Consider the following 55,464-nt stretch of genomic DNA (forward strand, 5'->3'; position numbering starts at 1 on the left):
ACGGCACAGCGCCACCGTGCACGGCCACCGCGTCGACCTCACGCCCACCGAGTTCCGGCTGCTGGCGGCACTGACGGCGGCGGGCGGAGACCTCGTGCGCCGCCGCGACCTGGTCCGGGCGGGCTGGCCGGAGGGCGCGCACGTCAGCGACAACACGCTGGACCAGTACCTGACCCGGCTCCGGCGCAAGCTGCGCGCGGCGGGCAGCGAGCTGACCATCGGCACCGCGCGCGGCATAGGCCACCGGCTGACATGACACGTCCCGACCGTCTGCCGGCCCGGCTCACTCCGCAGACCCTGCGCGGCCGGCTCTCGCTGGTCGCGCTGACCACGGCCGCGCTCCTGATGCTGATCCTCACCGTGATCTTCAACACGGTCGTCCGCCACCGCCTGGACCGCGAGGCGGACGACGAACTGCGCGCCCGGGCAGCGGCCGTCGCCACCACCGTCGACACCCACCGGGGCCGGGTGCGGGTGCTGGAGACCCCCAACGACCGGCTCCTGGACACCAACGCGTGGATCTACGCCGGTACCCGCCTGCTGGAACACCCGCCGTCCGCCGCCGCTTCCCTCACCCGGGCCGCGGACGCCCTCGCCGCCGACGGGCACGGCTGCCGCACGGTCGGCAGGCCCGACACCGTCCGGCTGTGCGCGGAGCCGGTGCCGGGCGGTACCTCGTGGGCCACCGTGGTCACCGCCCTGGACCTGTCGCCGTACCGGAGTTCGGCCCGGACGCTGCTGCTGGGCTCGTTCGCGCTGGACACGGTGATGCTCGCCTGCACCTACGCGCTGACCCGGCTGGCGGTGGGGCGGGCGCTGCGGCCGGTGCGCACCATGACCGGCCAGGCCACCGAGTGGAGCGCCGTGACCTCCGAGGAGCGTTTCGCCGGGCGGGGGCGGCCCGCCGAACTGGCCGCGCTCGGCGCCTCGCTGGACTCCCTGCTGGACCGTATACGCGCGGTGCTGCGGCACGAGCGGCAGCTGACCGGCGAGCTGTCGCACGAACTGCGCACCCCGCTCAGCCGGATCGTCGCGGAACTGGACTGGTGGCGCTCCCGCCCCCGCACCGAGGCCGAGACCCGCGCCTGCCACGAGGTCATCGCCGAGGCCGCGCAGTCGATGCGCACCATCTGCGACACCCTGCTGGACGAGGCCCGCGAAGGCGTGCCGAGCGCGCCCGGCACGGCCGCCGTACAGCCGGTCCTGCACCGCCTGGCCGCGGCGGCGGACGCCCCCGCCGCGGTGCGCGTCACGGTCACCGCCGGCCCGGGACCGCTCACGGCGGGCGTGCCCGCGGCACTCCTCGAACGGATCGTCAGCCCGCTGCTCGCCAACGCCGTGCGCTACGCACGTACGACGGTCATGCTGTCGGCCGGCCCGACGGCCGACGGGATCCGGGTGACGGTCGCGGACGACGGGCCCGGCGTCCCCGAAGCGTTCACGGGCCTGCTCTTCCAGCCCGGCAAGCGCGCCGATCCCGGCGACGGACACGGCGGAGCGGGCCTCGGGCTGCCGCTCGCGCGACGCCTGGCCCGCTCCGCCGGCGGCGAGGTGTCCCACGACGCCGAGCACGCCCCCGGGGCACGGTTCGTGCTCACCCTGCCCGCCGGCTAGCCGCCGCGCCCGGCGCCCTCACGCCGCCGGCCGTTTACCGCATGCCGGGCGGTCATGCCTCCTGCTGGGCCGTCCGTTCCTCGGTGACGTCCTTGCGGGTCACCATCAGGAACACGACGAGGCCGAGGATGACGGCGAGGAACAGCGCGCTGGTGACCACGGTGCCGAAGCCCAGTCCGCCGTCGCCGGTGGGCTGGGAGAGCCAGTCGCCGGCCGACGCGCCGAGCGGGCGGGTGAGGACGTAGGCGATCCAGAAGCTCCACACCGCGTTCAATCCGAGCGCGAACCGGGCGAGCGCCACCACGGCGATGGCCGCCGCGAACAGCACTGCGGAGACCCAGTAACCGAGGTCCATCTTCTCCGCGACGAGGTCACCGGCCGAGGTGCCGAGGGCGAAGGTGAACAGGACGGCCAGCCAGTAGAAGGCCTCGCGGCGGACCGTGTCGATGTGGTGGATCGACAGCGTGCGCTCGCTGCGGTACCAGGCGGCGAAGGCGATCGCGAGGGCGATCGCGAAGACGGTCGTGGTGGTCTCCAGGGCACAGGTCGGCCGCGCCCGGGCTCAGGGCGTCGCGTGCGGTCCGTCCGGGCGGCTGCCGCGGCGTTCGATCATCTCGCGGCTCAGCTCCTCCGCCTCCGGCTCGGGCAGCCGCTCGAAGCCGTCCTCGGTGATGAGCGCGACGACCGGGAAGATACGGCGGTTGAGGTCGGGGCCACCGGTGGCCGAGTCGTCGTCCGCCGCGTCGTACAGCGCCTGGAGCGCGGCGAGGGCGGCCTCCCGGCGGGTCAGGTCCGGCCGGAACAGCTTCTTCAGGGCCCCGCGGGCGTACGGCGAACCGGAGCCCTCGGCGTGGAAGTCCCGCTTCTCGTACAGGCCGCCGGCCGCGTCGAAGCTGAAGATGCGGCCCTGCCCGCCGCCGGGCGCGGTGACGTCGTAGCCGGCGAGCAGCGGGACGACCGCGAGGCCCTGCATGGCCTGGGCGAGGTTCTGCCGGATCATGGTCGCGAGGCGGGTGGCCTTGGCGTTGAGGGTCATCGGTATGCCCTCGATCTTCTCGAAGTGGGTCAGTTCGACCTGGTAGAGCCGCACCATGTCGAGAGCGAGTCCGACTGTGCCGGCGAAGGCGACGGCCGTGTGCTCGTCGGCGGGGTGCACCTTCTCCAGGTCGCGCTGGGCGATGAGGTTGCCCATCGTGGCCCGGCGGTCGCCGGCGATCAGGACGCCGTCGCGGCAGGTCAGGGCGAGCACGGTCGTACCGTGCGGGAAGCGGCCGGGGGCGGCGCGGACGCCCCCGGGGAGCGGTGGCGCGGTGGGCAGGAGCCGGGGGCGGTACGCGGCCAGGAACTCGGTGAAGGACGAGGTCCCGGGCGCGAAGAACGCCTCGTGCGGCCGGCCTGTGGTGTCGTTCCCCGACATGTCGCTCCCCCTCCTGTGTGGCACAGCCCCGTGTGGCTCAGCCCTGTGTGGCACGGCAACACCCCACCACCCACTCCTACCTGGCGGGAGCGGACGGGAAACTCCCCTGCCCTCACAGCGACTTGCGGCGCACCAGCATCGCGAGCACGAGCAGTCCGGGGATCAGCGGCAGCCACACCGTCAGCAGCCGGTAACCGAGCACGGCGGAGGCGGCGGTCGCGCCGGGGCTGCCGGACGCGGTGAGGGCGAGGGCGAGCGCGGCGTCCAGCGAGCCGAGCCCGCCCGGGGTGGGCAGCAGGGCGGCGGCGCTGCTGGCGGCGAGGTACAGCAGGGCGACCTGGAGCGGAGGCAGGGGCAGGGCGACGGCCCGGGTGACGGCGATGAGCACCGTCGCGTGCAGCGTGGCAAAGGCCAGCGCGCCGCCCCACAGGGCCGCCGCGCGGGCGGGGCAGGCGTGCGCCGCACGGACGTCGGCGAGCATGGCGGCGCCCGCCCGCCGGCAGCGCGGCCACAGCGGACCGGCCAGCAGGACCGCGACCAGGCCGACGAGACCCAGCGCCAGTGCGAGCGCGGAAGGGGACAGGTGCGGCAGGCACAGCAGTCCGGGCCAGGCCGGGGCGAGTGCGGCGATCAGGGCCAGGCGGGCGGCGGCACCGGCGGTCGCCTTGACGGCGAGCGCGCTGGCCGATCGGGCCGCGGGCAGTCCGCAGCGCATCAGGAAGCGCAGGTTCAGCGCGCCGGCGCCGAGTCCCGCGGGCAGCAGGTGGTTGGCGGCGCAGGCGGCGAACTGGGCGGCGACCAGCCGCCGTGCGGGGAGCCGCCGTACGACGGCGCCCTGCAGGGCGAGGGCCGAGGCCACCCAGGTGCCCGTGGCCGCCGCCGCGCCCACCAGCAGCCAGCCGTGGTCGGCGACGGCCAGCCGCCCGGCCCCGGTCTCGACCGTCGCCCAGTGCCGCCGCGCCAGCCAGACGGCGCCGAGCAGCACGGCGAGGCACACGCCGGTGTGCCAGTACGCCCGCCGGCGGCCGACCGAGGAGGTCACCTCCGCCGGGGCCGTCATGGGCGGCACCGGGAGGGCTCGCAGGGCGCAGCCGGCCGGCCCCCGGCACACCCCGTCCGGGCGACGGCCGCCTCCGCGCGGCAGGTGCGGCAGGTCATGAGCCCGCCCCCGGTACGGAGTGGTACAGCCGCAGCGCGCCGAGCGGGGTGGACGGCCAGTCGCGGGCGTACCGGGGCGGGCGGGAACCCGCCGCCACCATCGCGACCGTAGGGATCCGCCGGGCGGTGCGGGCGATCCCGGCCGCCGTCGCGTTGGTGTCGTGCCCGGACGTCGCCGCCGAGGAGCAGCCGGCGTAGAAGGCGACCGGGAGGGCGTCGTGCCCGGTGAGGAGGCAGGGCGGGCGGACGCCGATGCGGTGCAGGGTGGCGGCGGTGCGGGACCAGGTGCGGTGGGCGGCGGTGGTGACGTGCACGGTGTGCACCAGGACGGTCAGTTGCACCGCGAGGTGGGCTGCGAGCGCGAAGGTCACCAGGGTCACGGCGACCGGCCGCCAGGTCCGGCTCGGCACCTTGACGACGTACCAGATCGCTTCGGCGGCCGGGATCACCAGCAGGGCGTAGGCGGGCAGCAGGAAGCGGGGCGCGGCGTAGCCGATCATGAAGAGGTAGGGGAAGGCCGTCGTGGCCGCGCAGGCGAGCGGCAGCGCGGTCGGTGCCGTACGCCGGGCGCGGACGGCGACGGCCAGGCCGAGCGCGGCGAGCAGGGGCAGTACGAACCACCAGAAGGTGAGCACCGTGGCGGGCAGTGCACCGGTGCAGGGGCGGCACAGCGTCCGTCCGCCCAGGCTGCGCAGCTGGTCCACGACGGCCACGTGGAAGCCGAGGCCGCCCTGGATCGCCGAGGCATCGTGCAGCCGCTGCGCGAGGCCGCCGTAGCTGACGTAGGCCTCGACCACCCACTCGACGGCCCCGGCCGCGAGCCCGGCGAGGAGGACGAGCAGCAGCCGCCCGCTGCGGCGCACCAGGGCGAGGGCGAGGAGCGGCAGGGCCGCCCAGACCGCGTCCATGGGCCGCATCCAGGCCATCAGCGCGGCGCTCGCGGCGAGGCCCCACGGCGCGGCCCGGCCGGAAAGGCCGGACGGTTCGGCGCCGGCAGTTCGGTCGGCGCCGGCGCGCAGGAAGCACGCGACGGCGGTGAGGGCGCCGATGGCGACCCAGTAGTTGGGCATGGCCTGCGGGCCGTAGAAGAGGGTCACCCACAGGGAGGCGAACAAGGCGCCGGCGAAGGTGAGCACGCGGACGGGGAACAGCCCCCGCCAGGCGCGCAGCGCCAGGTACAGCGCGAGACCGGACAGGACGGCCAGGTAGACCCTGAGCAGAGCCGTCGAGGACGACCACGAGGCGATGGGCGCGACGAGCAGCGGGACACCCCGCGCGCGGGGTGCGCTGAAGAAGGCCGCGGGCGCGTGCCCGCTGACCTGGCTGACGTACACGGTCTCGTCCCAGCCGAGGCCCATGCCGGGCCGGACGAGGAGGAGTTGGGCCAGGGTGAAGGCCAGGGCGACGGCCGCGAGCGGGGCGCGGGCGCGCACCTCGGGGCCGTCGACAGACGGGCGGCGCGCACGCTCGCGCCGGGTCGCGACGAGTGTGGTGTGCGCGTTGCCGGCCATGATCACCCCTCTGCCCCTACAGTCTGTAGGGTCGCCCGGTTACCCTACAGCCTGTAGGACCGAGGGAGAGGGTCGGAAAAGAACCGCGAGTCGGGGAAAACACGGTCAAACTAGCGTGTTCCGCTGGTCTTTGCCGGTCAGACAGGGCCATCCGGCCGACGGCACTACGCGCTGTAAGGTTGGGGCATGGCTGGCACAGGGTCCCGCGACAGGGCGGAGCGGCGCAGCGCCGGGGCGCTGGAGAGCGAGGTACTGGCCGCCCTCTGGGCCACCGAGGGTCCGCTGACACCGGCGGAGATCCAGGCCGAGATCGGCGGCGGACTCGCGTACAACACCGTCCACACGATTCTCAAACGCCTGTACGACAAAGGGCTGGTGCTGCGGGACGCCGACGGGCGGCGCGGTGCCTACCGGCCGGCGAAGAACGCGGCCGAGCTGACCGCCGAGGCGATGCACGAGGCCCTGGACCGGGGTCCTGATCCGATCGCCGCGCTCCAGCAGTTCGTGACCGGCCTGAGTCCCGAGGAGGAGCGCGCGCTGCGCGAGCTGCTCGCCGGAGGCGGCGCATGAAGTTCGACGTGTACACCCCGCTGGTGCTCTCGCTGCTGCTGGCCGCGGTCGGTCCGCCGGTCGGCCGGCGGGTCGCCCCGGCGCTCGCCGCGCGGGTGCTGACCTCGGCGGCCGTGCTGACGGCCGCGGCCACCACCTGGTCGCTGGTGCTGCTCACGGCGGCGCTGCTCGGGGACGCGCCGCCGGTGGTGCGCGAGGCCCACGAGGACGGGCGGACGCTCGCGGATCCGGTGCCGGAGGTGATCGGGTTCGCCGCGTGTGCGGCGCTCGCGGTCGTCGCGTGGCGCGTGCAGCGGGCGGTGCGCGCCGAGCGGCGCACGCGCCGGGCGCTGCGGCGGCTGTGCGCGGGCCACCCGGCGGACACGGAGCTGATCGTCGCCGCGTCCGAGGTGCCCAGGGCGTTCGCGATCCCGGGGCGGCCGGGCCGGATCCTGGTCACCTCCGCGATGCTGAGCGCGCTGCGGCCGGGCGAGCGGCGGGTGCTGCTCGCGCACGAGCGGGCGCATCTGGCCCACCGGCACGGGCCGCTGGTGACGGCGGCCACGCTCGCGGCGGCGGCCAATCCGCTGCTCGCTCCGTTGAGTTCGGCCGTCTCCTTCCTCGTGGAGCGCTGGGCCGACGAGCAGGCCGCGGCCCAGGTCGGGGACCGGCGGGCCACCGCCCGGGCGCTGGCGCGGGCGGCGCTTTCGGCGGGCCGGACCCGTACGGCCTGCGCCCTGAACTTCACCGACCGCGCCGTCACCCGCCGCATCGCGGCCCTGCAGACGAGCCCGCCCCCGCGGCTGTGGTCCGCCGCGGCTGCCGTACTCGTGCTGGGCGCGCTGCCGGCGCTGCTCGCCGTCGACGCCACGAACGACCTGCTCGGCCTGCTCTCCTGCGTGCTGCCCTGACGGTCGTGCCCCAGCCGCATTCCGGCCGTGTGCAGGCCGTACTCCGGCCCTCCGACCGGGTGACACACTCTGCTGTGTGCCGCTGACCTTCGACGACCTCCTGGACCGTGCCCGCGCCCTCGCCCGGGGCGGCCGGCGTGCCCTCCTCGGCATCGCGGGCAGCCCCGGCGCGGGCAAGTCGACACTCGCCGAGCACCTGGTGCGCGCCCTGAACGCCGAGGGCCCGCCCTGGGCGGCGCAGGTGCCGATGGACGGCTTCCATCTGGCGGACGTGGAACTGGACCGGCTCGGCCGCCGGGACCGCAAGGGCGCGCCCGACACCTTCGACGCGGCCGGGTACGCGGCCCTGCTGCGGCGGCTGCGCGAGGACACGGACGACGTGGTGTACGCGCCTGGGTTCGAGCGGGTGCTGGAGCAGCCGCTCGCGGGGGCGATCCGGGTGCCGCCGACCGCCCGGCTGGTGGTGACCGAGGGCAACTACCTTCTGCTGCGGGAGGGTTCGTGGCACCGGGTACAGCCCTGTCTGGACGAGGTGTGGTTCTGCGAGCTCCCCGAGGAGGAGCGGATCCGCCGACTGGTCGCCCGGCATGAGGAGTTCGGCAAGGACCACGCGGCGGCGGTGGCGTGGGTGCGGGGCACCGACCAGCGCAACGCCGACCTGGTCGCGACGACCCGGGGGCGGGCGGACCTGGTGGTCCCGGCTGCCGCGCTGCCCGCGTCGGGATGAACTCCGGCCGGTCGCGGGCCGTATGCGTGGACACGGCGGAAGGTCTGCCGGTACGACTCGTGCGGCGGTGACGCCTCCGGCGGCGGGCGCGGTGCGACAGTGGGGCGGATGATGGCGCGCGCACAGCACACGGTCCAGGCGGGGCAGACAAGGCCCGCGGTCCCGGTACCCGAGGCCCCCGCTCGGCTGCGCGCCCGAGTACGCCGGCACCGCCGTTGGCTGACCCCGCTCCTGGTGGCGCTGCTGCTGGCCCAGATGGCCGCCGCCATGGTCACCACGGCCGTACAGCAGACGCCCACGATCGACGAGCCCGTGTACGTGGCGACGGCCACCGACTACCTGCGCGAGCACCGGCTGCGCTACAACCCCGAGCATCCGCCGCTGGGCAAGCTGCTGATCGCCGCCGGTGTCGCGGTGGCCGGTCCGCACTACGACCCGTCGTACGCCGGCACCCAGGGCGAGGTGGGCCGGCATCTGCTGTACGAGTCGGGCAACGACCCCTGGCGGCTGATGCTGTGGGCGCGGCTGCCGGTGATCGCGCTGACCCTGCTGTTCGGGCTGGTGGTGTTCGCCTTCGCCCGGGACGTGACCGGCACGGCGGGCGGGCTGGTGGCGCTCGCGCTGTACGCCTTCGACCCCGACGTGATCGCGCACGGCGCGCTGGCCACGCTGGACGTGCCGGCGGCCGGTTTCGTGCTGACGTCGGCCTGGCTGGTCCGGCGGGCGCGGCGCCGGCCCCTGCCGTGTCTGCCGCTCGCCGGGGCGGCCCTCGGGGCGGCGGTGGCGACCAAGATGAGCGCGCTGCCTGCCGTACCGGTGCTGATGGTCCTCGCGGCGGTGTCCGTGGCGACCGCCCGGCGCGGTGCCTGCTCGCGCAGGGTGCTCGGCGGGCTCGCGGGCGCGGCGGTCGTGGCGCTGGTGGCGGTCGCGGTGGTGTGGGCCGCGTATCTGGCCGTCGATCCCGGCCTGCACTTCGCTCCGGCCGAGCCGGTGCCGGCCGTCCACGGGCTGCGCGGGCGGCTGACCGGCCTGCTGCCGCTGCCCCGGGCCTACCGGGACGGCATGCGGATGCAGTTCGGCCTGGAGGACCAGCCCTGGCAGGGCTATCTGTTCGGGCGGCTGTACACCGGCTCGCTCTGGTACTACCTGCCGGCCGCCCTGCTGGTGAAGACGCCGCTCGGGCTGCTCGCGCTGGGCACGGCCGGGGCCGTCGCCCTGATCGCCGTACGGCGGCTGCGGCCCGCGGCGCCGTATCTGCTGCTGCCGCCCGCGGTGCTGCTGGCGGCGGCGATGACGGGCTCGCGGGACTTCGGGACCCGGTACGCGCTGTTCGTGCCGATGTTCCTGGCGGTGGCGGCGCCCTGCGCGTTGCGGCTACGAACGCGATGGCCATGGCGACGGCCGTGGGCGGCCGGGGTGACGGTGGCGCTGGTGGCGTTCGTGGCGGTGAGTTCGCTGCGGACGTTCCCGTACTACCTGCCGTACGCCAACGAGGCGTTCGGCGGCCCGGCGCGCACCCACCGGCTGCTGCACGACTCCAATGTGGACTGGGGTCAGGACCTGGGCCGCCTCGCCGACCGGCTGCGCACGCGGTACCGGGGCGAGCGGATCTGGCTGGTGTACAAGGGCAGCGGTGTGCCCTCGTCGTACGGCATCCACGCGGCCGATCCGCGTACGGTTCCGCCGGGCCAAGTGCACGGTCTGCTGGTGGTGTCGGACTCCTCGGTCGCCAAGGCGCGCGGGAAACTGACCGAATTGATCGAGAGCAGTCGGACGATCGGCCAAGTCGGCTATTCGATCACTTTGTACTGGCGATGAGCCTCCCCACGTCACCGCCCCTGGTCACCACGCCAGGTGAGCTATGTTGAGTGGTCGTGGGAGACAAAGGAGACGGACCGGTGCCCTCGCCGCAGCAGGCACGCGCCCAGGCATCAGCGATCACTTCGGGCAGGACCGCGCCGGAGGGCGAGGCCGCACCGACATCCCAGCTGCGCGAGCTGTTCGACCGCCCGCACCTCTCCCCCGGGCAGCGCCGCATCGCCCAGTACCTGATCGAGCACATCACCGAGGCGGCGTTCCTGTCGATCACCGAGCTCGCGGACCGGGTGGGAGTCAGCCAGCCGTCCGTCACCCGCTTCGCCTCGGCCGTCGGCTTCAGCGGCTACCCGGCGCTTCGGGAGCGGCTCCAGGCGATCGCGCTGCGCACGCTCGCCGGCGGGCCCGGCATGGAGAACCGCGCCAACGAACTGCAGGCGGCGGTCGACGGCGAGATCCAGAACCTGGAGAACCTGCGGCGCGACTTCGCCGACCCGGACCGGGTGATCCGCATCGGCCGCGAGCTGTCCCACTCCACCCCGCTCACCGTGCTGGGCCTGCGGATCTCGGTGTCCCTCGCCGAGTACTTCGGCTATGCCGCCCGCCGTATCCATCCCGACGTCCGGCTGGTGACCCGGGGCGGCAGCGTGGCGTACGACGCGCTGCTCCAGGCACGCGAGGCGGGCGGCACCTGGGTGCTGGCGTTCACCATGCCCCGGCACTCGCAGGAGACCCTGCACGCCGTCCGCGTGGCGCGGGGCGCCGGTCTGAAGGTCGCCCTGGTGACGGACCTGGCGCTCGGGCCGCTGGCCGACGAGGCCGACGTCACCTTCGCCACCGGCACCGGCTCGCGGCTGGTCTTCGACTCCTATGCGGCGCCCGGCGTGATGGCCGCCGCGCTGCTGCAGGCGATGACCGACGCCGACCCGGAGCGCACCCAGGCCCGCCTGGAGAAGTACGAGCAGCTGTCCGACCAGCACCAGTTCTTCCTCAGGGACTGAGCGCCCGCTCAGCCCCGCTGCCGATATCACCGGCCCCGCTATCGGATTCATTCGACAACGGGGATCATTCGGCGCACATCGCACATGAATGTTTTCATACGTCTTGCAAAGTGGTCGGCATATATAAATACTGCTCACGGATCGCGTCCGGACCACTCCGGATGCGTTCCGCCCCCGCGATCTCACCGCTCGCACACCGCCCCGAGAAAGCCGACGGACCGCCTATGCGCACGCAAGCATTCCCGCCGCGCAGGTTCCCGCTGCCCGGGGCGCCCCGCACGAACACCCCCAACCGCCGTCCCCTACCCATTCGGCGCTCGGGGTGTTCTCCGGCGCGGCGCCTGCTCGCCGCGCCCCTGGCGGCCCCGGTTCTCCCCTAGACCGGGGCCGCCCCAACCGTCGGACACCCTAACGACGCCGCACACCGGAAGCGATGATCATGCCCCTGACCAGCACGCGCATCAGCCCCGACTGGCCCTGCCAGGTCAAGACGCCCGGCAGCCACGACTGGGAGCGCTCCGCGGCCAAGTGGCTGCGCGAGCTGATCCCGGCGCGCTACGCCAGCTACCCGGCCCTGATCCGGCACCCCGTGCTGCTCGCCCGGCACGCGCACCTCCAGGTGCAGCAGGAGATCCGGGTGGCGCGCACGGCGCTGCAGACCGCGCGGGCCGAGCTGCCCATGCTGGGGGTGCCCGAGTCGGTCATCGAGCACACGATCAAGCTGTACGCGGCCGAGGTGCTCCAGCTCCAGCACATCGCGCGCAGCGTCCGCGCCGTCAGCGAGGCGCTGGCCGGGCGTGGCACCCGCTCGCTGACGCGACAGTGACCCCGGGCACGGCGGGCGGCGCCACGCGGCGGATCGCCGTCAGGCCGGGCTCGGCGCTCCGTGCACGAACCGGCTCAGCGACGCCGTCAGCGCGGTGACGAAGGCGTCCCTGGCCTCTTCCGTGAGGACGTCCAGGGACAGGTAGGGGTTGAGGTCCTCCAGTTCGACCAGCAGCAGCCCGCCGTCGGGGGCACGGCAGGCGTCGACGCGCTGGATGCCGTGGGATAGGTCGTTCCAGTCGATGAAGCGCCGGGCGAACTCCAGGTCGGCGGCGGTGGCCGCGTAGGGCTTCAGCTCCCAGCGGCGGCGCGGATCGGGGGCGTAGAGGGCGTACTGGAAGTCGTCGTCGACGAAGTAGAAGGACACCTCGTACGCGAAGTCGACGCACGGCTGGATCAGGACGTCGCCGACGGCACGTTCGGCGACCCGGCTCGCGGGGACGATCCGCAGGCCGAGGGAGTCCGCGCCCGCCTTGGGCTTGACCACGTAGCGTTCGGCCTGCGGCAGCCGGTCCAGGTCCGCGGCCCGGTCGACGGTGGGGATGACCGGGAAGCCGGCGGCGCACAGGTCGAGCAGGTACTGCTTGCCGGCCATGTCGGCCTTGCCGGTGAGCGGGTTGTACACCCGCGTCCCGCCGCTCAGGGCACGCGCGCGGAAGGCGTCGTACTCGTTCTGGTAGCCGAGGACGGGCCCGCTGTTGCGGACCACGACGGCGTCGTAGGCGTCCATCAGCGCGACCGCGTCCAGCGGGTGACACAGGGCCAGGTCGAAGTGGGCGCGGAGCCGGGCGGTGAGGAGTATGTCCTCGTCGCAGTAGCGGCGCCCGCGGGCCGGGTACGCCAGGTCGGTGACGTAGAGCAGCCGGGGGCGGGCGACGGGCATGCGGGATCTCCTCGGGCGGGGGTGGCTCTGTCTCGGCGCGGCGGCGCCGCCGGTGGCGGCGGTGCGGAAAGGTTACGCCGCAGGATGGCAGGGGGTTTTCGGCGGGCCGTCGGCGGCGATCTTGTCCCGTGACGAAACGGCCGGAAACCACCTCCACAAAGCACTCAGTTCCCTCACCACGGCACTCTCACTGCACTGAGTGCCATGAATCCGGTCCGGATGCTACGTTCCCGTTCATGAGCTCCATCAGCGCGGCGCGGACCGCGAAGCCGCCGATGCGGGAGGCCCTGGTCGCGGCGGCCTTCCAGCTTTTCGTGGAACGCGGGTACGAGCAGACCACCGTGGACGACATCGTGGCGCTGGCCGGGGTGGGCCGGCGCTCGTTCTTCCGTTACTTCCCCTCGAAGGAGGACGTGGTCTTCCCCGACCACGAGCGCTGCCTGGCCGACATGACGGCCTTCCTGGCGGCGAGCGAACAGGGGCACGAGCCGGTCCGGCGGGTGTGCGGCGCGGCCCGGATGGTGCTGAGGATGTACGCCGAGAACCCGACCTTCTCGGTCCAGCGCTACCGCCTGACCCGACAGGTGCCGGGGCTGCGCGCCTATGAACTGTCGGTGGTGTGGCGCTACGAGCGCGCGCTCGCCGAATACCTGCGCAGGCGGTTCGCCGGGCGGCCCGACGGCATCCTCCAGGCCGACGTCATCGCGGCGGCCGTGGTCGCCGCGCACAACAACGCCCTGCGCGCCTGGCTGCGTTCGGACGGCGAGGGCGACCCGGGCGCGGCAGTGGACCACGCCCTGAAGTACGTGCAGGAGGCGTTCGGCCACTCCGCACCGGCCCTGCCGAGCCCCGGCACCCCTGGCGCGCCCGGCACCCCCGGCACGGCTCCCGCAGGCCCCGGGCCCGCCTTCGCCGAAGTGCGGGACGAGCGTGACAGTGACGTCGTCGTCCTCGTCTCCCGGCGCGACGCCCCGCTGTGGCGGTTGGTGCAGGAGCTGGAGGCCGCGCTCGGCCGCGCCTGACCTGCTGCGGAGGCCCTCCGGCAGATTGGGGGTACGCAGTGCCTTTACGAGTGACACTGAGTGCCATACTCTGTCGACGTGCACGGTGGCACGTCAACCGCGCACACGCGTGTGCGGCTCGCGCCGGCACGTGGGATTCCGGCCCAGCGCAGGGAGTTGACCAGCGTGTACCACTACTCAGCAAGCCCCTCGCATGCGGCGGGCGGCTCCGCGGCGGGTGTTCTCGACCCCGCCGGCTCCGCGGAGTCCAGGGACGCCATCCTCTTCCAGCGCTGCACCTGGTGCGGCACCGCGATGTACCACCGTCTGCTGTGTCCCGTGTGCCAGGGCAGCGAACTGCGCACGGAGCGCAGCGAGGGCGCCGGGACGGTCCGCCACTCGACCGTGGTGCACCGCAACACCCCCGCGGCGCGCAACGTGTCCCTCATCGAGATGGCCGAGGGATTCGTCGTCCGGGGCCGGGTGATGGGACCGCCGGTCGGCATCCACAGCGGGGACCGCGTCCGGCTGTCCACGACGAAGGACCCCGTGCGCGGCGAGCCGGTCTTCCAGCTGCTCGACGAGCCGTTCCGCGCCTGGACCTGACCTGAGGCGTCGGCCCACGCCGTGTGATCCACCACCTGTTCTGCACAGGCAACCCACAGACTCCTCGTTCCGTCCTCCGGGGGCGAGGGGTGCCCCGGGACGGCCGGGGCGCCCGAGGTCGGGGTTCGAGGAGGAACAGTGGTCCGTGCCCGGCGCATGTGGATCACCGCCGCCGCACTGCTCGCGGTGGCGGGAGCATCCCCAGGGGCGGCAGTAGCACAGGCTCAACCACCGGCAAAGACAGGGGTGTTGGCGGCCTCGGCCGACGCCGACGCGCCAGCCGGGGGCCACACCGACGGGACGCTGCCGCAGGGCTGGCGGATCGCCGGCGGGCACTCGGCACCGCAGCTGGTGTGGCGGTCCGGCCGTCCGGTGCCGATGGGTGACGCGCGTGTCGAATTCCGCGCGCACGGGCGGCTGTTGGGAGTGCCCCGGCCGGGTGCGGACGGGCGCACGTTCCGGCTCGGGCTCGGTGCAGGGCAGGCCGGTGAGCTGAGCGGGCTGGAAGTCTGGTCCGGCGGGCGGCGGTTGGACGAGCGGCAGCAGGCCGGGCGTACGGCTCCGGTCCAACCGCCCGCGCCCCTGCCCGCGGGCGACGTGGACCCGGGCAAGCCGGGCTCCTATCACACCAGGACCGGCGAGTACCGGCTCAAGTCGGTCCGCCTGCCCGGGTTTTCCGCGCCCGTGGAGATGCGCGCGGTGGTCGTCGCCCCCGTCGGCGCCCCCGGCCGCCGGCCGCTCGCGCTGTTCCTGCACGGCCGCCACTACACGTGCTACAAGCCGCACGGTGACATCGGCGGGGACTGGCCCTGCCCGGCCGGGACGAATCCGGTGCCGAGCCACCGCGGCTATCTGCGCGACCAGCAACTCCTGGCCTCGCAGGGCTACATGACCGTGTCGATCGCGGCCAACGGCATCAACGGGCAGGACGGGGCCGCCGAGGACGGCGGCGCTCAGGCACGTTCGTCGCTGGTGCGGCTGCACCTGGCCCAGTGGGCCCGCTGGGGCGACCATCCCGAGACCGCGCCGGCGATCGTGCGCGGGGCACCGCGCGCCGATCTGTCCCGGGTGCTGCTGGTGGGGCACTCGCGCGGCGGCGAGGGCGTCAACCGGGCCGCAATGGACAGCCTCTACCCGCCGCCGGCCGGCCAGGACGGCTACCACGGCCCGGTGCGCTGGACGATCCGCGGCATGGTCCTGATCGGACCCACCGTCTTCGGGCAGAACCCGGTTCCGGACGTGCCGTCGGTCACGATCCTGCCGGGCTGCGACGGTGACGTCTCCGACCTCGAGGGCGAGGTGTACGTCGACGGCACGCGCGCGGTCAGCGCCGGCAGCGCGCTGCACAGCGCCGTGTACGTGATCGGCGCCAACCACAACTTCTTCAACTCCGAGTGGACACCCGGGCAGTCGGCGGCCCCCTCCGAGGACGACTTCTCGGACGACCCGCACGGCCATGACCCGGTGTGCGCCAAGGGCACGGCGACCCGGCTGACCGCCGACCAGCAGCACCGGGCCGGTTCGACGTACATCGCCGCCGCCGCGCGGCTGTTCCTGGCCGGGGACGACCGGGTGCGACCGCTGCTGGACGGTTCGGGCAGGCGGGCGCCGTCGGCGGATCCGGCGCGGGTCCTCAGCCATGCGGTGGGCGGGCGCCGGGGTGCCGGGTTCCTGCCGGACGGCGGAGTGTCGGTGACGGGCGGCCGGCTGTGCGACGCGGTGGGTTCCGACCCGGGCCAGACCTGCCTGGGGCGGGGCGCGCAGGGAGCCTCCCCGCACTTCGCGCAGTGGGAGACCGGCCGGGAGTCCGGCCGGCACGCGATCGCGCTGCGCTGGACGCGCCCGGGAAGCCCGGTGCGGGTGAGCGGCAAGCAGCCGGTGTCGCTGTCCGGTGCGAAGGCGCTGGCGCTGCGGCTGTTCGTGCCGCCGAACTCCCGGGGCACCGAACTGGACGTGTCCCTCACCGACACTGCCGGACGGACGGCGAAGCTGGGCCGGGTGCGTGCCGACGGACTGCCCGGCAGCGAGCGGACCGCCTCGTACTGGGCGCGTGAGATACGGGTCCCGCTCACGGCGGCCGGCCGGGCGGGGCTGAAGCTCGGGTCCGTCAAGTCCCTTGAAGTGACGCCGCGTTCGGCGTCCGGGCGGGCCTGGCTCATGGACGCGTGGGGCTGGCGGCCCGGAACGCCCGAGGTGCGGGCGGCGGCGCTGCCGCGCGTCGACCTCGGCCGGACGACCGTCGACGAGGGCGACTCGGGCGTGCGTACCTACCGGGTTCCGGTCCGGGTGTCCGGGCAGGGCAGCGGGCAGGTCCGGGTGTACGTCATGGATCCGGCCACCGGGCAGGCGAAGGACCGGCTGGTGACGGTGCGTCCGGGCGGCCACGACCTCGACGTGCCCGTCGAGGTGAAGGGCAACACGCGCTACGGCAACGACGTGTCGTACGAGGTCCTCGTCAAGGCGGTGCACGGCGCGGTGGTCGGCTCGTACCGGGGCGGGATCACCGTCCACGACGACGACCCGGCCCCGGCGATGACCGTCACGCCCGTCGCCGACCGGGTGACCGAGGGGAAGCCGCTGACGTGGCGGGTGTCTCTGTCCGAGGCCGTCGACGTGGACATGGACGCGTTCTTCGGCGTCGTCCCGGTCACCGGGCCGGCGCTGTCCACCAAGGACGTCCCGGCGCGCTGGCTGCGCGACACCTCCGGCGCGTCGCCCGATCCCGAGCGTCCGCTGTCCAAGGTGGACGGGCTCGCGCTGTGGGTGGACATCCCGGCGGGCCGGACGAGCGCCGAGATCACCGTCCCCACGGTCAGGGACCGGGTCGCCGAACCGGCGGAATCGGTGCGGTTCGAGCAGCTGGACCCGAAGACCGGTCAGCCGCTGCCGGGCGGTCTGGCCCTGTCCGGGACGGTGCTGAACGCGTCATAGGACGCGAGGTCGGCGCCTGCGCCGGGTTGTGCACCCCGGGTGGCTCTCACGGTGCGAGGGTCACCCGGATGCCGACGGTGCCGTCGAGGCCGCGGCGCAGCCGGCTGCCGAGCAGGGTGAGCCGGCCGACGATGCCGTACTTGCGGGCGATGAGGGTGCGGTAGCGGGCGGTGGTGGCCGCGTCCACGATCTCGGCGGTGCCGGGAAGCTGCTCGCCGGTGGGGTTGCCGCGCAGGTCGCAGGGGCCGGCGAGGATGTCGGCGCGGCGCCGGATCCGCTTGACCTTCCAGGTGTCGGCGGCGGTCCAGACACCGAGGGTGTCACCGTCGCGCACCACCCAGACCGGGGTGGCGACCGGGGTGCCGTCCTTCCGGTAGCTGGTGACCAGCAGGTACTTTCCGGCGCCGAGCCGGTCCAGGCGCGTGTCGTTCATGCCCGGCAGTCTAGGCGGCCGTCCGCCGCGCAGCAGGCCGGGGGAAGGCCCGGGTCCGGGGGAGAAGCCCGAGGTCGCAAGCCCGAGTCCGGGGAAAACCCGGGTCGAGCAGCGGAGATCAACTCTGGCGTCTAGATTGCGTCTTGACGCTGTACTCTCATCAGGCACCCAGGAGCTGACCCGTGACCGACAACTCGGCAGCCACCAACGACGTGGCCGCGTCACTGCGCGCCCGCATCAACACCAGTCAGCCGCACACGGCCCGGATCTGGAACTACTGGCTCGGCGGCAAGGACAACTACGAGGTCGACCGCGCGGCCGGCGACCAGATCCGCCAGCTCCACCCGGGCATCGGAGAGTACGCGCGCGCCGACCGGCTGTTCCTGGGCCGGGCCGTGCAGCACCTGGTCCAGGACGTCGGCATCCGCCAGTTCCTGGACATCGGCACCGGGCTGCCCACCGCCGACAACACGCACGAGGTCGCCCAGCGCATCGCGCCGGACGCGCGGATCGTGTACGTCGACAACGACCCGCTGGTCCTCGCGCACGCGCGAGCCCTGCTGACCAGCACGCCCGAGGGCCGTACCGACTACCTGGACGAGGATCTGCGCAACGTCGACGCGATCCTCGAACACGCCGCGAAGACGCTGGACTTCAGCGAGCCGGTGGCACTGATACTGCTCGGCGTGGTCATCTTCATCGGCGAGGACGAGGACCCGTACGGTCTGGTGCGGCAGTTGACGGACCGGCTGCCGTCCGGAAGCCACCTGGTGCTGTCGCACACCATCACCAGCCCGGCGATGCCGGACGTGGACGACGCGGTGCGGTTCTGGAACGAGCACGGCACCCCGAAGCTGACCCAGCGCACCCCCGAGGACGTCGCCCGGTTCTTCGACGGCCTGGAGCTGCTGGATCCCGGCGTGGTGTCCTGCTCGCGCTGGCGGCCGGAGGACGCCGAGGGGCCCGAGCCGGAGGAAGTCGCCATGTTCGGCGGGGTGGCGCGCAAGAACTGACTCCGGCCGGAGAAACCGGAGCGGCCGAGCGCCGTCGGTGAACGGCATGGTTCCCGGCCACGTATTCACCCCTGGGCGCCTCGACGACCGGAGGGCCCCGCGGTGCCTGTGGAGGGCACCGCGCGTTCGGGGTTCGGGAGCCATGCATGAGGCACGCACGACGACGGCTACGGGTCGTCCGGCGGGTGACACGGCTGGCGGCGGTCGGCGGACTCCTCCTGGGAGGCGCGATGGTCACACAGGCGGCCATGGCGAGCGAGCCTCCCCGGGCGCCCGCCTCCGCCAGGCCGTTCACAACTGCGGCAACCGCCGTGGACAAGAGCGCCGCGCTGGTGGCCCGGCTCGGCACCGCGCGGACGGCGGGCAGCTGGATCGGCGCCGACGGGCGGCCGGTCGTGGCCGTGACCGACGCTGGTGCCGCGCGGGAGGTGCGCGGCGCGGGCGCGGCGGCGCGGGTCGTCGGGCACAGCATGAACGAGCTCAAGTCGGCCACTGCCACGCTGCGTTCGGCGCCCCGGGTGGCGGGCACCGCGTGGGCGGTGGACTACCGCAGCAACCGGGTCGTGGTGCGGGCCGACAGCACGGTGTCGGCGGCCGACTGGTCCCGGATGAGCCAAGTCGCCGCGGGGATCGGCGGTTTCGTGCACATGGAGCGCACGAAGGGCACGTTCACGACGCGGCTGAACGGGGCGCAGCCGATCCTGTCCACGGGCGGTCGCTGCTCGGCCGGCTTCAACGTCACCGACGGGCAGCGCGACTTCATCCTCACGGCGGGGCACTGCGGGCCCGCGGGCTCGGTCTGGTTCGCCGACAGCCAGGGCGACCGGCAGCTGGGCACGACGGTGAACAGCAGCTTCCCGGGCAGCGGCGACTTCTCACTCGTCCGGTACGACTCCGGCCGGGCCGGGAACGGGGCGGACGTCGTCGCGATCGGCGGCGGCAAGGGCGTGCGGATCACCGGGGCGGCCGATGCGGCGGTCGGGGAGCGGGTGTTCCGCAGTGGCAGCACCAGCGGTCTGCACGACGGCCAGGTGACCGCGCTCGACGCGACCGTGAACTATCCCGAGGGCAGCGTCACCGGGCTCATCGAGACGAACGTGTGCGCCGAGCCGGGCGACAGCGGCGGCCCGCTGTTCTCCGCGGGCATCGCGCTGGGCGTCACCTCGGGCGGCAGCGGTGACTGCACCACGGGCGGGACGACGTTCTTCCAGCCGGTGACCAAGGCGATGGCGGCGCTGGGTGTCAAGCTGATCGCGTCGACGCCGGCCGGGCAAGGGGCGGTCGCGCCGAGTGCGGCGTCGCCGGGCTCCGCGGCGCCGGTCACGGGGTCCGCGCAGGGCAGCACGCTGCTGGCGAGGCTGACGGACACCCGGAACCTCGGTCCCGGGCTGCTGGTCATCGCGGGGAGCCTGATCGCGCTGGTCGCGACCCGGTACATCCGTACCGAGCAGGACCGCAGGGCCTACCGGCGGTACTACTCGGCGACGTGGGGCTGACGCGGGGGCGGTCCCGGCGGGGCGGTGCTACGCCGGGACCGTGCGGCGCGGTGCGCGCCGGGCGTGTTCAGGCCGCCCGGCGCGGCTCCGGGGCCGCGGAGGCCCACTCCATCACGAGGCGCTGGTACTCGGCGCGCTGCGCGCTGGTCAGTGTCCCGCCCGACCGGAGCCACAGGGCCCGTATCTCCTCGTTGACCTCCGCGGCCGATCGCTCGGAGGCGGCTTCAACAGTGGTGGACATGCTGTGAAGCATATGCCGCTGGAGGTGAAGGCGCCGTGAGTAAGTACCCGCGATGCGGACATTTCGGACCGTGTTACTCATCACGTCAACATGTCAACGGGAGGCGGGAGTTCCACTGCTGAGCAGGTCAGGTGCCCGGCTTACGGCCGTAGACGAAGACGTCGTCGCCCGTCCTCAGCAGCGACCAGTACTTCTTGGCGGCGGTCGTGGTCATGTTCACGCAGCCGTGCGAGCCCGGCGGGTTCCACATGCTCTTGTCGACCGAGTGGAAGGCCTGGCCGCCGTCGAAGAACTGGCTGTACGGCATCGGCACGTCGTACAGGGTCGAGACGTGGTCGATGTCCCGCCAGTAGATCTTGTACGAGCCGGTGCGGGTCTCGAAGCCGTCGCGTCCGGTGCGCACCGGCACGGGCCCGTACACCAGCCGTGAGCCGTCCTGGACCCAGCTGAGCTGGAGCGAGAGGTTCACGCAGGCGATACGGCCCCTGTTCACCGGGCACTTGCCGCCCTTGTTGGGGTTGCTCCCGACGGCCCGCTGCTTGAGCATGAGGTCCATCACGCCCCAGGTGATGGGCCCGGCGTAGCCGATGGCGGGCGTGATGCCGTGCTTGTTCTGGAAGGCCCGGATGGCCAGGCAGTCGCCGGTGGACTGCCTGCCGTCGACAGGCCGGCCGAGGAACTTCTCCACCTGCTTCTGGTACGGCCCGGCCTGCGTGGTGCAGCTCGAGGCCTGGGCCGGTGCCGCCGTGAAGGCCAGCGTGAGCGGCGCCACCAGTCCCGTGACACCCAGTGCGACAACGCCTCGTTTGCGCATGTCCCCCATATCGGGCTTCCCCTTCTCCCCTGGTCCGGGATCCTTGCCCGGGTACTCCCGTGCGCGATTCCCCCGGTGTGCGACTACTAGACCTGCCGGGTGGCCCCAGGGTTGTGGTTCCGGCCACGCTGTGACGAAACGGTGAACTTCCTCGCCGCGCCCTCCTTCACTCCCCCGCACTCCCGCAACACCTCCACCACCCGCGTCAGCGTCTCCGGGGTCGCCGTGAACGGCAGGCGCAGGCGGTGGGTCAGGGTGGCCCGGTCGGCGGCGAAGTGCGGGCCCGGGGTCACGGCGAGGCCGCGGGCCGCGGCGCGTTCGGCGAGGACGGTCGCGCTGGTGTCCTCGCCCAGGCGCAGCCACGCGGTCAGGCCGCCGTCCGGGACGGTGTACGTCCAACCGGTCCCGGCGAGCAGGGCGGTGAGGTGGTCGCGCTGGGCGCGCAGCCGGGCCCGGCGGTCGGCGAGGAGGCCGGCGAGCGGGTCACCGAGGAGTTCGGCGGCGATGAGCTGTTCCAGCGGCGGCGGCGAGAGCTGGGCCTGGAGCGGGCTGCGCCGCAGGTGACGTACGAGGTCCGCGCTCGCCCGGATCCAGCCGACCCGGAGCCCGCTCCACAGGGTCTTGCTCGCCGAGCCGATCTGGATCACCCGGGCCCCGGCGAGGTGGGGTTCGGTTCCGGGCGGCGTACGCAGGTCCAGGTCGCGCATCGTCTCGTCGGCGAGGACGGTCACGCCGTGCCGTTCGGTGAGGGCGGCGACCGTGCGCCGGGCCGGCGCGTCCATGTGGGCGCCGGTGGGGTTGTGGAAGTCGGGGACGAGGTAGGCGAGTTGGGGCGCGTGGCGGGCTACGGCGGTGGTGAGCCGGTCGAAGTCCCAGCCGCCCTGCCCCGAGACGGGCACGGGCAGCAGGCGGGCCCGGCGGGCGCGCAGGAGCGCGAGGGCGCCCGGGTAGGTGGGGTTCTCCACGATCACGGGTGCCCGGCGGTCGGTGTGCAGGTGGTCCAGGAGCAGGGTGAGGGCGGCCTGCGCGCCGGAGGTGACGAGGATCTGCTCGGGGCGGGTGGCGAGGCCTGCGCGGGTGTAGCGGTCGGCGAGCAGCTCGCGCAGGCGGGGCAGGCCGGCGGTGGCGACGCCGGAGTCGACGAGCAGCGGCGCACTGCGTTCGGTGGCGCGGGCGAGGGCGGCGAGATAGGCCTCGTGCGGGGCGGCGGTGACGGCGAGGGTGAGGTCGATGCCCGCGCCGGGAACGCCGCCCCGGTCCAGTGACCAGGGGGTGGTGCGTTCGGTGAGGCGGGCGGGCAGCCGTACGACGCTGCCGCTGCCGTGCCGGGTGGCGAGCCAGCCGTCGTCGCGCAGCAGGGCGAGTGCGGTGACGACCGTGCCGCGGCTGAGGTGCAGGGTGCGAGCGAGGTCGCGTTCCGAGGGGAGACGGGTGCCGGCCGGCAGCCCGCCGTCGACCACCGCCTCGCGCACCGCCGCGGCCAGGGAGCCGGCGAGGGTGCCGGGCCGGTTGCGCCAGGCGCCGAGCGCGGCGACGAATCCTGAGTCCATCGGACCAGTTTCCCCTGGTCCAGTTTCCGCGAAGTGGACCAGGCTTCCGCCCGGCCGCCGGTCTACGCTGCGGCGCATGCACCCCACACTCGCCGACGATCTCTCCCGGCTTCCCGAACTCCTGCAGTCCGCCCGCGACTTCGCCGCCCGTGAGGCGGCGGGGCTGACCGAGCGGCCGGTCGCCGCATCCGGGCGGGCGCCCGAGCGCGCCCCGCTCCCGGCCGGGGGCGCGGGCGGCGAGGGTGCCCTCGCGCGGTTCGCCGAGCGGTGGGCGCCCGGCTTCTCCGGCTCCGCCGGACCGCGCTACCTGGGTTTCGTCACCGGTGGCGCGACGCCCGCATCGGTCGCCGGGGACTGGCTGACCTCCGCGTTCGACCAGAACCTGTCCGGGGCGGGCGGTTCGTGGGCGCAGGAGCTGGAGCGGGAGACGGTGGCCTGGCTGCGGGAGCTGTTCGGGCTGGGCGAGGCGCACAGCGGGGCGTTCGTGACGGGGGCGACCGTGTCGAACACGGTCGGGCTGGCCATCGCCCGCGAGTGGCTCGGCGAGCGGCTCGGGGTGGACGTCTCCCGCGAGGGCGCGGCGGCGCTCGGCCCGGTCGACGTGCTCTCGGGCAGCCCGCACTCCAGCGTCACCAAGGCGATGTCCGTGCTGGGCCTCGGCCGGGACCGGCTGCGGCAGGTGCCGCTGCTGCCCGGCAACCGGGAGGCCGTCGACGTGGCCGCGCTGGAGGCGGCGCTGGCCTCGCTGGACGGCCGTCCGGCCGTCGTCGTCGCGAACGCGGGCACCGTCAACACCGTGGACTTCGACGACCTGCGGGCGATCGCCGCACTGAAGGAGCGGTACGACTTCTGGCTGCACGTGGACGCGGCGTTCGGCGGTTTCGCCGCGCTCTCCCCCGAGTACGCCCACCTGGTCGGGGGTCTGGACGCGGCCGACTCGGTCTGCGTGGACCTGCACAAGTGGCTCAACGTGCCGTACGACGCGGCCGTCCAGTTCACCCGCCGCCGCGACCTCCAGGTGGCGGTGTTCCACAACGCCTCGCCGTACCTCGGACTGCCCGTCGGAGAGCCGGACTTCCTGCACCTCACGCCGGAGAACTCACGCCGCCTGCGCGCCCTGCCGGCCTGGTTCTCACTCGTGGCTTACGGCCGGGCCGGCCACCGGGAGATCGTGGAGCGCAACGTCGCCCTCGCCCGCCTCCTCGGCGAGGGCATCGACGCCCTCCCGAGCCTGCACCTGCTGGCACCGGTACGCCTCAACGTCGTCTGCTTCACCCTCACCGAGAACCCCTCCCAGGAGCGCATCGAGGCCCTGGCACGCGCGGTCGCCGAGTCCGGGGAGGCGTACCTGACACCGACGGTGTACGACGGAGTGCCCGGACTGCGGGCGGCGTTCAGCAACTGGCGTACGACGGAGGCCGATACGCGCCGGGTGCTGGACGTGCTTGCCGCAACCTCGGTCTGAGTCCTCGGAGTTGGTACAGGGGGTGGCCGGGTCACCGGTACCCGGTCACGTCCGCCGGTTTCCCCGCGTCCTGCACCTCCACCAGGTACCGCCAGGCGTCGGGGCGGCTGCCGTCGAGGTCGGTGAAGCCGTACTCCCGGGCCAGCCCGCCGCTGGAGAGGGACTGTCCGTTGAAGCGGGCCACGTCGGGGTCGGCGGCCAGGGCTGCGACGGCGCGGCCGGTGAAGCGCGGGGTCTCGGAGATGGCGAAGTGCGGGACGCGGTCGAGGGCGTCGCGCCAGTTGTCCTCGCGTACGCCGAAGGTGTCGAGCATGATCTCCGAGCGCATCCAGCCCGGGGTGAGGGCGACGGCGGTGGCACCGCGCGGGCCCAGTTCGTGGCCGAGGGCGAAGGCCATGCGCAGCACGGACGCTTTGGCGAGGTCGTAGAAGAGGTTCACCCGGTAGGTGTCGCGGTTGTAGTCGGCGGTGCCGTCGGTGACCTCGACGACCAGGCCGCCGGGCCGGCGCAGCAGCAGGGGCAGGGCGGCGTGGCTGGTGACGAGGTGTGTCTCGACGGCGAGGCGGAGCAGCCTGAGCCCGTTGTCGAGGTCGTGCTCCCAGAGGGGGGTGTCCCAGGCGAAGAGCTTCTCGCCGCCCCAGATGTCGTTGACGAGGACGTCCAGGCGGCCCTGTTCGTCAGCGATGCGGTCCACCAGGTCCCGTACGGCGGACGGGTCCAGGTGGTCGGTGGGGACGGCGATACCGCGTCCTCCCGCCGCCGTGACGAGGTCGGCGGTGTCCTCGATCGTCTCGGGGCGGTCGTACTCCGAGCGGCGGGCGCGGGTGCTGCGGCCGGTCACGTAGACGGTGGCGCCGGCCGCGCCGAGTTCCACGGCGATGCCCCGTCCGGCGCCCCGGGTCGCCCCTGCGACCAGTGCGACCTTGCCTTCTAGCGACTCCGACATGTCCGGCCTCCGGTTGCGGTACGACTGCTGTCGCCGTCCACTGTCCCGGGAAAGCCGGACATCTTCTGTCGGGATTACCGGGCGAGTCGCAGCCGGTAGTTGGTCGAGGGCCGGGCCCTCGGGGGCACAGGCGAGGACGCGGACGCCGTGGCGGGTGTCGATCGTCTGTGTGGCCGGCGACTGTCAGTGCCCCCGGGCGATCCATTCCTCCAGGTGGGGCGCCTCGGCGCCGATGGTCGTGGAGTCCCCGTGGCCGGTGAGGACCTTGGTCTCCGGAGGGAGGGTCAGAATCCGGTCGCGGATGGAGTCGATGATCGTCGGAAAGTGGGAGTACGAGCGTCCGGTGGCGCCCGGTCCGCCCTTGAAGAGGGTGTCGCCGGTGAAGACGACGCCGAGTGCGGGGTCGTGCAGGCAGACGGCGCCGAGGGCGTGGCCGGGGGTGTGCAGGACGGTGAGGTCGGCGCCGGCCGCCTCGATGACCTGACCGTCGACGAGATGGGCGTCGGGCTCGCGGTCGGGGTGGGTCTGCTTCCACAGCGGCAGGTCGGCGGGGTGCAGCCAGATGGTGGCGCCGGTGCGGTCGGCGAGGGCGGGGGCCGCGTCGATGTGGTCGTTGTGGGCGTGGGTGCACACGATCGCGGTGAGCCGGCGGTCGCCGACGGCGCGGGCGATGGCCTCGGCGTCATGGGCGGCGTCGATGACGATCGCCTCGTGGTCGTCGCCGACGATCCAGACGTTGTTCTCCACCTCCCAGGTTCCGCCGTCGAGGGTGAACTGGCCGGAGGTGACGAGGCGTTCGATACGGGCGGCCATCACAGCACCACCACCGAGCGCAGCACGTCGCCGTGGTGCATCCGCTCGAACGCCTTCTCCACCTCGTCCAGTTGGATGGTCTCGGTGACGAACTTGTCCAGCGGCAGGCGGCCTTGGAGGTGCAGGTCGATCAGCATGGGGAAGTCACGGGTGGGCAGGCAGTCGCCGTACCAGGAGGACTTCAGGGCACCACCGCGGCCGAACACGTCGAGCAGGGGCAGTTCGAGCTTCATGTCGGGGGTGGGGACGCCGACGAGGACGACGGTGCCGGCGAGGTCGCGGGCGTAGAAGGCCTGGCGGTACGTCTCCGGGCGGCCGACCGCCTCGATGACGACGTCGGCGCCGAAGCCGCCGGTCAGTTCGCGGACGGCCTCGACGGGGTCGGTGTTCTTCGAGTTGACGGTGTGGGTGGCGCCGAGGGTGCGGGCCAGCTCCAGTTTCCGGTCGTCGATGTCCACGGCGATGATCTTCGCGGCGCCGGCGAGGTTCGCTCCGGCGACGGCCGCGCCGCCGACGCCGCCGCAGCCGATGACGGCGACGGAGTCGCCGCGGCCGACGCCGCCGGTGTTGATCGCGGCGCCGATGCCTGCCATCACCCCGCAGCCGAGCAGTCCGGCGACGGCCGGGGAGACGGCCGGGTCGACCTTGGTGCACTGCCCGGCGGCGACGAGGGTCTTCTCGGCGAACGCGCCGATGCCGAGGGCCGGGGACAGCTCGGTGCCGTCGGTGAGGGTCATCCGCTGCTTCGCGTTGTGCGTGTTGAAGCAGTACCAGGGCCGGCCACGCAGACAGGCCCGGCAGTTTCCGCACACCGCACGCCAGTTGAGGACGACGAAGTCACCGGGCGCCACGTCGGTGACACCCGCACCGACCGACTCCACGACACCGGCGGCCTCGTGGCCGAGCAGGAAGGGGAACTCGTCGCTGATTCCGCCCTGTTTGTAGTGCAGGTCGGTGTGGCAGACCCCGCAGGCCTGGACGCGTACGACGGCTTCGCCGGGCCCCGGGTCCGGGACCACGATCGTCTCCACCCGTACGGGCTCGTCCTTCCCCGGTGCGATCACGCCGCGTACTTCCTGCGCCATAGCCTGGCCCCTTCGTTCGACTGTCTTCCCCACCGACCCTACGCGCGAATGATCGTCATCGGCACTCTTCGGGAAGCAGCCGGGCCGGGATCACTGGACGGCGGGGAGCAGGTTGGTCACGGGCGCGACGAGGTCGGTCACCTGGTGCAGTTCGTTGAGCTTGTTCAGCTGGCTGAGCTGGTTCAGCCCGCGCATCTGCTCGGAGACGCGCGGGATCTGGGCGTTGTGCTGCTCGGGGATGTCCCCGGCGGTGACCGAGTCGAGGGCGGCCATGGGCTTGATCTGCCCGGTGTCCGCGGCGCCCGCGTCGGCCGCGTTCGCGAGCGGTGCCGCGAGGCCCGTGACTCCGACGGCCAGACCGACTGCGGCGACGATACGTCGTGTTGAGATCATGTCCTGCGCAACGGCGGCGGGCCCCTGCCGGACACGGGCGGCGGGCCGCGCTCACCCGTGAGGCGGAGCGGGCCGCCTGCGCTTGCCGTGTCCGCCGGGGCGGAGGAATCTCGAAGGTGGAGCCGGTACGGCCGGCTCCGCACCCGGCCACGGGCGCCTGAAGGAGGTCACCATGGGCACCGCGACAGGCTCCGACTTCACCACCGAGACACTGCGCCGGGCCATAGAAGGGACCACCGGGAACTCCCTTCTGGCGCTCTACGCGGACGATGCGGAGATCCGCATCATCGACCAGAACACCCAGCCCAGCCACCCCAGGATCGTGCACGGCCGGAGCGAGATCGCCGAGCTGCTGGACGACATCTACCGCCGCGACATGATCCACAAGCTGGACCAGTGCATCATTCAGGGCGACCGGGCCGCCTTCAGCGAGTCCTGCCAGTACGGGGACGGAAACCGCGTCGTCGCCGAGTCGATGGTCACGTTGCGTGACGGCAAGATCGCCGAACAGATCCTCGTCCAGGCATGGGACGAGTAGGCACAAGGTTCGCGAGGGTCCGGGTCACCTCTCGGCTGACCTGGACCTTCTCGGCGCGTGCGGCGCTGGGGCGGGCGCGGCCGGGGCGCCCTCGGCGGCCAGCACCAGCGTCCGCAGCAGGTCGGCGAGTGTCCGCTGTTCTTCTTCGCTCAGTGCTGCGAGCAGCGCGCCTTCGCCCTCGCCTTCGGCTGCCGCATGCGCCTCGAACGCGGCGTGCCCGGCCTCGGTGAGCCGTACCCGCACCCGCCGCCGGTCGCCGCTCTCGTGGGTACGGGTGATCAGCCCCGCTTCCTCGATGGGCGCGAGCCGTGCGGACAGCGCGCCCCGGGTGAGCCCGAGGTGGTCGGCGAGGCGCGAGGGGCTGGACTCGTAGGGGGGCCCGGACCTGCGGAGCATCAGCAGCACCTTGTACTGCCAGTACTTCAGGCCCGCGTCGTCCAGCACCGCCCGGCGGGCCTGCGCCGTGTGCCGGGCCAGGATCGCCAGCCGGGCGATGATCGCCTCCTTCACCGGGTCCAGCCACTCCAGTTCACGTGCCCAGACGGCCACATGCCGGTCCACCGAGTCCTGCACCGCTGCCTCCCACAGTAGTTTTCTTGTGGATAATTTTTCATCTAACTACCGTTCCGCGCATGGCAATTTCCTCGAAGACACATCTCGACACCACCGTGGAACTCGACGAACTCCTTGCTGCTGTGCGGGAGTTGCGGATCGCGGGCCGCTGGGAGCGGGCCGCCGCCCTGCTCGACGCGGCCAGGGTCCACGAGCCCGCGGCCCACGCCCGGATCACCCGGGCCGCCGCCGAAGTCGCCCTGGAGCGGGACTGGTTCGCCGGGACGGACACCGCGGCCGAGCGCATCGCCGAGGCGGAGAAGGCGTTCCCGCACGGCGACTGGGACACCGACGTCCTCCGGCTCCGGCTCACCTACGCCGGGCTGCTCCTGGTCGACGGCACCCTGCGCTTCGGCCCCCGGGGCAAGGACCCGCAGGCCCTCGCGGCGCTCCTCGACCGGGCGCGGGAGCTGCACGACACCGCCCCGGACGAGGTGCGCCGGGGCTGGGCGGCGATGCACCTCGGGCTGATCACGGACAACCACTTCGCCGACCAGGAGACCGCCACCGCCTGGTACGCCGCAGCCCTGCGAGCCGGGGAGGACGGCCCCGACCCCCTGCTGGCCCGCGAGGCCCTGCGGCACCTCGGCGGCCACGACCACGACACCGGCGAGCACGAGCGGGCCGGGGAACGCTGGCGCCGGGCCACCGCGCTGGGCGCCGGCGCGGGCACCGTACCCGGCACGCTCTCCCAGCAGCTCCTGCTGGCGGTGCTGGCCCGCGACAGCGGCGACGAGGCGGGCGCCAGGGCGCTGGCGGCGGAGATCGTCCGCTGGGCGCAGGCCATCGGAGCCGACCGGCTGGCCGCGCAGACGTCGGCGTTCCTGGCGGGGGCGGACCCGACGGCAGGGCCGCCCGCGGAGGGGGACGAGGACGCGGCCTGACCGGTGTACGCGCTTTCGGTTACGCTGTGTGCGGGCCGTGACTGGCGCTGAGGTGGAGCACCACCGGGGAGCGGCCCGTGGTCGATGCCGCGCGCCTGGGCGAGGAGTCTCAACCAGCTCAGGAGTGTGCAGCATGACCCAGGCCCGGCTCATGGACGGAACCGCCGTCGCCCGCCGTATCGTCGAGGACACCGCGAAGCGGGCCGCCGACCTCACCGAGCGGACGGGCACCCAGCCCTGTCTGGCCACGGTGCTGGTCGGCGAGGACCCGGCGTCCGTCACCTACGTCCGTATGAAGCAGAACCGCTGCCGCACGGCCGGTGTCGCGTCCCGGCACGTGGCGCTGCCCGCGAGCACGACGACCGCCGAACTGGTGGGCACCCTGCGGGAGTTGTCCGCCGACCCGGCCGTGCACGGCATCCTGCTCCAGCACCCGATGGGCGACCACATCGACGAGCGGGCCGCGTTCGAGGCGATCGCGCCCGAGAAGGACGTCGACGGAGTCACCTTCGCGTCGTTCGCGACGATGAGCTTCGGCCTGCCGGGCTTCGTGTCCTGCACGCCGGGCGGCATCCTGCGCCTGCTCGACGCGTACGACGTCGACCCGGCCGGGAAGCGGGCCGTGGTGGTGGGCCGCAGCGCGATCCTCGGCAAGCCGGTGGGCATGCTGCTCCTGGCCCGCGACGCGACCGTGACGTACTGCCACTCGCGCACCCGGGATCTGTCGGCGGCGGTCCGCGAGGCCGACATCGTCGTCGCCGCCGTCGGCCGGCCCAAGCTGATCCGCGGGCAGGACATCAGGCCGGGCGCGGTCGTGATCGACGCCGGCTACAACCCGGGCAACGTCGGCGACGTCGACTTCGACTCGGCCGTGGAGCGGGCCTCGCTGATCACGCCGGTGCCGGGCGGGGTCGGTCCGATGACGATCGCCACGCTGCTGGAGCAGACCGTCGACGCCGCCGTCCGGCAGCTCGGGGCGTGACACACAGGGGGAGCGGGCGCGCCGTCCGCTCCCCCTCGCTCTTTCTGGAGTCATGACGCCCGGGGTGCGACACTCAGACTTGACGTAGACAGTCTGTCTCGATAAATCTGACTGTCAGGCAAGCCGGACGACGATCCGGGCGGTCATCGGCGAAGGAGAGATCCGTATGTGGCACCGGCCCGACGACATGTACGCCAGCCCTCCCCCGTGGGACATCGGCCGGCCGCAGCCGGAGTTCCGCGCGCTGGCCGACGCGGGAGCGATCCGCGGCCGGGTGCTGGACGTCGGCTGCGGGACCGGCGAGCACGTGCTCATGTGCGCGGCCCTGGGCCTGGACGCCACCGGCGTCGACCTCGCCTCCCGGGCCCTGGAGGCCGCGCGGCAGAAGGCCCGCGGCCGGGGACTCACCGCCCGGTTCCTCCTCCATGACGCCCGCAGACTGGCCGGACTCGGAGAGTCCTTCGACACCGTGCTCGACTGCGGGCTGTTCCACATCTTCGGCGACGAGGACCGCGCCGCCTTCGTCGACAGCCTGCGCGCCGTACTGACGCCGGGTGGCCGCTACTTCATGCTCTGCTTCAGCGACCGGCAGCCCGGCGACCAGGGCCCGAGGCGGGTGACGCGGGCCGAGATCACCTCGTCGTTCGCCGACGGATGGCGGGTCGACTCCATCGAACCGGCCACGATCGACGTCACCACCGACCCCGACGGCATCCAGGCCTGGCTGGCCGCCGTCACCAGGGTCTGACACCTGCGAGGGAAGCCCGATGCCGACCGCCGAAACCCGGATCGAGACCGACCGCGCGAGCCGGTACCTCGTCCAACTCTGCCGCCACACGGACTCGATGCGCGGCATGCGCCACCGGGCGCCCGCCGCCCATGGGGGCCGCCGCATGCCAGCCGTCGAGCACGTCGAGTGGTCCGACACCCACGGGACCGTGCGCTTCGCCGAGGGCCGGTGGACCCTCGACGCCACCGCGGAGGCGCTGACGCTGTGCGTCGAGGCCGATGACGAGGAGGCCCTGCGACAGCTCCGGAACGGCATCACCGGACGCCTCGAAAAGATCGGCCGACGGGACGGCCTGACGGTGACCTGGCAGCATCCCCCGACGCCTGCTCCCCTGCCCACCGGGGGCGGGAAGGGGAGACTCCGAGGCCTGGCCGGACCGGCCGGTCTTCTCGCGGTCGGCGTCCTCGTCGTCGCCCTGCACCTCGGTGTCGCCGGAGCAGTGACGGCCGCCCCCTCGTGGACGGACTGGGCCGCGGGCGGCGTCCTGGCACTCGTCGCGCTGAAGGTCGTCTTCATGGCCGGGCACGTCGTCCTGGGCCGCGCGGGCGTCCGCCGGGGCAAGGCCTTCCTGAACCGGCGCACATCCGGCAGGAGTTGACCGGTCAGCCTTGAGGACGCAGTCCGGACAGGGTGACCGCGACGAGCCGCTTGACCGCGGCCTTGGAGGTCAGGCCGCCCGCCCCGGCGAGGGCGTGGAGGCAGTATCCGGTCAGTTCGTCGGGCGTGACGTCGTCCCGTACGTCGCCCGTCTCCACCCCCTCGGCCAGCAGGCCCCGGATGAACCCGCGCAGGTGCTGCTCGGCGTGCGCCACGTGGTCGCCCCGGTGCAGGAGCGCCGACAGCTCGCCCCCATGGCCGTGCCGTTGCTGCTGGATGAACGCGTAGGCCTCCAGGACGGCGGCCAGCCGCTCGCCGGGGGTCCCGGGGCGGTCGCGCAGCTCGGCGAGCTGGTCGAGGTGACCGGTGATCTGGCGTTCGTGCCAGGCCATCATGATGGATTCGACGTCCGGGAAGTACTTGTAGAGCGTGGCCCGGCCGATGCCGCTCTCCTCGGCGATCCGCGACATCGTCACGCCCCGCAGCCCCTGCTCGCCGACGAGCTTCGCCGTGGTCTCCAGCACCGCGTCCCGGACGGCGCGGCGGTGCTCCTCGATGGTCTCGTTCCACAGCTTCGGCACCTGGTCAGTGTACGTGGCGACGGTCTCGATGCACTTCGTCCGGTTCTGGACACCCTGACTCGAAGAATCAACGAATCGGTGCATCGTCGACCGGCGGAAGCCGCGGAAGCCGTCACCGGGGCGTTCGGGCGCCGGCCGCGTCCGTCACGCCATACTGACCCTCGTGCGGATTGCCATCATGACGGCGGGATCCCGGGGCGACGTGGCTCCCTACACCGGACTCGGACACCAGCTCGTCCAGGCCGGACACGAGGTCACCCTCGTCACCCACGGCTGCTTCGAGCCGCTGGTCGCCGGGTCCGGGGTCGGGTTCCACGCGCTGCCGGTGGACCCGCGGGCCGAGCTGGAGTCCCCGCGCGGCCAAGGGCTGCACCGCAGCACCAGCGGCGTCGGGAAACTGCTGCGCCTGGCTGACCTGGCGCGGCGGCTGGTCGGGGAGATGGCGGAGGACCTGCTGGCCGCGGCGCGGCAGAGCGACTGCCTGCTCCTGTCGGCTTCGCTGGCGCCGATCGGGCATGCGATCGGCGAAGGCCTGCGGCTGCCGAGCATGGGGGTGTATCTGCAACCCCTCGCCACCACACGCGAGTTCGCCCCGCCCGTCCTCGGCCGCGGCACCTGGGGAGCGGTGGTCAACCAGACCGCGGGGCACGGGGTGAACCGCGCAGCGGAGCAGGTCTTCGCGGCGTCCGTGCCCGGTATGCGCACCCGGCTGGGGCTGCCCCGGCAGCGCGCCGGTGCCGCGATGCGGACACGGGAGCAGCGGCACTGGCCGGTGCAGCACGGCTTCAGCCCGCTGGTGGTGCCCCGCCCCCGGGACTGGCGACCGGGTCTTGAGGTGTGCGGCTACTGGTGGCCGTACGACACCGAAACCCGACTCCCCCAATCCGTACGGGACTTCCTCGACTCCGGGCCGCCACCGGTGTTCGTCGGTCTGGGCAGCGCCACCGTGCCGGACGCGGCCCGGCTCAGCGCCCAGGTCGTGGCCGCGCTGCGGCGGGCCGGGCTGCGCGGGGTGATCCAGCGCGGCTGGGGCGGCCTCGCGGCGGACGGCGACGACATGCTGACCATCGGCGAGGTGGCGCACTCGGCGCTGTTTCCGCGCATGGCCGCCGTGGTCCACCACGCCGGCGCTGGCACGACGGCTGCGGGACTGCGCGCCGGGGTGCCGGCGGTGCCGGTGCCGGTCCAGTTCGACGAGGGGTTCTGGGCGGCCCGGCTGGTGTCGCTGGGCGTGGCCCCGGCCGCCGTACCGCTGCGCCGGCTGACCGTCGGGACCCTGTCCGCGGCGCTGCTGCGAGCGACACGCGAACCGTCGTACGGCACCCGGGCCCGGACGCTCGGCGAGCGGATCCGGGCGGAGGACGGGGTGACGCCGGTCCTGGACGCCGTGAACGCGCTGGGCGGCTGAGCCTCAGGCCCGCCGGCCCTCAGCCCATGCTGAGCACCATCCGGAAGCGGGCCTTCCCGGCGAGCATCTTCTGGTAGGCCTCCTCCGCGCGGTCCAGCGGTACGGCCTCGGTCATCGGGCGGATGCCGTGCAGGGCGCTGAACGCCATGGTGTCCTCCACGTCCTGGGAGGTGCCGGACGGGTGGCCCCGCACGACACGGGCGGCCATGAGCAGCTGGACCGGGCTGATGCCCAGCGGCTCCACGTCCGCTCCGATGACCACCAGCTCCCCGCGGTGTGCCAGGCCGTCCACGGTGGCCGTGATGGCCTCGGAGTTCCCCGCGGTGGCCAGTACGGCCTTGGCGCCGCCGAGGGACTGGAGCGCCTCGGCGACCGGAGTGCCGGCGGTGCTGTCGACGTAGTGGTGGGCGCCGAGCTGCTTGGCGAAGTCGGCCTTCTCGGGGCCGCGGGCGATGGCCACGGTCTCGAAGCCCATCGCGACCGCGTACTGCACCCCGAGGTGCCCCAGGCCGCCGATGCCGAGCACCGCGACCAGGTCCCCGGCCCGCGCGGAGCTGCGGCGCAGCCCGTTGAAGACGGTCACTCCCGCGCAGGCCAAGGGCCCGGCGTCGCTCGCGGCCAGCGCGTCGGGGATCCGGGCCAGGGCGTCGACGGGCGCGACGACCTTCTCGCCGAAGCCTCCGTCGTAGGCCCACCCCGGGACCTTCAGGTTCGGGCACACGATGAAGTCGCCCTCGCGGCAGGGCCTGCAGTGTCCGCAGCTGCCGCCGAACCAGCCGACGGCCACCCGGTCGCCGACCCGCCACCCGCGCTCGTGCGTGTCCTGGCCCAGCTCCTCGATGCGCCCCGCGATCTCGTGCCCGGGGACCTCCGGGAACGTCACACCGGGCAGGGCGGCGCCCACGAACATCGCATCGCTGTGGCAGATCCCGCACGCCTCCACCGCGATCCGCACCTCGCCGGGACCGGGCTGCGGCACCTCTCGCTCGACCAGCTCGAAGTTGCCGTTCGGGGCGGTCACCTGCGCGACTCGATAGGTACTCATGCGTTTCTCCAGGTACTCATGCACGTCTCCGGGTACTCATGCACGTCTCCGGGAAAGCGGGAACGCGTATGCAAGCCTCCCGACGGCCCCCCGATGACCCCGATGCCCCCCGATCCAGCAGACCAGCTCCGGGCCGATCGCGCGCGTCGAACCGTACGGGCCCTGGAGGCCGGGCCGGAGGTCAGCCGGACGCGGGACGCCACCCCGCCGGCCGCAGGATGCCGAGCAGCTGGCGGACGAGTTCGTCGACGACCTCGTCGAGGCTCGCGGCCACCCAGCCGGCACTCCAGTCGTGGAGCAGGCCGTTGACGCTGCCGATGAAGGCCGTGGCCGCAAGGTGGTAGTCCCGGGGCGCCGCCTCGCCGCGCGCCACGGCCGCGTCGGCCTCGGCGCGGATCAGGTCGACCCAGCGTGCGCGGCGGGAGAGGCGCTGTTCCTCCAGCCGGGCGCTGACCCCGCTGATCTCCACGAAGGCGATGCGGATGCGGCGCGGGTCGGAGGTGACGTCGCGGGCGTAGGCGTGGAACAGTACGGCGACCCGCTCGGCCAGCGGCAGCCCCTCGGCCGTGGCGAGCGCGTCCAGCACCGCCCGCTCCGCCCAGGCATTGACCTCCAGGTGCAGCGCGGCGAGGACGTCCTCCAGGGTGTGGAACTCCTCGTAGAACTGGCGCGTGGACAGGCCCGCGGCCTGGCTCAGCGCGGCGACCGTGGTCCCCCGGTAGCCCGGCCTGTCGCCGAACAGCCGGAGCGCCGCGTCCAGGAACCGGCGGCGGCGCTCCGCCTTCCGTTCCTCGGCGGACCTGCCGCCGTAGCGGCCCGTCGGCGCCTTGAGCCTCCCCGACACGCTTCCCCCTCCGTCACCCACCGGCCGTCTCCCCCCGGTGAGCCCAATCTTGTCGTGCACACATCTTGTCGAGAAGGGCGCCCTCTCCTTACTTTTCAGTAAGTCCACTGTGAATGCGCCCGTGTTCAGATTCCCCCGAGGAAAGAGAGCAGTCATGCCTGCCTCCAGAACCAGGCACCTTTGCTCCGTAGCCGCCGCCCTCGTCCTGACCGTCGCGGGCCCGGCGACGGCCGCCTCCGCCACAGGATCCATCACCTCTTCCGCCGCCTCGGATCTGCGCGAGGTGCTGTTCGTCGGCAACAACTGGGACGGCACCGCCGATGTCATCAGGTCCTCCGGTGACTTCGCGAAGATCGGCAGGGTCAACGTCATCCCGGACAAGGACCAGCGGTTGGCGGAGATCAACGCCGACCCGGTCAAGTGGATCTACTTCATGGCGATCCGCAACAGCGTCGGCGAGGGCCACGACCAGTTCGCCGACGACATGTACTCCACACCCGACGGCAGGTCGGTCGTGGTCTCCCGGCCGAGCTTCGCCGACGTCGTCTCGATCGACCTCGCCACCGGTCGGATCAACTGGCGTTTCCCGGTGGCCGGTTACCGCGCCGACCACATGGCGGTCTCGCCCGACGGCACCCGGGTGGCGGTGTCGGCCTCGACCGCGAACACCGTGCACGTGCTGGACATCAACACCGGTAGGCAGCTCGGCTCGTTCGCGACCGGCGACAAGCCGCACGAGAACATCTTCACCAAGGACGGCAAGTACATCTGGAACATGTCCATCGGCAACGTCGACACCGCGCTCGACGCCCCGGCCTGGGACTGGACCAAGGGCGACCGGCACATCACGGTCGTGGACGCGACGACGTACAAGCAGGTCAGGGTCATCGACATGCGGCAGCGGCTGGACGCGATCGGGCTGAAGGACTTCTCCGACGCCGTGCGTCCGGCCGTGTTCTCCCCCGACGAGTCCAAGCTGTACTTCCAGGTGTCGTTCTTCAACGGCTTCCTGGAGTACGACGTCGCGGCCGACAAGATCACCCGGGTGAAGACGCTGCCGAAGAACCCGGCGACCAGCGAGGACCGCACCACGTGGGTCAACGACTCGCGCCACCACGGCATTTCGATGAACCCCGAGGGCACGAAGCTGTGTGTCGCGGGCACCATGGACGACTACGCCACGGTGGTCGACCGCGCCACCCTCCAGGAGGGCCCGCTGATCACCGCCTCCAAGCCGTACTGGGCCACGGTCAGCGGCGACGGCTTGGACTGCATCATCTCCGAGAGCGGCGCCGACCAGGTCACCGCGATCGACTTCGCCACGGGCCGGAAGGTGACGTCGGTCCCCGTCGGCGACCATCCGCAGCGGGTCCGGCTGGGCCATGTGCAGTCCGACTGGACCGGTCCGTCCGGCAGTTGACCCTCCATGGACGACGGCCTCCGGGGCGCCCCCACTCACTCCGGAGGCCGTCTCGCCGTCACACCGTCAGAGCGCAGCGGCGGCGAGGTGCGGGGACCGCGCCAGCGGATTAACGTTCGACTACGGGCTGTGACAGGGGGCCTAGGAGCGGACCATGCGCGAGATTCTCACCGTGCTGGAGCGGTGGTACGCCGCCCATGTGCCCTTCGGGCTCGCCACGGTCGTCGCCGTCAGCCGCAGCGCGCCGCGCGAGCCCGGCGCCGCGATGGCGGTCGGCCCGGACGGGGAGGTCGTCGGCAGCGTGTCCGGGGGCTGCGTGGAGGGCGCGGTGTTCGAGCTGGCCCAGGAGGTCACCGAGAGCGGCGAGGCGCGGCTGGAGACGTACGGGTACAGCGACGAGGACGCGTTCGCGGTCGGGCTGACCTGCGGTGGCGAGATCACCGTCCTGGTACGGCCGGTCACCCCCGCCCGGGACCCCTCCTTCGGGGCGGTCATGGCGTCGGTCGCGGGCGGCGAGCCGGTCACCGTGGCCACCGTGGTCGACGGGCCCGCTCCGCGCGGGGCGACGCTCGCCGTGTGGCACGGCACGGCCGCCGGGGGGCTGGGCACGACGGGCCTCGACGCGGCGGTGGCCGCGGACGCGCGCGGCGAACTGGCCCTCGGCGCGACGGGCCTGAGGCACTACGGGCCGCACGGGGAGCGGCGCGAGGACGCCGTCACGGTGTTCCTGCAGTCCTTCGCGCCGCCGCCGAGAATGCTGGTGTTCGGCGCCATCGACTACGCCGCCGCGGTGGCCCGGATCGGGGACTTCCTCGGCTACCGGGTGACCGTGTGCGACGCCCGCCCGGTGTTCGCCACGCCCAGCCGGTTCCCGGAGGGTGTGGAGGTCGTCGCGGACTGGCCGCACCGCTACCTGCGCGGCACGCACACCGACGAGCGGACGGTGGTCTGCGTCCTCACCCACGACCCCAAGTTCGACGTGCCCCTGCTGCGGGAGGCGCTGCGGCGTCCGGCGGCGTACATCGGGGCGATGGGCAGTCGCCGCACCCACGAGGACCGGCTGCAGCGCCTGGCCGGGGCGGGCGTCACGGACGAGGAACTGGCCCGCCTGCGCTCCCCCGTCGGGCTCGACCTCGGCGCCCGTACACCGGAGGAGGTCGCGGTGTCGGTGGCGGCGGAGATCGTCGCATTGCGCTGGGGCGGCACCGGGCTGCCGCTGAGCGCGACGAGCGGGGCGATCCATCCAAGGGGCATGGCCTGAGCCGCGGCGCCCCCGCGCTCAGGCGTCTCCGGCCACGCGCGCGTGCAGGTGCTGGTCGTGCCAGCCGTCCGCGTGCAGCAGGGCGCTACGCTGGGTGCCCTCCAAGGCGTAGCCGGCCTTCTCGGCCACCCGGCACGAAGCGGGGTTGGCGACCGAGTGGCACAGGCGGAGGCGGTGCAGGCCCAGGTCGTCCAGCGCCCACTGGGTGAGCCGCAGGGTCGCCTCGGCGACGATGCCGGCGCCGCGCGCCTCGGGCAGCACCCAGTAGACGATCTCGGCGGTGCCGTCGGCGAGGTCGATGTCGCCCCAGGCGCCGAGCCCGACGGCCGCGCCGCCCGGCCTGGCGATGGCCCACACGGCGGCGGTCTCGGCCCGCCAGCGCTCGTGCATGCGCTCGATCCTGCGGCGCGCCTCCTCGGGGCTGCCGACGGTGAACCGGTTCCACAGGCGGATCGCGGGGTCCTGCCCGGCGGCCATCAGGGCCTCGGCGTCGCCTTCGTCGACCCGCCACGGCCGCAGCTCCAGCCCGCTGGGCAGCGCGAGCACGGGCTGCTCGCTCTCAGCCATGCGACCTGCGGGAACGACGTCTGCGGGGATGCCTGCATCAGAGATCATCTCGGCATCCTGCCCGGCCGGCTCACTGCTGCGGAAGTGATTTATCCCGTGACTGTCGCGCTCGGCAGCCGGTGCAGGGTGACCTCGGTGAGCGTGCCGGCGGCGAGGGTCGCGGTGAGGTACGTGCAGTGCGGCTGCCGGCGGCGGTCGGTCGGGGAGCCGGGGTTGAGCAGGCGCAGGCCTCCGGGGGCGGTGGTGTCCCAGGGGATGTGGCTGTGGCCGAAGACCAGGACGTCGAGGCCGGGGAAGCGGGCGGCGCAGCGGGCCTCGCGGCCCTGGGCGGGCCCGGTCTCGTGTACGACGCCGAAGCGCAGCCCGTCGAGTTCGGCGTACGCCACCTCGGGGAGCCGGGCGCGCAGCGCGGGGCCGTCGTTGTTGCCGTACACGCCGATGAGGCGGCGGCAGCTGTTCTCCAGCAGGTCGAGGGTGGCGGTGTCGACCCAGTCGCCGGCGTGGAAGACGACGTCCGCGTGCGGGAGTTCGGCGAGCAGCTGGTCCGGGAGGCGCTTGGCGCGCTTCGGGAGGTGGGTGTCGGACATCAGCAGGAGACGCACCCCACCAAGTTATCCGCACCGACAATCGTCAGGTAAAACTGAACAGTCTGAACTGGACAGTCTCACCTGACGAATCTACGCTGGCGGCATGGCTCACATCTCCGACTCCGCCGCCCGCACCGCGCGCGACCTGCGCGTGGTGTTCAGCCGGCTGCGGCGCCGTATCCGCGAGGTCGCGCAGGACGCCGGCCTGACCCCGTCGCAGGAGTCGGCGCTCTCCCTGGTCGGCAAGCACGGCGCGGCCACGGCCAGCGCCCTGGCCGCCGCGGAGGGCGTACGGCCGCAGTCGATGGCGACCACGCTGGCCGCGCTCGACCAGCACGGCCTGATCCGCCGCGCCCCCGACCCCGCCGACGGCCGCCGCCAGCTGGTCACCCTCACCGAGGCCGGCCGGGCCCGCGTCGAGGGCAACAAGCAGCTGCGCGAGGAGTGGCTGGCCCGCGCCTTCGAGGACCGCTACACCGAGGACGAGCGGCAGACGATCCTCAAGGCCATGGAGCTGCTGGAACGGCTCTCGCAGCCGTGATGCGACCGTGATACCGAAGCTCGCCCGCCGTGACCGGCAAACGGACCGCCCCTCCCCCGCCGGGTTCGACCGCCGGCTGATCGCGCCGATGGTGCTCGGCTCGGTGCTGAACCCGGTCAACTCCTCGATGATCGCCGTGGCACTGGTGCCGATCGGCGTCGCCTTCGGGGCCCCGCCCGCCGAGACGGTCTGGCTGGTCTCGGCGCTGTATCTGGCCACGGCCGTCGGCCAGCCGGTCATCGGCCGGCTGGTGGACATGTACGGCCCGCGCAGGCTCTACCTCTGCGGTACGGCGCTGGTCGGCGTCGCGGGACTGCTGGGCGCGCTCGCGCCCTCGCTCGGCGCGCTGATCGCGGCGCGGGTGCTGCTGGGGTTCGGGACGTCGGCCGCGTACCCGGCGGCCATGCGGCTGACCCGCAGCGAGGCCGAACGCACCGGGCTACACAGCCCGGCGGGCGTGCTGACCGCGCTGGCCGTCGCCAACCAGACGGTGGCCGTCGTCGGGCCCGCGCTCGGCGGGCTGCTGATCGGCGTCGGCGGCTGGCGTGCGGTGTTCACCGTCAACGTGCCGCTGTCGGCGGCGTGTCTGGTGCTCGGCGCGCTGCGGCTGCCCCGGACGGCGACGCGCCGCGGCGGTGTGGACGTGCCCGGCATGGCGCTGTTCGCCCTGCTGCTGGTCGCCCTGATGGTGTTCCTGATGGGCCCGCGCGCCGACCGCTGGTATCTGCCGGTGCTGTCCGCCGCGGCTGCCGCCGGCTTCGCGCTGCGCGAGCTGCGGGTGCCGGACCCGTTCATCGACCTGCGCCTGCTCGGCGGCAACGGCCCGCTGCTCACCACGTATCTGCGGCAGTTCCTCGGCTACACCACCTCGTACGCCTTCATGTACGGATACACGCAGTGGCTGGAGCAGGGCCGCGGACTGAGCGCCTCCGGCACCGGGCTCGCGCTGCTGCCGCTGTCGGTCACCGCGCTGACCGTCTCCACGCTCACCGGGCGCCGCGAGGCGGTGCGCACCAAGCTGCTCGTCGGCTCCGTCCTGCAGTCGGCGGCCTGTGCCCTGCTGCTGCTGGTCGGCGCGGACAGCCCGTTCTGGCTGCTGGTCGCGGTCGGCGCGCTGATCGGCGTCCCGCAGGGGCTCATCGGCCTCGCCACGCAGAACGCCCTGTACCGGCAGACCGATCCCGAGCGGATCGCCTCCGCCGCCGGGCTGCTGCGGACCTTCATGTACCTCGGCGCGCTGGGGGCGTCCGCCGCCACCGCGGCGTTCTACCCGCACCGCGCCGACACGGCCGGGCTGCACGGACTGGCCCTGTTCATGCTCGCCGGCTCCGTGCTGTTGCTGGCGACGACCCTGCCGGACCGTTCACTCACCCGTACCACCACCAAAACGCCCCCTCGAAAGGCCTGAACACCCCATGGCTCTGACCACGCTCGACCCCCGCAGCGCCCTCGTCGCGATCGACCTCCAGAACGGCATCGTGGGCATGCCCACCCAGCCGTACGCCGCCTCGGACGTGGTGGCCCGCACGGCGCGGCTCGCCGAGGCCTTCCGGGCCCGGAACCTCCCCGTGGTCCTGGTCCGGGTGGCCTTCGCGCCGGACTGGGCGGACGCCGTCCCCGGCCGGACCGAGCGCCAGGCACGCGGTCTCGCCTTCCCCGAGGGCTGGGACGTGATCGTGGACGAACTCTCCGGGCACTCCGGCGACATCCGGGTCACCAAGCACAACTGGAGCGCCCTGTACGGCACCGACCTGGACGTCCAGCTGCGCCGCCGCGGCATCACCCAGATCGTGCTGACCGGCATCGCCACGAGCATCGGCGTCGAGTCCACCGCCCGGGACGCGTACGCCCACGGCTACCACGTCACCCTGGCCACGGACGCCATGGCCGACAGCGACCCCGCGGCACACGCGGGCAGCGTCGAGCGGATCTTCCCGCGCCTCGGCGAGAGCGGCACGACCGAGGAGATCCTGGAGCTGCTGGCCAAGACCCACGCCTGACGGAGTCCGGAGGGTGGGGGCCGGTGATCACGCACCGCGCTGCTTCAGCGGCTCCCACCAGGCGCGGTTGTCGCGGTACCAGGCGACCGTCTCGGCGAGCCCGGCGGCGAAGTCGCGCCGCGGGCGGTAGCCGAGTTCGTCGCGGGCCTTGCTCCAGTCGACGCAGTAGCGCAGGTCGTGGCCCTTGCGGTCGGGGACGTACGTCACCCGGTCCCAGCCCGCTCCGCACGCGTCGAGGAGGAGGCCGGTGAGTTCCCTGTTGCTCAGCTCGGTGCCGCCGCCGAGGTTGTAGACCTCGCCGGGGCGGCCCTTCGTACGGACGAGTTCGATACCCCGGCAGTGGTCCTCGACGTGCAGCCAGTCGCGGATGTTGCGCCCGTCGCCGTAGAGCGGGACGTCGAGGCCGTCGAGGAGGCGGGTGACGAAGAGCGGGATCACCTTCTCGGGGAACTGGTGCGGGCCGTAGTTGTTGGAGCAGCGGGTGACGCGGACGTCCAGGCCGTGGGTGCGGTGGCAGGCGAGGGCGAGCAGGTCGGAGGAGGCCTTGGAGGCCGCGTAGGGGGAGGTGGGGGCCAGCGGGTGCGTCTCCGGCCAGGAGCCGGTCTCGATGGAGCCGTACACCTCGTCGGTGGAGATGTCCACGAACGGACCGGCCCCGTGGCGCACGGCGGCGTCCAGCAGGGTCTGGGTGCCGAGGACGTTGGTGCGCACGAACTCGCCCGCACCCTCGATCGACCGGTCCACGTGCGACTCGGCGGCGAAGTGCACCACCTGGCCGGCGTCCGCCATCAGCTCGTCGACCAGTCCGGCATCGGTGATGTCGCCGTGCACGAAGTCGAGCCGGGCATGGCCGGCGGGGAGGTTGGTGAGCGTGCCGGCGTAGGTGAGCTTGTCCAGCACGGTGATGCGGGGCGCGTCGGGAGCGTCGTCGGCGAGGAGGGCGCGCACGTATGCGGAGCCGATGAACCCGGCGGCGCCGGTGACGAGGAGGTTCATGAACGGATCCGCACCTTGCTGTGTCCTCCTGCGCACCTTGCCGGGCTCCCGAGGATGACGACTGTACGACGCCGAGGCCGGGGGCGGCGGGGAGGTGTCTGCGCCGCTTCCGTGGCCGCGGGTGCGGTAGCGTCGCCCGGGATGACCGAACTACCGGAAATGCCAGACTTCAGGGAGATCACCGCCCGGTACACGGCCCCCGCGCCGCGGCCCGGCCGGGCCCTGTTGCGCTGGGCCTCCACGACCGATCACAAGGTGATCGGCCGCCTCTACATGGTCACGGCGTTCTGCTTCTTCCTCCTCGCCGGGCTGCTCGCGCTCGCGATGCGCGCGGAACTCGCCCGGCCGGGGCTGCAGTTCCTGAGCGAGCAGGACTACGACCAGTTCTTCACGGTCCACGGCACGACCATGATGCTGCTGTTCGCGACGCCGATGTTCGCCGGGTTCGCCAACGCCGTGATGCCGCTGCAGATCGGCGCGCCGGACGTGGCCTTCCCGCGGCTCAACGCGCTCTCGTACTGGATGTACCTGTTCGGCGGGCTGATGGTGGTGTCCGGGTTCCTGGTGCCGGGCGGCGCCGCGGCGTTCGGCTGGTTCGGGTACGCGCCGCTCAACAGCGCCTACTACTCCCCCGGCGCGGGCAGCGACCTGTGGGTGATGGGCCAGGTGGTGACCGGTGTGTCGACCACGCTGGGCGCGGTCAACTTCATCGCCACCATCCTGTGCCTGCGCGCCCCTGGCCTGACGATGTTCCGGATGCCCATCTTCACCTGGAACATCCTGTTCACCTCGATCCTGGTGCTGCCCGCCTTCCCGGTGCTGGCCGCGGACCTCCTGGTGCTGGAGTCGGACCGGAAGTTCGGCTCCCACGTCTTCGACGCGACGAACGGCGGCGCGCTGCTGTGGCAGCACCTGTTCTGGTTCTTCGGACACCCGGAGGTGTACATCGTGGCGCTGCCGTTCTTCGGGGTCGTCTCGGAGATCCTGCCGGTGTTCTCCCGCAAGCCGCTGTTCGGCTATCTGCCGATGATCGGGGCGACGATCGCGATCACCATGCTGTCGGCGGTGGTGTGGGCGCACCACATGTTCGCGACGGGCGCGGTGCTGCTGCCGTTCTTCTCCCTGATGTCGTTCCTGATCGCGGTGCCCACGGGCATCAAGTTCTTCGCGTGGATCGGCACGATGCTGCACGGCTCGATCTCGTTCGAGACGCCGATGCTGTGGTCGCTGGGCTTCCTGGTGTCGTTCCTGCTCGGCGGGCTGAGCGGGGTGCTGATCGCCTCGCCGCCGCTGGACTTCCACCTCACCGACTCGTACTTCATCGTGGCGCACCTGCACTACGTGCTGTTCGGCACGGTGGTGTTCGCGATGTTCGCCGGGTTCTACTTCTGGTGGCCGAAGATGACCGGGAAGATGCTGGACGAGCGGCTCGGCAAGCTGCACTTCTGGCTGCTGTTCCCGGCGTTCCAGCTGACGTTCCTGGTGCAGCACTGGCTGGGCGAGGCCGGGATGCCCCGCCGGTACGCGGACTACCTGCCGGACGACGGCTTCACCCTGCTCAACACCCTGTCCTCGGCGGGGGCGTTCCTGCTCGGCGTCTCCACCCTGCCGTTCCTGTACAACGTCTGGCGCACCACCGTGAAGGGCACGAAGGTCACCGAGGACGATCCGTGGGGGTGGGGGCGCGGCCTGGAGTGGGCGACGTCCTGCCCGCCGCCGCGGCACAACTTCGTGGCGCTGCCCCGGATCCGCTCGGAGTCGCCCGCCTTCGACCTGCACCACCCGGAGGCCGTGCGGAAGGCCGAGGAGGAAGGGCTGCGGTGAGGACGGAGGCGTTGCTGTTCGGCGGTGTGGCGCTGTTCTTCGGCGGATCCGCCGCGTTGTACGGGGTGTGGTCGAAGGACGAGACCGGTACGACCGCGCTGGTCGTGGCGTTCGGGATGGCGTCGCTGGTCGCGTTCTTCTGTCTCATCCAGTACCGGCGCCGGGGCCCGCGCGCCCAGGACCGCCCTGGCGTGGAGGTGGCGGCCGGGGCCGGTCCGGTGGCGTTCTTCCCGGCCGACAGCGTGTGGCCGATCGTCACCGCGTTCGGTTTCGCGGTGACGGCGACCGGGGTGGTCTTCGGGCTGTGGCTGTTCATCATCGGTTGCGGCGTTCTGGCGCGTGGTGTGTTCGGCTTTGTGTTCCAGTACGTGGACCGGTGAGCGGTCTGCGGGGCGCGCCGGGCCGGAACGTCTCGACGGGCTGGTGGGCGCTGTCGTAGCCGCCGGTGACGCTCTGCCGGATCTCACCGGTGGACACGCCTCGTTCGAGCCGCTCGCGTTCGGCCTCGGTCAGGGCCAGACACAGCCAGCGGGTCAGCAGGAAGGCGAGGACGGGCGCCACGACGAGGGCGACGCGCAGGACCCAGGTCAGCGCGTTGACGGAGATGCGGAAGGTCTGGGCGGCGATGTCGTTGCCGCCGGCCACCAGCAGCACGCCGTAGAAGACGATGCCCGCGACACCCAGCCCGGAGCGGACGGGGCGTTCGCGCGGCCGGTCGCACAGGTGCTGCTCGCGCCGCCCCTCCCCCGTCAGGCGCTGCTCCACGAACGGGTAGGCGTAGAGCACGGCGAACAGCAGGCCGGGCAGGACGACGGCCGGGAGCAGCACGTTCCACATGAAGGTGTGCCCGGCGACGTTCGTCTCCCACGGGGGCATCAGCCGCAGCGCGCCCTCCAGGAAGCCCACGTACCAGTCGGGCTGGGCCCCGGTGGAAGCCACGGCGGGATCGTAGGGGCCGTACTTCCAGACCGGGTTGATCTGGGCGAGCCCCCCGAGCAGCACCAGCACGCCGCAGACCATGAGGGACAGTCCGCCGGAGGACGCGGTGAACTGCGGGAAGAGAGGTTTGCCGAGGGCGTTGCGGTTGCTGCGGCCCGGGCCGCGCCACTGCGTGTGCTTGAGGTAGAAGACCAGCGTGAGGTGCACGGTGACGAGCGCGATCAGGGCGCCGGGCAGCAGCAGGATGTGCAGCGGGTAGAGCCGGGTGACGATCTCGTGGCCGGGGAACGCACCGCCGAAGGCGAAGAAGCTGACGTACGTCCCGACGACCGGCAGCGAGGTCATGATGCCCTGCGCGATGCGCAGCCCGGTGCCGGAAAGCAGGTCGTCGGGGAGCGAGTAGCCGGCGAAGCCCTCGGCGAGCGCGAGCACGAACAGGGTCAGCCCGATCGCCCAGTTCACCTCGCGGGGCCGGCGGAAGGCGCCGGTGAAGAAGATCCGCAGCAGGTGGACACCGATCGCGGCGACGAAGACGAGCGCCGCCCAGTGGTGGGCCTGCCGCATCAGGAGACCGCCGCGCACCTCGAAGCTGATGTGCAGGGTGGAGTCGAAGGCGGCCGACATGCGCACCCCGCGCAGGGGGGCGTAGGGGCCGTCGTAGACGACCTCGTGCATCTCCGGGCTGAAGAACAGGGTCAGCCAGACCCCGGTCAGGAAGAGCAGGACGAGGCTGTAGAGGGCGAGTTCGCCGAGCAGGAAGGACCAGTGGTCGGGGAACGCCTTGCGCAGCAGCGGGCCGGCCTCGTAGGCGGGCAGGCGGGCGTCGACGGCATCCGCGAGGCGCTCGGCGCGGCGGGCGCCGTCGCTCACCTGTCCTCCGGCGCGCCGGCCGCCCGTTGCACCTCGGCCTCGACCTCGCCGCGGGGACGTCCCGTCTCCTTGGCGTACTCGCTCACCGCGGTCTGCGCGTCCCGGTCCAGGTCGCGCCAGGCGCGCACGGCGGTCTCGTAGGTGCCCGCCTGAGCACCGGTCATCCCCTGCTCGGCCGGCGGGCCGTATGCCTCCCGCAGCTCCCGGACCTGCGCGTGGGCCGCGTCGGCCGCCCGCTGCTTCTCGACCAGTTCATCGAAGGTGTACGCCACGGCACCCGACCCTAAGTACGGGAGGCGGGCGGGCCCCTTCGACCTGCCGGGCACAGCACCCACCCGTACCCGAGTGGCCGTTCAGGCCTCGGGTACGAGGTCCGCCCACACCAGCTTGCCGCCGCTGACCGGGACCGTCCCCCAGGCCGCCGAGACCGCCTCCACCAGGAGGATGCCCCGTCCGCCGGTGGCCTCCCAGCCGATGTTGGTGGGCTTGACCGGGCTGCGCGGGGAGGTGTCCGCGACGGCGAGCCGCAGCCGGTGGTTGACCAGGCTGAGGTCGAGCCGGACCTGGCCGTCGGTGTGCACGAGCGCGTTGGTGACCAGTTCGGAGACGACGAGCAGGGCCGTGTCGAGGGTGTCCGGGGACACGCCCCAGGCGCGCAGGGTGCGCCGGGTGAAGCGGCGGGCGTGCCCGACCGCCTGCGGGACCCGCCACACCGTCCAGGTCTCGCGCAGCGGGCGGACGGCCATGCCGTCGTAGCGCATCAGCAGCAGGGCGACGTCGTCGCCGCGGTGCGCGCCGGTCAGCAGGGTGTCGGCGACCGGGCCGAGGTGGGCGGGGTCGGCGGCGGCCAGCTCGCTGGTCAGCCGGGCCATGCCCTCGTCGATGTCGGTGCCGGGGGCCTCCACCAGGCCGTCGGTGGTGAGCGCGACCAGCGTGCCCGGCTGGAGCCGCAGCGGGGTCATCGGGAACTCGGCCTGGCCGAGCACGCCGAGCGGCGGGCCGCCCTCGGCCTCGGCGATCTCGGTGGATCCGTCCGGGTGGCGCAGCACCGGCGGCAGATGGCCGGCGCGCACGCACCAGGCGGTGCCCTGCTCCATGTCGACGTCGACGTAGCAGCAGGTGGCGAAGAGGTCGGTCTCCATCTCCACGAGCAGCCGGTTGGCATGCGCCACGACCACGTCCGGCGGGTGACCCTCGACGGCGTAGGCGCGCAGCGCGGTGCGCATCTGGCCCATCAGGGTGGCGGCGCCCGCGTTGTGGCCCTGGACGTCGCCGATGACGAGGGCGACGTGGTTCTCGGCGAGCGGGATCACGTCGTACCAGTCGCCGCCGACCTCCAGGCCGGCGGTGGTGGGCAGATAGCGGGCGACGGCGACCGCGCCGGGCAGCCGGGGCAGGCGGCGCGGCAGCAGGGTGCGCTGGAGCATGCCGACGAGTTCGTGCTCGGCGTCGAAGGCGTGGGCGCGCAGCAGGGCCTCCCCGGCCAGGCCGGCGCAGGCGGTGAGCAGGGCGCGTTCGTCGGGGCCGAACTCGTGCGGCTCGTCCCAGCCGATCAGGCAGGCGCCGGCCATACGGCCGCCCGCGGACAGCGGCAGGACGGCGAAACCGCCGGGACCGACGTCGGCGAGGGCGGGTTCCACCGGGGTGCCGGCGGGCCAGATCTGGGCTCGGCCCTCGCGCAGGGCGGCGGCGAGGGTGGGCATGGCCCGCACCGGCGCGTCGGGCCACTCGGTGCGCCACTCGGTGCGCCACAGCTCGGGCCAGGCCTCGGGTTCGGGCGGGTCCAGGACGGTGACGACGAGGCGGTCCTTCTCCAGTTCGGCCAGCGCGAGCCGGTCGGCCTTCAGCGGCTTGCGCAGGGCGGCGACGACGGCCTGCCCGACGTCCTTGACGCTGCCGGCGGTGGCGAGGGCCGCGGCCAGGCGCTGCACCCGGGCCACGTCGGTGACCTCGGAGCGCAGTGTGGAGGCGTCCTGCACGGTGCCGACGAGCCGGGCCGGGCGGCCCTCGCCGGCGGGCACCAGCCGGCCCAGGAGCCGGAGCCATTTGGGCGGGCCCGGGGGCTGAAGGATCCGGAACTCCAGTTCGCGGTCGCCGATGGACATGTGGTCGGCCTCGACCACGGACATCAGGGCGGGCAGGTCCTCGGGCACGGTGTGCGCGAGCAGGGTCTCCACCCGGCCGTCGAAGGCGTCCTGGTCGATGCCGAACAGCCGCAGGATCCCGTCGCCGACCTCGACCCGCCCGCTGTCCACCGCCAGGCTGAACTCGTCGGCGGGCAGCTCGCCGGTGTCGGCGGCCCGGCCCGCCGGGGCGGGCACGGCGACCGCGCGGGCGATGAGCTCCAGGCAGGCGCGGTCGTCGGTGCCGAAACCGCCGGGGTGCTCGGTGATGGCCAGCAGACAGCCGCCGTTCGGCGGGCCGAGCGGCAGGGCGGCCAGGGCGACGTCCGGGGAGGGGGTGCGCCGCGCCTCGGGGCAGCCGGCCAGCTCCTCCGGGCCGAGCCAGCGGGGCCGTCCGGTGCGGTAGACCTCGGCGGCCACGGAGCTGCCCGCGACCGGGTAGCCGTCGCGAACGCCGTACAGGGTGCGCGGCAGGCCGGCGGACTCGGCCAGGCACAGGACGGACGGGTCGTCGCCGGGCGTGTACACCCCGGCGAACGCCGCCCCGGTGAAGACGAGCGCCTGTTCGAGGACACGGCGCAGCCGATCGGGCGCGCCGGGGTCCGCGGTGAGCGTGTCCAGGGCGGCTTCGGCACGCTCCGTCCTCGTGCGGCTGACCGCAGCGCCCTCACTGGCCACTTCGCCATTACAGCGCTTCTGGGCCGCCTGCGCAGCCCCTGTGACCGCACGCCGCGCCGCTCGGCCGCCCCGCGGGTTCCCCGGGGTACCCGGGTGATGGGCTCGCCGTGCGTGCGGCAGCACCACGAGGGAGCCTTGTGCCTTGGATACGACGGGGTGCGACGGAATGCGACCGGATGCGACCGGATGCGACGCGCGGCCGTACGAGGAGGTGGTCGGCGTGTCCGACGGGCCGGTGCTGTCGACCGTGCTGGCCTCGATGATGGACGAGGTGCACGCGCACTCCGGCGCGGTCTATCTGCTCAGGCGCGACGAGCCGGTCCTGGAGATGGCGGTGCACGCGGGCATGCCCCGGGCGTTCGCGGCGCCCTGGGAGCGGGTCGGGCTCAGCGCGCCGCTCCCGGTCGCGGACGCGGTGCGCGAACGGCGCCTGATCTGGGTGGCCGGCGAGCAGGAGATGGCCCGCCGCTACCCGCGGATCGCGGTCGTGCTGCCGTACCGGTTCGCACTCGCCGCGGTGGCCGTGGCGACGGAGACCAGGGTGTACGGCGCAGTGTTCGTCACCTGGCCGGGCGGCCGTCCCACGGAGCTGTCCGACACGGAGCGCGACCGGCTCACCGGCGCCTGCGACCGGCTGGCGGCGCGCCTGGAGCTGGCCGCCGCGGAGAACCGGCCCGTCGGCCCCGAGCCCGATGTCGTGGCGACGCCCATGACGAGCATGGCGGGCTCGCTGAGCTCCGTCGAGGCAGCCCGGATGGTGTCCCGGCTGCCGTACGGGCTGGTCTCCCTGGACCTGCACGGCCGGATCGCCTTCGCCAACACGGCCGCCGCCGAGCTGCTCGGCAGACCGCCCGGCGAGCTGCTCGGCACGGTGCCGTGGGTGTCGGTGCCGTGGCTGAACGACCCGTTGTACGAGGACCGTTACCGGGCGGCGCTGATGAGCCAGCGGGTGACGTCGTTCGTGGCGCTGCGCCCGCCCGGCGAGTGGCTGTCGTTCCGGATGTACCCGAGCACGAACGGGCTGAGCGTGCGGATCAGCCGGGCCCGGGCGGTGGCGGACATGACGAGCGGCGCGCCGCGGACCGGACCGGCACCGCCCCGGCTGGTGACCATCTCCCAGCTGCTCAGCATGGCCGGCGCGCTGACCGAGGCGGTGAGCGTGCAGGACGTCGTCCAGCTGGTCTGGGACGAGGTCGCCCCGGCCGTCGGCTGCCAGGCGCTGGTGATCCTCGGCTCGCAGGCCGGGCGGCTGCATGTGCTCGGTCACCGGGGATACCCGAATCCGCACAGCGTGGAGCGGTTCGACGGGCTGCCGCTGAGCGAGCGCACCCCGGGCACGCTGGCGCTGACCAGCGGTGTGCCCGGGTTCTTCGACTCGCGGGAGCAGCTGGAGCGGCTGTATCCCGGCCGCCGGGAGACGCCAGCAGGCTTCGCGGCCTGGGCGTATCTGCCGCTGATCGCGTCCGGGCGGCCGGTGGGCACGTGTGTGCTGGCGTACGCCGAACCGCACGTCTTCCCCGCCGACGAGCGGGCGGTGCTGAACAGCCTCGGCGGGCTGGTCGCGCAGGCGCTGGAGCGGGCCCTGCTGTACGACGCCAAGCACCGCCTGGCGCACGGACTCCAGCAAGCGCTGCTGCCGCACACGCTGGTGCCGCCGCCCGGCATCACGGCCGCCGCGCGCTATCTCCCGGCGACGTACGGGATGGAGATCGGCGGCGACTTCTACGACCTGATACCGAGCGGGCCGCAGGCGGCGGCGGTGATCGGGGACGTCCAGGGGCACAACGTGACGGCGGCGGGCCTGATGGGGCAGATCCGCACCGGGGTGCGGGCGTACACCACGGTGGGGCAGCCGCCGCAGGAGGTGATGCGCAGCACCAACCGGCTGCTGATCGACCTCGGTGCCGACCTGTTCGCCAGTTGCCTGTATCTGCGGCTGGAGCCGGCGTGCGGGCGGGCCGTGATGGCCCGCGCGGGCCATCCGCCGCCGCTGCTGCGACGGCCCGACGGGCGGGTGCGGGTGCTCGACCTCGCCGGGGGCCCTCTGCTGGGCATCGACGCGGCGGCGACGTACCCGACGACCGAGGTGTCCTTCTCACCCGGCTCGGTTCTCGTCCTCTACACCGACGGTCTGGTGGAGTCTCCCGACGTCGACATCGAGGACGCGCTGGTCGGGCTGGGCGCGCTGCTCGCCGAGTTCGGCGACCGGCCGCTGGAGCAGCTTGCCGACGAGTTGGTCCGGCACAGCGTGGCCGGGCGGGAGCGGGTGGACGACGTGGCGCTGCTGCTGCTGCGGGCGCGGGACGACTGACACCGCCTCGGGCCGCGGCGGGGTCCGGCCCTCCCGCCGGAGGGCCGGACCCACCCCTGCCGGCCGGAACCGCGGGAAGGGCCGGAGGGGGTTCAGGGGAGTGCGGGTCAGTTGGTGAGGATCAGTTGCTGCGGGTCAGTTGGTGCCGGTGAGGGACGAGCCGTCGCCCTCCGCGCCGGTGCCGGACGGATCGCCTGTACCGGACGGATCGCCTGTACCGGACGGATCGCCTGTACCGGACGGGTCGCCTGTACCGGACGGGTCACCCGTGCCGCTCGGGTCGGCCGCCGTGGCGGACGGGTCGGCGGTGGCGCCGCTCTGATCGCCGCCGGCCGCCGACTGGTCGCCCGCGCCACTGCCGCCGTTACCGGCGTTGCCCCCGCCGCCGAGGGTCGCCCCCGTGGCCTGGAGCGCGGCGGTGACCGGCTGGAAGAAGGTCTCGCCGCCGCTGGTGCAGTCGCCGCTGCCGCCGGAGGTGAGCCCGACCGCGCCGCCGTCCTGGGTGAACAGCGAGCCGCCGCTGTCGCCGGGCTCGGCGCAGACGTTCGTCTGGATGAGCCCGTTGACGGTGTCGACGCCGTTCGGGTCGGTCTCGCTCTGGAAGTTGACCGTGGCGTCGAGGCCGGTGACCTGGCCGTTGTGCAGACCGGTGGTGGAGCCCATCCGGAACACGGTCTCGCCGACGGTGGCGTCCGCGGCCTGCGTGATCTGCACGGTCTGACCGTTGCCGGTGTTGACCTCGCTCGGCGCCTGGGTGTTGGGGTCGTCGTACTTGACCAGCGAGAAGTCGTTGCCCGGGAAGGTCGCCTGGTCCACCGTGGCGATCGGCTGACCGTTCTGCGAGTCCGACCACTGCTTGGCGGCCACCCCGCAGTGACCGGCCGTCAGGAAGGCGGGGCTGCCGTCGGAGGCGGTGACGTTGAAGCCGAGGGAGCAGCGGACACCGCCGCCCTGCACCTGGGAGAAGATGGCGTCGCCGCCCGAGACGAAAGCCTTGAAGGTGCCCGGGGACTTCTTGAGGGTGGCCATGCCGGAACCGAGGCTCCGCACGGTCGCCTGCAGCCGGTTCCACTGCGTGCCGGTGACGGAGCTGTCCGCGGTGACCAGGACCTTGTCGGTGCGCGGGTCGACGGCCCAGGAGGTGCCGGGGATGGTCGCCTTCGTCTTCAGCGTCCGTGCCGCGGACTTGAGTTCGGCGGTGCTGTTGTTCACCTGGCGGACGGCCGCGCCCGCCTTCTTCGCCTGCGCGATCACGTTGTCGTCGCGGCTGACCACGTTGACGACCAGTTGTTGCCTGCCGCTGTCGTAGTAGGACCCGGCGATCGCGTCGCCGAGCACCTTCTGGAGCCGCGCGGCGAGATCCGAGGCATCGGCGGCCTTCAGGGTCTTCGCGGGGGCGGCGCCGCCCAGGGCCGCGCCGCCCTGGTCCTGGGACGCGTGGGCGTTGGGCAGCAGGAGGGCCGCCGCTCCGAGCGCCGCGACACCGCCCACCGCCATCGCCGCCTTGCGCTTGGGCATTCGCTTGTGACTCAAACTTCTCGACCTCCTGGGTACGGGGGTCTGCCGCTGTCGGGCAGTTCGATCGGGGCGCCTGGATGGCCGTACGTACGGACCGGCCGCGCGGTGCGTTCATCTGCCTGCACCCAACCGGCGTGCCGCGGCGGTGAATCGGCCACGCTGCGCGTGTCGCGCGGTGCGGCCGGGAACAATCCCCGGCATGACGATGACCCCCGCCGAGGCCGACAAGATCCTCTCCGCCAACTTCGCCCCCTGGGTGCTCGATCTCGGGCTGTCCGTCGAGGCGGTGGGAGACGACCGCGCGGTGCTGCGCCTGCCCTGGTCGGACCGGTTGGCTCGGGAGGGCGGGGGCTTGTCGGGGCAGGCGCTGATGGCGGCGGCGGACACGGCGACGGTGATCGCGGTCTCGGCCGCGCGGGGCGGCTTCGTGCCGATGACGACGGTTCAGCAGTCCACGTCGTTCCAGCGGGCGGTGACGTGTGCGGATGTCCTGATCGAAGCGGTGCTCACGAAGCTGGGCCGGCGGATGGCGTTCGCGGACATCACGCTGAGCGACGCCGGCTCGGGAGCGCTCGCGGCTCGGGCGAGCACGGTGTACGCGATTCTGGGCTGATCATTACCGGCTGACCGTTCTGTACCGACACGCTCAGCCACCGACCAGTGACGATCGGTTTCGCTCACGTAACGGAATCCCGGCTTCAGGGAATCTGCACATCGGCCACCCAAGCAAGTCACCGGCACCAGGAGTTCTGCACATTCACGCACCCCCCTGTCGCGCCTTTGACGCGAACTGCCGGATTCGGTGCCCCGCGGGCAAGGGGCTGGGCGCGGTGATGCCGTGGGCCATGTGAAGGAGTCGCCGACATGCCGTGCGCAGACCTGCACGGTTGAGCCGGTCCGTACACCAAGTGCCCTGGTGAGAGGCCTGATTGATTGGAAGCCCGCCCCGCCTGCGTGCTTTGATCCATCGCACCGCGGGGTCCTGCGGGCCCCGCGCTCCCCCTTGTGAAATATCAATACGAAGGGAAGTTCCACCATGAACTCCACCCCCCAGGTTGAGACCGTCGAGATCTCGGACGCCGAGCTGGACAACGTCTCCGGCGGTCTGTCCGTGAACACCCTCAACAGCACCCTCGCCACCGCGAACGAGGTTGCCCCGGGCGTCAACGGCCTGGTCAACACGGTTGTCGGCACGGTCACCGGCGTTGCCGGCATCAACACCGCGCCGCTGACCGCCACGGTTGCCGGTCTCTGACCGCACCTCGGTGTCACCTGGGTCCCGGAGCCGCCCCCCGGCTCCGGGGCTCCCGGGTGCCCGGAAGTTCGCCGTGACGTCGTCTCTCCACGGGTGAGGGAAGTTCCGTGCAGTTCCGCCAACAGGCCCTCGCCAAGCTCCAGTCACCGGAAGAGCTGGACCTTCCGGTGCGTCTGGCGCGCCCGCAGGGGTGGCTCGCGCTGTCCGTCACCGTCGTCGTGATGGCGGCGGCCTCCGTGTGGGCGGTGACCGGTTCGGTCGCCTCCACGGTGAGCGCGCAGGCCATCCTCACCCACGCCCAGGGCAGCTACCTGCTCCAGAGCCCCGTGGCCGGACAGGTGACGGCCGTCCTCGCCAAACAGGGTGAGCGGCTGCCCGCGAACGCTCCCGTGCTCAACGTACGGACGAGCCAGGGCGATTCGGTGGTCCGCACGGTCGCCGCCGGCCGCGTCACCGCGATCGGCGCCACCATCGGGCAGATCATCCAGACCGGCGCCGACGTGGCGGCCGTCGAGAAGGTGGCCCACGCCTCAGACCCGCTGTACGCCACCGTGTACGTCCCCGCCGAGAACGCCGCGGCCATCCCGGCGCACGCCTCCGTGGACCTCACCGTGTCGTCGGTGCCGACCCAGCAGTACGGCGTGCTGCGCGGGCATGTGAAGTCCGTTGACCGGACCGCCCAGTCCGCCCAGTCGATCGCCGCGTTCCTCGGGGACAGCCAGCTGGGCGAGCAGTTCACGAAGCAGGGCCGCCCGGTGGCGGTCCTGGTCGAGCTCGACAAGTCGTCCGGCACCAAGAGCGGTTACCGGTGGTCCTCGGCCGACGGGCCGCCGTACCGGCTCGACTCCATGACCCTCGCCTCCGGTTCCGTCCGGCTGGCCGACCAGCACCCCCTCGATTGGCTGCTCCCGTGACCGTTCAGACTGGGGGCGCCCAGGAAACCCGTGGCCGCAGACGGGCCGCCCCCGCCCGCCGTCCGGTCCCCAAGTCCCGCGGTGGCACGGTCCGTACGCCCACCGTTCTCCAGATGGAGGCCGTCGAGTGCGGCGCCGCCTCCCTGGCGATGGTGCTCGGCCACCACGGCCGGCATGTGCC

Annotated in this window: 55 protein-coding genes, 1 pseudogene and 1 riboswitch (2 of these 57 cut by a window edge); of the genes and pseudogenes, 32 read left to right on the forward strand and 24 right to left on the reverse strand. The window is 73.1% G+C overall.

Annotated features, from left to right (window positions below; genetic code table 11):
* Together ACWD35_RS28715 and ACWD35_RS28720 are read left to right on the forward strand one after the other, a co-directional pair.
* Positions 1-256 carry the 3' end of a response regulator transcription factor gene (locus ACWD35_RS28715; RefSeq protein ID WP_451354209.1) on the forward strand. It extends 410 nt beyond the left edge of the window, so the window shows 256 of its 666 coding nt (coding positions 411-666); the start codon falls outside the window, past its left edge; the stop codon is at positions 254-256.
* Entirely contained in the window at positions 253-1,614 is a 1,362-nt protein-coding gene (locus ACWD35_RS28720; RefSeq protein WP_451354210.1) for a sensor histidine kinase, read from the forward strand. Before ACWD35_RS28715 ends, ACWD35_RS28720 begins: the two co-directional genes overlap by 4 nt.
* Before the next feature lie 52 nt (positions 1,615-1,666).
* Here ACWD35_RS28720 and ACWD35_RS28725 read toward each other — a convergent pair.
* From ACWD35_RS28725 to ACWD35_RS28740, 4 genes and pseudogenes are all read right to left on the reverse strand, one after another.
* Positions 1,667-2,152, reverse strand: a pseudogene (locus ACWD35_RS28725) (hypothetical protein); the annotation flags it as partial.
* Between the two features lie 24 nt (positions 2,153-2,176).
* Positions 2,177-3,031, reverse strand: coding sequence for a proteasome subunit beta (gene prcB / locus ACWD35_RS28730; RefSeq protein WP_451354211.1), 855 nt, complete (start codon positions 3,029-3,031; stop codon positions 2,177-2,179).
* Between the two features lie 112 nt (positions 3,032-3,143).
* Positions 3,144-4,091, reverse strand: a complete 948-nt coding sequence (locus ACWD35_RS28735) for a lysylphosphatidylglycerol synthase domain-containing protein (RefSeq protein ID WP_451354212.1) — start codon at positions 4,089-4,091, stop codon at positions 3,144-3,146.
* A 94-nt stretch (positions 4,092-4,185) separates the two neighbouring features.
* Positions 4,186-5,700, reverse strand: coding sequence for a hypothetical protein (locus tag ACWD35_RS28740; protein WP_451354213.1), 1,515 nt, complete (start codon positions 5,698-5,700; stop codon positions 4,186-4,188).
* 186 nt (positions 5,701-5,886) lie between these two features.
* Between ACWD35_RS28740 and ACWD35_RS28745 the strand changes: the two genes are divergently transcribed.
* The 6 genes from ACWD35_RS28745 to ACWD35_RS28770 all read left to right on the forward strand — a co-directional run bounded on the left by ACWD35_RS28745 (position 5,887) and on the right by ACWD35_RS28770 (position 11,529).
* Positions 5,887-6,270, forward strand: a complete 384-nt coding sequence (locus ACWD35_RS28745) for a BlaI/MecI/CopY family transcriptional regulator (protein ID WP_451354214.1) — start codon at positions 5,887-5,889, stop codon at positions 6,268-6,270.
* The gene (locus tag ACWD35_RS28750; protein WP_451354215.1) at positions 6,267-7,160 is read left to right on the forward strand and encodes a M48 family metalloprotease; all 894 of its coding nucleotides are present in this window, start codon (positions 6,267-6,269) and stop codon (positions 7,158-7,160) included. The genes ACWD35_RS28745 and ACWD35_RS28750 overlap by 4 nt, the downstream gene beginning before the upstream one ends.
* Positions 7,161-7,236: 76 nt before the next feature.
* Complete coding sequence (locus ACWD35_RS28755) at positions 7,237-7,887, forward strand: nucleoside/nucleotide kinase family protein (RefSeq protein ID WP_451354216.1); 651 nt, start codon at positions 7,237-7,239, stop codon at positions 7,885-7,887.
* Between the two features lie 108 nt (positions 7,888-7,995).
* Positions 7,996-9,705: a phospholipid carrier-dependent glycosyltransferase gene (locus ACWD35_RS28760; RefSeq protein ID WP_451354217.1), complete on the forward strand. Its 1,710-nt coding sequence runs from the start codon at positions 7,996-7,998 to the stop codon at positions 9,703-9,705.
* A gap of 80 nt (positions 9,706-9,785) precedes the next feature.
* Positions 9,786-10,703, forward strand: coding sequence for a MurR/RpiR family transcriptional regulator (locus ACWD35_RS28765; RefSeq protein WP_451354218.1), 918 nt, complete (start codon positions 9,786-9,788; stop codon positions 10,701-10,703).
* 433 nt (positions 10,704-11,136) lie between these two features.
* Positions 11,137-11,529 carry a hypothetical protein gene (locus ACWD35_RS28770; RefSeq protein ID WP_451354219.1) on the forward strand — a complete coding sequence of 131 codons (393 nt, stop codon included), beginning with the start codon at positions 11,137-11,139 and terminating at the stop codon, positions 11,527-11,529.
* A 39-nt stretch (positions 11,530-11,568) separates the two neighbouring features.
* Here the strand turns inward: ACWD35_RS28770 and ACWD35_RS28775 are convergent, their stop codons facing one another.
* On the reverse strand, positions 11,569-12,411 hold the full coding sequence (locus tag ACWD35_RS28775) for a hypothetical protein (RefSeq protein WP_451354220.1): 843 nt from the start codon (positions 12,409-12,411) through the stop codon (positions 11,569-11,571).
* A 236-nt stretch (positions 12,412-12,647) separates the two neighbouring features.
* Between ACWD35_RS28775 and ACWD35_RS28780 the strand changes: the two genes are divergently transcribed.
* The 3 genes from ACWD35_RS28780 to ACWD35_RS28790 all read left to right on the forward strand — a co-directional run bounded on the left by ACWD35_RS28780 (position 12,648) and on the right by ACWD35_RS28790 (position 16,949).
* On the forward strand, positions 12,648-13,433 hold the full coding sequence (locus ACWD35_RS28780; protein WP_451354221.1) for a TetR family transcriptional regulator: 786 nt from the start codon (positions 12,648-12,650) through the stop codon (positions 13,431-13,433).
* A gap of 165 nt (positions 13,434-13,598) precedes the next feature.
* Complete coding sequence (locus ACWD35_RS28785) at positions 13,599-14,018, forward strand: Zn-ribbon domain-containing OB-fold protein (RefSeq protein ID WP_451354222.1); 420 nt, start codon at positions 13,599-13,601, stop codon at positions 14,016-14,018.
* 138 nt (positions 14,019-14,156) lie between these two features.
* Positions 14,157-16,949, forward strand: coding sequence for a hypothetical protein (locus ACWD35_RS28790; RefSeq protein WP_451354223.1), 2,793 nt, complete (start codon positions 14,157-14,159; stop codon positions 16,947-16,949).
* Positions 16,950-16,995: 46 nt separating this feature from the next.
* Here ACWD35_RS28790 and ACWD35_RS28795 read toward each other — a convergent pair whose 3' ends face one another.
* Positions 16,996-17,382, reverse strand: coding sequence for a PPOX class F420-dependent oxidoreductase (locus ACWD35_RS28795; protein WP_451354224.1), 387 nt, complete (start codon positions 17,380-17,382; stop codon positions 16,996-16,998).
* Between the two features lie 182 nt (positions 17,383-17,564).
* On the opposite strand from ACWD35_RS28795, the gene ACWD35_RS28800 reads away from it, so the two are divergent.
* Both ACWD35_RS28800 and ACWD35_RS28805 read left to right on the forward strand, forming a co-directional pair.
* Positions 17,565-18,395 (forward strand): SAM-dependent methyltransferase, encoded by an 831-nt coding sequence (locus tag ACWD35_RS28800; RefSeq protein WP_451354225.1) that lies wholly within the window; start codon positions 17,565-17,567, stop codon positions 18,393-18,395.
* A 146-nt stretch (positions 18,396-18,541) separates the two neighbouring features.
* Positions 18,542-19,891, forward strand: a complete 1,350-nt coding sequence (locus ACWD35_RS28805; protein WP_451354226.1) for a S1 family peptidase — start codon at positions 18,542-18,544, stop codon at positions 19,889-19,891.
* 67 nt (positions 19,892-19,958) lie between these two features.
* Here the strand turns inward: ACWD35_RS28805 and ACWD35_RS28810 are convergent, their stop codons facing one another.
* The 3 genes from ACWD35_RS28810 to ACWD35_RS28820 all read right to left on the reverse strand — a co-directional run bounded on the left by ACWD35_RS28810 (position 19,959) and on the right by ACWD35_RS28820 (position 22,496).
* Positions 19,959-20,144 (reverse strand): hypothetical protein, encoded by a 186-nt coding sequence (locus tag ACWD35_RS28810; RefSeq protein WP_451354227.1) that lies wholly within the window; start codon positions 20,142-20,144, stop codon positions 19,959-19,961.
* 115 nt (positions 20,145-20,259) lie between these two features.
* A complete protein-coding gene (locus tag ACWD35_RS28815; protein WP_451354228.1) occupies positions 20,260-20,955 on the reverse strand; it encodes a L,D-transpeptidase family protein in 696 nt (231 codons plus the stop codon).
* A 77-nt stretch (positions 20,956-21,032) separates the two neighbouring features.
* Positions 21,033-22,496 carry an aminotransferase-like domain-containing protein gene (locus ACWD35_RS28820; RefSeq protein ID WP_451354229.1) on the reverse strand — a complete coding sequence of 488 codons (1,464 nt, stop codon included), beginning with the start codon at positions 22,494-22,496 and terminating at the stop codon, positions 21,033-21,035.
* Positions 22,497-22,572: 76 nt separating this feature from the next.
* On the opposite strand from ACWD35_RS28820, the gene ACWD35_RS28825 reads away from it, so the two are divergent.
* A complete protein-coding gene (locus tag ACWD35_RS28825; protein ID WP_451354230.1) occupies positions 22,573-23,961 on the forward strand; it encodes a pyridoxal phosphate-dependent decarboxylase family protein in 1,389 nt (462 codons plus the stop codon).
* A 31-nt stretch (positions 23,962-23,992) separates the two neighbouring features.
* On the opposite strand, the gene ACWD35_RS28830 is transcribed toward ACWD35_RS28825, so the two are convergent.
* From ACWD35_RS28830 to ACWD35_RS28845, 4 genes are all read right to left on the reverse strand, one after another.
* On the reverse strand, positions 23,993-24,907 hold the full coding sequence (locus ACWD35_RS28830) for an SDR family oxidoreductase (protein ID WP_451354231.1): 915 nt from the start codon (positions 24,905-24,907) through the stop codon (positions 23,993-23,995).
* A 183-nt stretch (positions 24,908-25,090) separates the two neighbouring features.
* Positions 25,091-25,720, reverse strand: a complete 630-nt coding sequence (locus ACWD35_RS28835; RefSeq protein ID WP_451354232.1) for an MBL fold metallo-hydrolase — start codon at positions 25,718-25,720, stop codon at positions 25,091-25,093.
* A complete protein-coding gene (locus tag ACWD35_RS28840) occupies positions 25,720-26,805 on the reverse strand; it encodes an S-(hydroxymethyl)mycothiol dehydrogenase (RefSeq protein ID WP_451354233.1) in 1,086 nt (361 codons plus the stop codon). The genes ACWD35_RS28835 and ACWD35_RS28840 overlap by 1 nt, the downstream gene beginning before the upstream one ends.
* Before the next feature lie 90 nt (positions 26,806-26,895).
* The gene (locus ACWD35_RS28845; protein ID WP_451354234.1) at positions 26,896-27,198 is read right to left on the reverse strand and encodes a hypothetical protein; all 303 of its coding nucleotides are present in this window, start codon (positions 27,196-27,198) and stop codon (positions 26,896-26,898) included.
* 172 nt (positions 27,199-27,370) lie between these two features.
* Between ACWD35_RS28845 and ACWD35_RS28850 the strand changes: the two genes are divergently transcribed.
* Positions 27,371-27,736: a nuclear transport factor 2 family protein gene (locus ACWD35_RS28850; protein ID WP_451354235.1), complete on the forward strand. Its 366-nt coding sequence runs from the start codon at positions 27,371-27,373 to the stop codon at positions 27,734-27,736.
* A 24-nt stretch (positions 27,737-27,760) separates the two neighbouring features.
* Here the strand turns inward: ACWD35_RS28850 and ACWD35_RS28855 are convergent, their stop codons facing one another.
* Positions 27,761-28,309 (reverse strand): MarR family winged helix-turn-helix transcriptional regulator, encoded by a 549-nt coding sequence (locus ACWD35_RS28855; protein WP_451354236.1) that lies wholly within the window; start codon positions 28,307-28,309, stop codon positions 27,761-27,763.
* A gap of 59 nt (positions 28,310-28,368) precedes the next feature.
* Between ACWD35_RS28855 and ACWD35_RS28860 the strand changes: the two genes are divergently transcribed.
* The 4 genes from ACWD35_RS28860 (at position 28,369) to ACWD35_RS28875 (ending at position 31,602) form a co-directional block, all read left to right on the forward strand.
* Positions 28,369-29,232 carry a hypothetical protein gene (locus ACWD35_RS28860; protein ID WP_451354237.1) on the forward strand — a complete coding sequence of 288 codons (864 nt, stop codon included), beginning with the start codon at positions 28,369-28,371 and terminating at the stop codon, positions 29,230-29,232.
* Between the two features lie 27 nt (positions 29,233-29,259).
* Positions 29,260-29,340: riboswitch (ZMP/ZTP riboswitch) on the forward strand.
* Positions 29,341-29,365: 25 nt separating this feature from the next.
* The gene (locus ACWD35_RS28865; RefSeq protein ID WP_451354238.1) at positions 29,366-30,214 is read left to right on the forward strand and encodes a bifunctional 5,10-methylenetetrahydrofolate dehydrogenase/5,10-methenyltetrahydrofolate cyclohydrolase; all 849 of its coding nucleotides are present in this window, start codon (positions 29,366-29,368) and stop codon (positions 30,212-30,214) included.
* A 166-nt stretch (positions 30,215-30,380) separates the two neighbouring features.
* On the forward strand, positions 30,381-30,962 hold the full coding sequence (locus ACWD35_RS28870; RefSeq protein ID WP_451354239.1) for a class I SAM-dependent methyltransferase: 582 nt from the start codon (positions 30,381-30,383) through the stop codon (positions 30,960-30,962).
* 19 nt (positions 30,963-30,981) lie between these two features.
* Positions 30,982-31,602 (forward strand): DUF2218 domain-containing protein, encoded by a 621-nt coding sequence (locus ACWD35_RS28875; RefSeq protein ID WP_451354240.1) that lies wholly within the window; start codon positions 30,982-30,984, stop codon positions 31,600-31,602.
* Positions 31,603-31,606: 4 nt separating this feature from the next.
* On the opposite strand, the gene ACWD35_RS28880 is transcribed toward ACWD35_RS28875, so the two are convergent.
* A complete protein-coding gene (locus tag ACWD35_RS28880) occupies positions 31,607-32,182 on the reverse strand; it encodes a TetR/AcrR family transcriptional regulator (RefSeq protein ID WP_451354241.1) in 576 nt (191 codons plus the stop codon).
* A 178-nt stretch (positions 32,183-32,360) separates the two neighbouring features.
* Here ACWD35_RS28880 and ACWD35_RS28885 point away from each other — a divergent pair, with 178 nt between their 5' ends.
* On the forward strand, positions 32,361-33,590 hold the full coding sequence (locus ACWD35_RS28885) for a glycosyltransferase (RefSeq protein WP_451354270.1): 1,230 nt from the start codon (positions 32,361-32,363) through the stop codon (positions 33,588-33,590).
* 19 nt (positions 33,591-33,609) lie between these two features.
* Here the strand turns inward: ACWD35_RS28885 and ACWD35_RS28890 are convergent, their stop codons facing one another.
* Positions 33,610-34,635 carry an alcohol dehydrogenase gene (locus ACWD35_RS28890; protein ID WP_451354242.1) on the reverse strand — a complete coding sequence of 342 codons (1,026 nt, stop codon included), beginning with the start codon at positions 34,633-34,635 and terminating at the stop codon, positions 33,610-33,612.
* 181 nt (positions 34,636-34,816) lie between these two features.
* The gene (locus ACWD35_RS28895; RefSeq protein ID WP_451354243.1) at positions 34,817-35,479 is read right to left on the reverse strand and encodes a TetR/AcrR family transcriptional regulator; all 663 of its coding nucleotides are present in this window, start codon (positions 35,477-35,479) and stop codon (positions 34,817-34,819) included.
* A gap of 154 nt (positions 35,480-35,633) precedes the next feature.
* On the opposite strand from ACWD35_RS28895, the gene ACWD35_RS28900 reads away from it, so the two are divergent.
* Positions 35,634-36,899: a YncE family protein gene (locus ACWD35_RS28900; protein ID WP_451354244.1), complete on the forward strand. Its 1,266-nt coding sequence runs from the start codon at positions 35,634-35,636 to the stop codon at positions 36,897-36,899.
* A 154-nt stretch (positions 36,900-37,053) separates the two neighbouring features.
* A complete protein-coding gene (locus ACWD35_RS28905) occupies positions 37,054-38,160 on the forward strand; it encodes an XdhC family protein (RefSeq protein ID WP_451354245.1) in 1,107 nt (368 codons plus the stop codon).
* A gap of 18 nt (positions 38,161-38,178) precedes the next feature.
* On the opposite strand, the gene ACWD35_RS28910 is transcribed toward ACWD35_RS28905, so the two are convergent.
* Entirely contained in the window at positions 38,179-38,775 is a 597-nt protein-coding gene (locus ACWD35_RS28910; protein ID WP_451354246.1) for a GNAT family N-acetyltransferase, read from the reverse strand.
* Between the two features lie 41 nt (positions 38,776-38,816).
* Positions 38,817-39,329 (reverse strand): metallophosphoesterase family protein, encoded by a 513-nt coding sequence (locus tag ACWD35_RS28915; protein ID WP_451354247.1) that lies wholly within the window; start codon positions 39,327-39,329, stop codon positions 38,817-38,819.
* 88 nt (positions 39,330-39,417) lie between these two features.
* Here ACWD35_RS28915 and ACWD35_RS28920 point away from each other — a divergent pair, with 88 nt between their 5' ends.
* From ACWD35_RS28920 to ACWD35_RS28930, 3 genes are read left to right on the forward strand one after another with little or no spacing between them, the layout of a single operon-like run.
* Positions 39,418-39,855, forward strand: coding sequence for a MarR family winged helix-turn-helix transcriptional regulator (locus ACWD35_RS28920; protein ID WP_451354248.1), 438 nt, complete (start codon positions 39,418-39,420; stop codon positions 39,853-39,855).
* A 7-nt stretch (positions 39,856-39,862) separates the two neighbouring features.
* On the forward strand, positions 39,863-41,263 hold the full coding sequence (locus tag ACWD35_RS28925; RefSeq protein WP_451354249.1) for an MFS transporter: 1,401 nt from the start codon (positions 39,863-39,865) through the stop codon (positions 41,261-41,263).
* Between the two features lie 7 nt (positions 41,264-41,270).
* Positions 41,271-41,855: a hydrolase gene (locus tag ACWD35_RS28930; protein ID WP_451354250.1), complete on the forward strand. Its 585-nt coding sequence runs from the start codon at positions 41,271-41,273 to the stop codon at positions 41,853-41,855.
* A 27-nt stretch (positions 41,856-41,882) separates the two neighbouring features.
* Here the strand turns inward: ACWD35_RS28930 and rfbB are convergent, their stop codons facing one another.
* Positions 41,883-42,851, reverse strand: a complete 969-nt coding sequence (gene rfbB / locus ACWD35_RS28935; protein ID WP_451354251.1) for a dTDP-glucose 4,6-dehydratase — start codon at positions 42,849-42,851, stop codon at positions 41,883-41,885.
* A 159-nt stretch (positions 42,852-43,010) separates the two neighbouring features.
* Here rfbB and ctaD point away from each other — a divergent pair, with 159 nt between their 5' ends.
* Complete coding sequence (gene ctaD, locus ACWD35_RS28940) at positions 43,011-44,675, forward strand: aa3-type cytochrome oxidase subunit I (RefSeq protein ID WP_451354252.1); 1,665 nt, start codon at positions 43,011-43,013, stop codon at positions 44,673-44,675.
* Positions 44,672-45,055 (forward strand): aa3-type cytochrome oxidase subunit IV, encoded by a 384-nt coding sequence (gene ctaF / locus ACWD35_RS28945; RefSeq protein ID WP_451354253.1) that lies wholly within the window; start codon positions 44,672-44,674, stop codon positions 45,053-45,055. The genes ctaD and ctaF overlap by 4 nt, the downstream gene beginning before the upstream one ends.
* On the opposite strand, the gene qcrB is transcribed toward ctaF, so the two are convergent.
* From qcrB to ACWD35_RS28960, 3 genes are all read right to left on the reverse strand, one after another.
* On the reverse strand, positions 44,991-46,484 hold the full coding sequence (gene qcrB, locus ACWD35_RS28950) for a cytochrome bc1 complex cytochrome b subunit (RefSeq protein ID WP_451354254.1): 1,494 nt from the start codon (positions 46,482-46,484) through the stop codon (positions 44,991-44,993). The genes ctaF and qcrB overlap by 65 nt on opposite strands.
* A complete protein-coding gene (locus ACWD35_RS28955) occupies positions 46,481-46,756 on the reverse strand; it encodes a hypothetical protein (RefSeq protein ID WP_451354255.1) in 276 nt (91 codons plus the stop codon). Before ACWD35_RS28955 ends, qcrB begins: the two co-directional genes overlap by 4 nt.
* Positions 46,757-46,837: 81 nt before the next feature.
* Entirely contained in the window at positions 46,838-49,285 is a 2,448-nt protein-coding gene (locus ACWD35_RS28960; protein ID WP_451354256.1) for a SpoIIE family protein phosphatase, read from the reverse strand.
* Positions 49,286-49,451: 166 nt separating this feature from the next.
* Here ACWD35_RS28960 and ACWD35_RS28965 point away from each other — a divergent pair, with 166 nt between their 5' ends.
* On the forward strand, positions 49,452-51,596 hold the full coding sequence (locus ACWD35_RS28965; RefSeq protein WP_451354257.1) for a SpoIIE family protein phosphatase: 2,145 nt from the start codon (positions 49,452-49,454) through the stop codon (positions 51,594-51,596).
* A gap of 135 nt (positions 51,597-51,731) precedes the next feature.
* Here ACWD35_RS28965 and ACWD35_RS28970 read toward each other — a convergent pair whose 3' ends face one another.
* Positions 51,732-53,129, reverse strand: coding sequence for a S1 family peptidase (locus ACWD35_RS28970; RefSeq protein WP_451354258.1), 1,398 nt, complete (start codon positions 53,127-53,129; stop codon positions 51,732-51,734).
* Between the two features lie 184 nt (positions 53,130-53,313).
* Between ACWD35_RS28970 and ACWD35_RS28975 the strand changes: the two genes are divergently transcribed.
* The 4 genes from ACWD35_RS28975 to ACWD35_RS28990 form a co-directional block, all read left to right on the forward strand.
* Positions 53,314-53,727, forward strand: coding sequence for a PaaI family thioesterase (locus tag ACWD35_RS28975; protein ID WP_451354259.1), 414 nt, complete (start codon positions 53,314-53,316; stop codon positions 53,725-53,727).
* 423 nt (positions 53,728-54,150) lie between these two features.
* On the forward strand, positions 54,151-54,369 hold the full coding sequence (locus ACWD35_RS28980) for a type A2 lantipeptide (protein ID WP_451354260.1): 219 nt from the start codon (positions 54,151-54,153) through the stop codon (positions 54,367-54,369).
* Between the two features lie 107 nt (positions 54,370-54,476).
* The gene (locus ACWD35_RS28985) at positions 54,477-55,283 is read left to right on the forward strand and encodes an HlyD family efflux transporter periplasmic adaptor subunit (RefSeq protein WP_451354261.1); all 807 of its coding nucleotides are present in this window, start codon (positions 54,477-54,479) and stop codon (positions 55,281-55,283) included.
* A 113-nt stretch (positions 55,284-55,396) separates the two neighbouring features.
* Positions 55,397-55,464, forward strand: partial view of an NHLP family bacteriocin export ABC transporter peptidase/permease/ATPase subunit gene (locus ACWD35_RS28990; RefSeq protein ID WP_451354271.1) — the 5' portion only. Its footprint extends 2,050 nt past the window's final position; 68 of the gene's 2,118 nt are visible here — the first part of the coding sequence; it begins with the start codon at positions 55,397-55,399; the stop codon falls past the right edge of the window.

Source organism: Streptomyces sp. NPDC002671, from assembly GCF_053592475.1.

Coding starts and splice junctions, on each gene's coding strand:
- ACWD35_RS28720 (WP_451354210.1), top strand. CDS start 253: ATGACACGTCCCGACCGTCTGCCGGCCCGGCTCACTCCGCAGACCCTG.
- prcB (WP_451354211.1), bottom strand. CDS start 3,031: ATGTCGGGGAACGACACCACAGGCCGGCCGCACGAGGCGTTCTTCGCG.
- ACWD35_RS28735 (WP_451354212.1), bottom strand. CDS start 4,091: ATGACGGCCCCGGCGGAGGTGACCTCCTCGGTCGGCCGCCGGCGGGCG.
- ACWD35_RS28740 (WP_451354213.1), bottom strand. CDS start 5,700: ATGGCCGGCAACGCGCACACCACACTCGTCGCGACCCGGCGCGAGCGT.
- ACWD35_RS28745 (WP_451354214.1), top strand. CDS start 5,887: ATGGCTGGCACAGGGTCCCGCGACAGGGCGGAGCGGCGCAGCGCCGGG.
- ACWD35_RS28750 (WP_451354215.1), top strand. CDS start 6,267: ATGAAGTTCGACGTGTACACCCCGCTGGTGCTCTCGCTGCTGCTGGCC.
- ACWD35_RS28760 (WP_451354217.1), top strand. CDS start 7,996: ATGATGGCGCGCGCACAGCACACGGTCCAGGCGGGGCAGACAAGGCCC.
- ACWD35_RS28770 (WP_451354219.1), top strand. CDS start 11,137: ATGATCATGCCCCTGACCAGCACGCGCATCAGCCCCGACTGGCCCTGC.
- ACWD35_RS28775 (WP_451354220.1), bottom strand. CDS start 12,411: ATGCCCGTCGCCCGCCCCCGGCTGCTCTACGTCACCGACCTGGCGTAC.
- ACWD35_RS28780 (WP_451354221.1), top strand. CDS start 12,648: ATGAGCTCCATCAGCGCGGCGCGGACCGCGAAGCCGCCGATGCGGGAG.
- ACWD35_RS28795 (WP_451354224.1), bottom strand. CDS start 17,382: ATGAACGACACGCGCCTGGACCGGCTCGGCGCCGGAAAGTACCTGCTG.
- ACWD35_RS28805 (WP_451354226.1), top strand. CDS start 18,542: ATGAGGCACGCACGACGACGGCTACGGGTCGTCCGGCGGGTGACACGG.
- ACWD35_RS28810 (WP_451354227.1), bottom strand. CDS start 20,144: ATGCTTCACAGCATGTCCACCACTGTTGAAGCCGCCTCCGAGCGATCG.
- ACWD35_RS28815 (WP_451354228.1), bottom strand. CDS start 20,955: ATGGGGGACATGCGCAAACGAGGCGTTGTCGCACTGGGTGTCACGGGA.
- ACWD35_RS28820 (WP_451354229.1), bottom strand. CDS start 22,496: ATGGACTCAGGATTCGTCGCCGCGCTCGGCGCCTGGCGCAACCGGCCC.
- ACWD35_RS28825 (WP_451354230.1), top strand. CDS start 22,573: ATGCACCCCACACTCGCCGACGATCTCTCCCGGCTTCCCGAACTCCTG.
- ACWD35_RS28830 (WP_451354231.1), bottom strand. CDS start 24,907: ATGTCGGAGTCGCTAGAAGGCAAGGTCGCACTGGTCGCAGGGGCGACC.
- ACWD35_RS28835 (WP_451354232.1), bottom strand. CDS start 25,720: ATGGCCGCCCGTATCGAACGCCTCGTCACCTCCGGCCAGTTCACCCTC.
- ACWD35_RS28840 (WP_451354233.1), bottom strand. CDS start 26,805: ATGGCGCAGGAAGTACGCGGCGTGATCGCACCGGGGAAGGACGAGCCC.
- ACWD35_RS28845 (WP_451354234.1), bottom strand. CDS start 27,198: ATGATCTCAACACGACGTATCGTCGCCGCAGTCGGTCTGGCCGTCGGA.
- ACWD35_RS28850 (WP_451354235.1), top strand. CDS start 27,371: ATGGGCACCGCGACAGGCTCCGACTTCACCACCGAGACACTGCGCCGG.
- ACWD35_RS28860 (WP_451354237.1), top strand. CDS start 28,369: ATGGCAATTTCCTCGAAGACACATCTCGACACCACCGTGGAACTCGAC.
- ACWD35_RS28865 (WP_451354238.1), top strand. CDS start 29,366: ATGACCCAGGCCCGGCTCATGGACGGAACCGCCGTCGCCCGCCGTATC.
- ACWD35_RS28870 (WP_451354239.1), top strand. CDS start 30,381: ATGTGGCACCGGCCCGACGACATGTACGCCAGCCCTCCCCCGTGGGAC.
- ACWD35_RS28875 (WP_451354240.1), top strand. CDS start 30,982: ATGCCGACCGCCGAAACCCGGATCGAGACCGACCGCGCGAGCCGGTAC.
- ACWD35_RS28885 (WP_451354270.1), top strand. CDS start 32,361: ATGACGGCGGGATCCCGGGGCGACGTGGCTCCCTACACCGGACTCGGA.
- ACWD35_RS28890 (WP_451354242.1), bottom strand. CDS start 34,635: ATGAGTACCTATCGAGTCGCGCAGGTGACCGCCCCGAACGGCAACTTC.
- ACWD35_RS28900 (WP_451354244.1), top strand. CDS start 35,634: ATGCCTGCCTCCAGAACCAGGCACCTTTGCTCCGTAGCCGCCGCCCTC.
- ACWD35_RS28905 (WP_451354245.1), top strand. CDS start 37,054: ATGCGCGAGATTCTCACCGTGCTGGAGCGGTGGTACGCCGCCCATGTG.
- ACWD35_RS28910 (WP_451354246.1), bottom strand. CDS start 38,775: ATGATCTCTGATGCAGGCATCCCCGCAGACGTCGTTCCCGCAGGTCGC.
- ACWD35_RS28920 (WP_451354248.1), top strand. CDS start 39,418: ATGGCTCACATCTCCGACTCCGCCGCCCGCACCGCGCGCGACCTGCGC.
- ACWD35_RS28930 (WP_451354250.1), top strand. CDS start 41,271: ATGGCTCTGACCACGCTCGACCCCCGCAGCGCCCTCGTCGCGATCGAC.
- rfbB (WP_451354251.1), bottom strand. CDS start 42,851: ATGAACCTCCTCGTCACCGGCGCCGCCGGGTTCATCGGCTCCGCATAC.
- ctaD (WP_451354252.1), top strand. CDS start 43,011: ATGCCAGACTTCAGGGAGATCACCGCCCGGTACACGGCCCCCGCGCCG.
- ACWD35_RS28965 (WP_451354257.1), top strand. CDS start 49,452: ATGCGACCGGATGCGACCGGATGCGACGCGCGGCCGTACGAGGAGGTG.
- ACWD35_RS28975 (WP_451354259.1), top strand. CDS start 53,314: ATGACGATGACCCCCGCCGAGGCCGACAAGATCCTCTCCGCCAACTTC.
- ACWD35_RS28980 (WP_451354260.1), top strand. CDS start 54,151: ATGAACTCCACCCCCCAGGTTGAGACCGTCGAGATCTCGGACGCCGAG.